The 41,562-nt window shown below is 50.8% G+C and carries 34 protein-coding genes and 1 riboswitch; of the genes, 16 read left to right on the top strand and 18 right to left on the bottom strand.

Annotated elements, in window-relative coordinates:
* Positions 1-457: 457 nt before the first annotated feature.
* From I6E40_RS04435 to I6E40_RS04415, 5 genes are all read right to left on the bottom strand, one after another.
* Positions 458-631 carry a hypothetical protein gene (locus I6E40_RS04435; protein WP_235385695.1) on the bottom strand — a complete coding sequence of 58 codons (174 nt, stop codon included), beginning with the start codon at positions 629-631 and terminating at the stop codon, positions 458-460.
* A 19-nt stretch (positions 632-650) separates the two neighbouring features.
* Positions 651-3,281: a hypothetical protein gene (locus tag I6E40_RS04430; protein WP_410897032.1), complete on the bottom strand. Its 2,631-nt coding sequence runs from the start codon at positions 3,279-3,281 to the stop codon at positions 651-653.
* 825 nt (positions 3,282-4,106) lie between these two features.
* On the bottom strand, positions 4,107-6,206 hold the full coding sequence (gene dnaG / locus I6E40_RS04425) for a DNA primase (protein WP_235385693.1): 2,100 nt from the start codon (positions 6,204-6,206) through the stop codon (positions 4,107-4,109).
* A gap of 429 nt (positions 6,207-6,635) precedes the next feature.
* Positions 6,636-7,754, bottom strand: coding sequence for a glycosyltransferase family 1 protein (locus tag I6E40_RS04420; protein ID WP_235385692.1), 1,119 nt, complete (start codon positions 7,752-7,754; stop codon positions 6,636-6,638).
* 22 nt (positions 7,755-7,776) lie between these two features.
* On the bottom strand, positions 7,777-8,247 hold the full coding sequence (locus I6E40_RS04415) for a C-GCAxxG-C-C family protein (protein WP_235385697.1): 471 nt from the start codon (positions 8,245-8,247) through the stop codon (positions 7,777-7,779).
* A gap of 84 nt (positions 8,248-8,331) precedes the next feature.
* On the opposite strand from I6E40_RS04415, the gene I6E40_RS04410 reads away from it, so the two are divergent.
* Positions 8,332-8,718: a hypothetical protein gene (locus tag I6E40_RS04410; RefSeq protein ID WP_235385691.1), complete on the top strand. Its 387-nt coding sequence runs from the start codon at positions 8,332-8,334 to the stop codon at positions 8,716-8,718.
* 53 nt (positions 8,719-8,771) lie between these two features.
* Here I6E40_RS04410 and I6E40_RS04405 read toward each other — a convergent pair whose 3' ends face one another.
* Complete coding sequence (locus tag I6E40_RS04405; RefSeq protein WP_235385690.1) at positions 8,772-10,748, bottom strand: NAD(+) synthase; 1,977 nt, start codon at positions 10,746-10,748, stop codon at positions 8,772-8,774.
* A gap of 450 nt (positions 10,749-11,198) precedes the next feature.
* Here I6E40_RS04405 and I6E40_RS04400 point away from each other — a divergent pair, with 450 nt between their 5' ends.
* The 7 genes from I6E40_RS04400 (at position 11,199) to lysA (ending at position 23,063) form a co-directional block, all read left to right on the top strand.
* Positions 11,199-13,889, top strand: coding sequence for a 4-alpha-glucanotransferase (locus I6E40_RS04400; protein ID WP_235385689.1), 2,691 nt, complete (start codon positions 11,199-11,201; stop codon positions 13,887-13,889).
* Positions 13,890-14,668: 779 nt separating this feature from the next.
* A complete protein-coding gene (locus I6E40_RS04395) occupies positions 14,669-16,771 on the top strand; it encodes an ATP-dependent Clp protease ATP-binding subunit (protein ID WP_235385688.1) in 2,103 nt (700 codons plus the stop codon).
* A gap of 63 nt (positions 16,772-16,834) precedes the next feature.
* Positions 16,835-17,389, top strand: coding sequence for a dTDP-4-dehydrorhamnose 3,5-epimerase (rfbC, locus tag I6E40_RS04390; protein WP_235385687.1), 555 nt, complete (start codon positions 16,835-16,837; stop codon positions 17,387-17,389).
* 204 nt (positions 17,390-17,593) lie between these two features.
* The gene (gene lepA / locus I6E40_RS04385) at positions 17,594-19,375 is read left to right on the top strand and encodes a translation elongation factor 4 (protein WP_235385686.1); all 1,782 of its coding nucleotides are present in this window, start codon (positions 17,594-17,596) and stop codon (positions 19,373-19,375) included.
* 53 nt (positions 19,376-19,428) lie between these two features.
* The gene (locus I6E40_RS04380; RefSeq protein WP_235385685.1) at positions 19,429-20,145 is read left to right on the top strand and encodes a cell division ATP-binding protein FtsE; all 717 of its coding nucleotides are present in this window, start codon (positions 19,429-19,431) and stop codon (positions 20,143-20,145) included.
* A 36-nt stretch (positions 20,146-20,181) separates the two neighbouring features.
* Positions 20,182-21,501, top strand: coding sequence for an aspartate kinase (locus tag I6E40_RS04375; RefSeq protein WP_235385684.1), 1,320 nt, complete (start codon positions 20,182-20,184; stop codon positions 21,499-21,501).
* 407 nt (positions 21,502-21,908) lie between these two features.
* The gene (lysA, locus tag I6E40_RS04370; RefSeq protein WP_235385683.1) at positions 21,909-23,063 is read left to right on the top strand and encodes a diaminopimelate decarboxylase; all 1,155 of its coding nucleotides are present in this window, start codon (positions 21,909-21,911) and stop codon (positions 23,061-23,063) included.
* A 183-nt stretch (positions 23,064-23,246) separates the two neighbouring features.
* Here the strand turns inward: lysA and I6E40_RS11065 are convergent, their stop codons facing one another.
* The 8 genes from I6E40_RS11065 to serC form a co-directional block, all read right to left on the bottom strand.
* Positions 23,247-23,729 carry a DUF2752 domain-containing protein gene (locus I6E40_RS11065; protein WP_410897033.1) on the bottom strand — a complete coding sequence of 161 codons (483 nt, stop codon included), beginning with the start codon at positions 23,727-23,729 and terminating at the stop codon, positions 23,247-23,249.
* A complete protein-coding gene (locus I6E40_RS04365; RefSeq protein WP_235385682.1) occupies positions 23,635-23,973 on the bottom strand; it encodes a TM2 domain-containing protein in 339 nt (112 codons plus the stop codon). Before I6E40_RS04365 ends, I6E40_RS11065 begins: the two co-directional genes overlap by 95 nt.
* 447 nt (positions 23,974-24,420) lie before the next feature.
* The gene (gene panD, locus I6E40_RS04360; protein WP_235385681.1) at positions 24,421-24,771 is read right to left on the bottom strand and encodes an aspartate 1-decarboxylase; all 351 of its coding nucleotides are present in this window, start codon (positions 24,769-24,771) and stop codon (positions 24,421-24,423) included.
* A 53-nt stretch (positions 24,772-24,824) separates the two neighbouring features.
* The gene (gene panC / locus I6E40_RS04355) at positions 24,825-25,673 is read right to left on the bottom strand and encodes a pantoate--beta-alanine ligase (RefSeq protein WP_235385680.1); all 849 of its coding nucleotides are present in this window, start codon (positions 25,671-25,673) and stop codon (positions 24,825-24,827) included.
* Between the two features lie 18 nt (positions 25,674-25,691).
* On the bottom strand, positions 25,692-25,880 hold the full coding sequence (locus I6E40_RS04350) for a hypothetical protein (RefSeq protein WP_235385679.1): 189 nt from the start codon (positions 25,878-25,880) through the stop codon (positions 25,692-25,694).
* Between the two features lie 47 nt (positions 25,881-25,927).
* Entirely contained in the window at positions 25,928-27,172 is a 1,245-nt protein-coding gene (locus tag I6E40_RS04345) for a DUF1015 domain-containing protein (protein WP_235385678.1), read from the bottom strand.
* A 13-nt stretch (positions 27,173-27,185) separates the two neighbouring features.
* A complete protein-coding gene (locus I6E40_RS04340) occupies positions 27,186-28,109 on the bottom strand; it encodes an NAD(P)-dependent oxidoreductase (protein ID WP_235385677.1) in 924 nt (307 codons plus the stop codon).
* Between the two features lie 280 nt (positions 28,110-28,389).
* A complete protein-coding gene (gene serC / locus I6E40_RS04335) occupies positions 28,390-29,463 on the bottom strand; it encodes a 3-phosphoserine/phosphohydroxythreonine transaminase (protein ID WP_235385676.1) in 1,074 nt (357 codons plus the stop codon).
* Positions 29,464-29,996: 533 nt separating this feature from the next.
* Here serC and I6E40_RS04330 point away from each other — a divergent pair.
* From I6E40_RS04330 to I6E40_RS04305, 6 genes are all read left to right on the top strand, one after another.
* Positions 29,997-30,704: an SDR family oxidoreductase gene (locus I6E40_RS04330; protein ID WP_235385675.1), complete on the top strand. Its 708-nt coding sequence runs from the start codon at positions 29,997-29,999 to the stop codon at positions 30,702-30,704.
* 15 nt (positions 30,705-30,719) lie between these two features.
* The gene (locus tag I6E40_RS04325; RefSeq protein ID WP_235385674.1) at positions 30,720-31,034 is read left to right on the top strand and encodes a nitrous oxide-stimulated promoter family protein; all 315 of its coding nucleotides are present in this window, start codon (positions 30,720-30,722) and stop codon (positions 31,032-31,034) included.
* Between the two features lie 67 nt (positions 31,035-31,101).
* Positions 31,102-31,488, top strand: coding sequence for a rhodanese-like domain-containing protein (locus I6E40_RS04320; RefSeq protein WP_235385673.1), 387 nt, complete (start codon positions 31,102-31,104; stop codon positions 31,486-31,488).
* 1 nt (position 31,489) lies between these two features.
* On the top strand, positions 31,490-31,699 hold the full coding sequence (locus I6E40_RS04315) for a hypothetical protein (protein ID WP_235385672.1): 210 nt from the start codon (positions 31,490-31,492) through the stop codon (positions 31,697-31,699).
* A gap of 333 nt (positions 31,700-32,032) precedes the next feature.
* Positions 32,033-32,263 (top strand): TIGR04076 family protein, encoded by a 231-nt coding sequence (locus I6E40_RS04310; protein ID WP_235385696.1) that lies wholly within the window; start codon positions 32,033-32,035, stop codon positions 32,261-32,263.
* Positions 32,264-32,277: 14 nt separating this feature from the next.
* A complete protein-coding gene (locus I6E40_RS04305) occupies positions 32,278-33,144 on the top strand; it encodes an SDR family oxidoreductase (RefSeq protein ID WP_235385671.1) in 867 nt (288 codons plus the stop codon).
* A 222-nt stretch (positions 33,145-33,366) separates the two neighbouring features.
* On the opposite strand, the gene I6E40_RS04300 is transcribed toward I6E40_RS04305, so the two are convergent.
* The 4 genes from I6E40_RS04300 to I6E40_RS04285 all read right to left on the bottom strand — a co-directional run bounded on the left by I6E40_RS04300 (position 33,367) and on the right by I6E40_RS04285 (position 36,314).
* Positions 33,367-34,257 (bottom strand): helix-turn-helix domain-containing protein, encoded by an 891-nt coding sequence (locus tag I6E40_RS04300; RefSeq protein WP_235385670.1) that lies wholly within the window; start codon positions 34,255-34,257, stop codon positions 33,367-33,369.
* Positions 34,258-34,342: 85 nt separating this feature from the next.
* A complete protein-coding gene (locus I6E40_RS04295) occupies positions 34,343-34,909 on the bottom strand; it encodes a flavodoxin (protein WP_235385669.1) in 567 nt (188 codons plus the stop codon).
* A gap of 16 nt (positions 34,910-34,925) precedes the next feature.
* A complete protein-coding gene (locus tag I6E40_RS04290) occupies positions 34,926-35,747 on the bottom strand; it encodes a carboxymuconolactone decarboxylase family protein (protein WP_235385668.1) in 822 nt (273 codons plus the stop codon).
* Between the two features lie 30 nt (positions 35,748-35,777).
* Positions 35,778-36,314 carry a flavodoxin family protein gene (locus tag I6E40_RS04285; RefSeq protein ID WP_235385667.1) on the bottom strand — a complete coding sequence of 179 codons (537 nt, stop codon included), beginning with the start codon at positions 36,312-36,314 and terminating at the stop codon, positions 35,778-35,780.
* Between the two features lie 2,363 nt (positions 36,315-38,677).
* Positions 38,678-38,872, top strand: a riboswitch (cobalamin riboswitch).
* Between the two features lie 186 nt (positions 38,873-39,058).
* Here I6E40_RS04285 and nrdD point away from each other — a divergent pair.
* Together nrdD and I6E40_RS04275 are read left to right on the top strand one after the other, a co-directional pair.
* Complete coding sequence (nrdD, locus tag I6E40_RS04280; RefSeq protein WP_235385666.1) at positions 39,059-41,161, top strand: anaerobic ribonucleoside-triphosphate reductase; 2,103 nt, start codon at positions 39,059-39,061, stop codon at positions 41,159-41,161.
* A 22-nt stretch (positions 41,162-41,183) separates the two neighbouring features.
* Positions 41,184-41,562: anaerobic ribonucleoside-triphosphate reductase activating protein (locus tag I6E40_RS04275; protein ID WP_235385665.1), on the top strand; the 379-nt coding region annotated here is incomplete at its 3' end.

The raw sequence follows: 41,562 nt of genomic DNA, 5'->3' as shown, positions 1-41,562 counted from the left end.
CATTAATGTTTCAAAAAGGCGGTCCTTTCGTCTTTCGCCCTTAGTCTCTTTGTCTCTTAGTCTCTTTGACTCTTTGACTCTCAATGCAAGGTTCAATGTATAGTTTGTGTATAGTTTGTGTATAGTTTGGAGCACAAACTATACATTCCGTAACGCACGGAAAATCAGAGGAATGTAGGGTTTGTGTAGGGTTTTGTGTATAGTTTGTATAGTTTTTTTGTTTTTCCTTTTTTATACGTATATAGATGTTGCGCGTGAGTTCAAAACCAAACGGCAGGGAGTCAGCCGTCACCGTTCTTGGCTCAGCCGTCACTGTTCTTGGCTCAGCCGTCACTGTTCTTGGCTCATCGGTCACCGATTGACCGGTCACGGACAGCAAGATGAGGGGAATGGTTCATCCCCAACGACAAAAGGCTGCGCCGAGCGCAGCCTTTTATCAAGTGGATGTGGGAGGAGATTATTCTTCCCAGGGGAATTCGTTCCAGTTTTCTTCTGAGCCGTCCACGAACTCATCTCTTCTGTTGGAGAGTTGGATGCCGTCACCCTGGACGTTGGATGCGGTGAGCATCATGGAGTGTTCGGAGAATATCTCAAGGGAAGTGAATTGAGGTGCAATATATTTCTTTTTCATAGTTCCGAATGTTTAATAATTATTTTACAAGCACTTTCTTGCCATTGAGAATGTAGATGCCCTTGGCAGCCTTGTTCACTCTGCGTCCACTGAGGTCGTAGATGGCGTTTTTAGCGTCAGCACCTGCTTCGATTTGTTCGATTCCGGTGGTGGTGCCGTTGAAGGGGAATCCGTTCACGGCTTGCGAGCCTGCGTGTGTGCTCTTGGCGAGTTTGAGGTAGGCTTTGTGTGCACCGTTGGTGAAGGCAGCGCCGGTGGGGTTCATCCAATAGAAGCCGACAGAAGCGAGTTCGCTGTTTGCGTTGAGGGAGAGACCGTAGAAGTAGTAGGCGTCATCGTCCGTGATGGGAGTTTCTACGTCAGTTCCTTCAAGTTCGTTCTTGTCAAGGTCCTTGTAAGAGTCCTCTGTGGAAGAGGTGAACAACAAGGCATTGTTTCCGGCAGGAGCCTTAATCACGAGCGGTTCGTTGGCGGGAACAACTTGTGCGGGAGCGTATACATCTGCAATGTTACCTGCATTCCAAACATATCCGGTAGCACCGGCAGGCATGGTGAAAGCCTTAGCGGAATTGAAGTAGGTGGCATAGCCGGCATCAGAAACAGCGAGGTTGTAGCCGGTTTCTTCGACGTCAATATCGTTGAATACATTCAACTGAAGTGTTGTATTAAATTTGCCGGGGAAGCCATAGAGGTTTACAATGGCATTGGTCGTGCTCAAGGCAGTTGCGCTCAAACCGTCTTTCTTGTCATAGACTGCATATTCCTCACTGTCTTGAGAGATAGTGGCATTTCTGGAGGAGAGGGCAGAAGAGACAATGGCATTTTGCACCAAGACGAACATACTTTCGTATTTGTCGTAATCCGCATTCAAATCAGCCAAGGTGACAATCTCTGCAGCGGGAACAGTAGCAGATTCGGGAATGATGGTGCCCCAGTCGATGGAGGTGATTTCACGCAGCCCGTTGTAGAGTTTTGCTTTTCCGGAAACCACACCGGTGTAGCTCTTGCCTTCCGTCAAGCGGTGTCCCTTAACATAAATCAGAATAGCGGCATCAGCATCCTGCAGATAGGCATTGTTCGCGTCGGCATAAGTGATGACGGCGTTGTTCAATCTAACCTTGAAATCAATTTCGGATTCGCTGGTGATGAGGGTTTTCAGTCCGGAGATGGAATTCGGCCAAACACTGATGGTGTAGGAAGCCTCATCGGCATAGTAGGAGCCGGACTGCTCAGCGGAGGCGGTGATGGTGGTCGTGCCATACTTGGTGCCGATGGTGATTTCACCGGTGGTTGCATTCACGGTTGCGACTTCCGTGTCGGAGCTTGCATATGTCACGCCTTCGGTGTGACCGGAAAGGGTGGGAGCGGTGAAAGGAGCTTCAAAGTAATCCACGGCAGTTTCGCTGAAGGCAAGATTGCGGTCGGAAAGGGTGGCGAAGTTGGTGGCGTAAGCGGAGTAGGTGCGTACAGTTACAAACTTATAAAGTTCAAGTTTACCGCCATTGGCATAGTTGGTATGAGTTGCACTTGTATAGCTGCGCCAGTTCGTACCAGACGCATAAGATGCACAATAACGATTATTATTCGCTTCTTTCATGGAGAAATAGTCTGTGGTGTTTACAGCAAAAGTCCATTTATCGGAAGTAGAAGCAACGCGAACTCCATTGTTATCGCTTATTGCGTATAAATAAGAACCCTCTTCATTCTGAACGTAGAATTGATTGGCTGTGCCGGTTGAAGTAAAGTTCCAAATCATGGATTCCTCCACAGTTCCCGTGATGACATCATCCGTAATCACAGGGGCGCCAACTTTGGCAGGGGCAGTCGAGGAACCTGTGGTCGTACTTGGAAGGACGTAAGCGCCATTCTTTATCACGTATGAACCATCGGTGATGTCTGCCAAATTCTTGATGCGATTCCAAGAGGATGAAACAAGAGTTTCATCGGCAAAGACCGCGAAGTAGGTGGTATTGGATGTCACCGTGGGAGCGCCTGCAGCAGAGGTGAAGAGCACGGCGGGTGCGACATCTTGCGTACCGTCAATGGTGGCATTGGTCCAACCCATGAACACTTTGTCGCCGATGGCGGCAGGGGTGGTGGGAAGCGTTTCGACGGATTCACCTTCTGCCACGTCGGTGGAGGGAGTTCCTTCAGAGTAGGAGTTGCCGTTGACCATCCAGTTCACGGTGTAGTGCGGAAGGGGAGCAATGGCAGTACCGCGGAGCGCAATGTCTTGTTTTGTAGCGTCTTTGGAAGAAACGGTGAGGGTTGCTTCGTGGCTACCTGCCTCCGTGGGAGTGTAAGTCACCGTCACTTCGGTGTCAGAAATAGAGCCGTCAGTCGGAGTAATGCTGGAAGGACTTACGCTAAACATGTCGGCATTTGTGCCGGAGAGTACAAAAGTCGCTGCTTCAGAAAGTCCTTTAGCACTAAATGTGAAGGCAGAATTCTCTGAGGTCAACTTCTCAACATCGCTAAATGATATTTCTGTTTTGGAAACACTAAGAGTAGGTGCGACAGATGTACTGTAAGTGAGCGTCACGTCATCAATGTTACGAACAGCAGTAGAACCTGTATAATATATACGTACATATACATGGTCGTAAGAACTCAAATCTTGCGTAACCTCCACCCATGAACCTTGACTCATGGAAGTGGCAGATTGAGTTTTGACATCTGTCCAAGTCGAATTATTAGAAGACACCTGAATTTTCCAACTGGAGGACTTTGTATTGCCTGACTGTTTTGATACGTAAAAACTGATAGAGGTCGGATAGGGAATCGCGGTTTTTGTAGTGATGCTGGCAGTAGTTTTACCTCCGGTTGTTCCATAATATGTTCCACCTTTAGCAGTGATTGCACCAGTCTGTTGGGATGTCATGTTTGTAAAAGTCCAATCAGTATAGGACGTGGAGGCACTCTCAAAATCAATAGTGAGTTCCTCAGCCCAAGCATGGCTTCCTCCCAGAATGCCGAACAGGGTCAGCAGGCAGAGAGGCAGAAAGAAACGTTGTGATAAAGTTTTTTTCATAATTGTTGTTATTTAATTGTGTATTAGAATAGTTTCTTCGTGAGACTGCTGCGGCACATACTCGGATGCGGTCTGCAGTTACATTGCAGAACCGAGGGGCATTTCACAGGATTGGGGGACTTTCGACGCCTCTATGTCTGTGAGCTGGCGCAGACTTAGGTGATATGACGTGGGCGCAGGGTGATGACATCACAAAAGAACGCCGTTCGTCAATAAGACTCAATGATTCGTGCGTTAATTCTTAAAATTCGTGACAAAATTAGGCAATTCTATCCATGTAGCCTAAAAAAGCACTCACTAAGTCGGTAAAAGTTTCGTGAAGAATTGATGAACACACTTCCCACCGTGCGCGGAGCGTAAGCGCCGCGACCGTCAAAACACAGTCAAAACACCGTAAAATCACCGTCAAAACACCACCCAATGACTGCCTTTCCTCTTCTTTTTCTACAATTTGGCTTTGATGACCACCCGCTCGCCGAGCAGTTCGGCAAATTGACGCTCCATGCTCATGAGCTGCATGTACTGCTGCATGAAGTGGCGACTTTGCTCAGCGTTCTTCTGAACTTCGGGATTGCGCAGCTGCATCATGACATCATTGATTTGCTCACGCAGGATGGCGTATTTGTAGTCCAGCAACAAGCGGGGAATGACCTCATAGAGACGATACTTCTCCTCCACGTACTGTTCCTTGTGGTGGGTGCTCAGGGGGCTTTCTTTTTCGCTAACAAAAGTGGCGAACTTACTGATTTCTAAGTCTTCGTGCAGAGTGAAGTAGGGGAGTGCCTTCCAGTTTGGGTCACCGACGTGTGAGATAGCTTCTTCCAATATTCTTCTGGAAACGGGCGAGCGGAGTGTGAGTTCATCCTGGGCAAGGTCGCTCTGAATGAACTCTGTCACCGTGGCATGCAGATATTCTTCCTCCTCAGCCACTTCCGTGAGCGCAGTTTGTTCCGTGGCTTCCGCACTGTTGCCAAGCGTGAGTTCGCCGAAGCGCACAATCATGGACATCAGCATGTTTTCCGCATTTTCCACCAGATTCTTTCGTTGAATCAGCACCCGACCGCTCAAACCGGGCGTGGGCATCAACGGAGTGGGGGAGATGGGGGAGTCGGTGACAACAGTCGCTGAAGCGGAGACTGTGGCAGCACTTTGAGCGTCCACAGAGGGAGTGGAGGTGTTTCCGCCTTGCTCCGCGACGGGCTGCACTGCGGCTTGTTCGTTTTCTCTTTTTTGATATTTTTCACGGCGCATCTTGCTGATTTCTCGTTGAATCAACGATTCGGAAACTCCCAAGAGGCGTGAGCATTCCGTGACATAGATCTGACGCTCGATTTCTTCCGGAATGACGGAGATGCTGTGAACCACATCGGTGACAAGGGCAGCCCGACTTTGCGGGTCATTGTCGGGAGTGGAAGAAAGCAAAAGTTCTGTTTTGAAACGGATGAAGTCTTTTTGATTGCTCTCAATGAAGGCGCGGAACTGTTCCGCCGTGTGACTTCTGGCAAAACTGTCGGGGTCTTCTCCGTCGGGGAGCAGCAAGACCTTGATGTGAAGTCCTTCGGAAAGAAGCATGTCAATGCCTCGCAGACTCGCCTTGATGCCGGCAGCATCGCCATCGTAGAGTACGGTGATGTGGTCCGTGAAGCGGTGAATCAAACGAATCTGTCCTTCGGTGAGAGAGGTGCCCGAAGAAGCCACCACATTCTCCACGCCGCACTGGTGCATGGAAATGACGTCGGTGTAACCTTCCACCAGATAGGCGCAGCCGGCACGCACAATGGCGGACTTGGCTTGAAAAAGCCCATAGAGTTCCCGACTTTTGGTGTAGATTGGGCTTTCGGGCGAATTGACATACTTTGCCAACTTTTTGTCCGTGCCAAGGATTCTGCCACCGAAGGCAACGACCTTGCCGCTGACGGTGTGAACGGGGAAAATCACACGACCGTGGAAGCGGTCAATCAGTTCGTTTCGGTCTGTCTCGTAGCACAACCCCGTCAATTTCAGATTCTTATCACTGAATCCTGCCGCCTTTGCCGCTTGTGCCATGGCGGTGCGCTGCGTGGGACAGAAACCGAGCGCAAACTTGTCAATGATGTCGTCTCGGAAACCTCTCGAGCGAAAATAGCCCATGCCCAGTGTCACACCGTCCACGTCCGTTTTGAGAATTCGCTGAAAATATTTTGCAGCCCAGGCGTTCAAGGAAAACATGTCCTCTCGCACACTCTCCAGCTTTCGTTCCTCATCTGTTTTCTGTTTCTCGCGAATCTCAATGCCGTATTTTGCGCCCAGCCATTTGATGGCTTCGGGATAGGTCATCTGTTCAACCTCCATGAGGAAGTGCACGACGTTTCCGCCTTTTCCACAGGAGAAACACTTGCAGAGTTGCTTGGAAGGCGAAACGACAAAACTCGGCGTCTTTTCCTGGTGGAACGGACACAGACCTTTGTAGTTCACACCGGCTTTGCGAAGTGTGACAAACTCTTTGACGACATCGACAATGTCTGCGGCATCAAGAACGCGTCGAATGGTTTCTTGTTCTATCATGAAGCGAGCGAGGATTTGAGAGAGATTGAGAGTTTATGAGTTGAGAGGAAGAACTGAGAGGAAGAACTGAGAGGAAGAACTGAGAGGAAGAGTTGAAAGGAAACGTTAAGAGGAAGAACTCAAAACGTAAGCACTTTCTTTTGAACGTTCCTTATCCTGTAATTTATAGACCCCCCTTAAGTTGAAGCGCCTAAGTTTTGATTAGTTGAAAGCGCTTGACGCGCCTTTGCTTCAAATGGGGCAGCGTTCCCACGCTCCTAATTAAACATAACAGCGATTCATGTCTTAGTAGAGCAAAACCTGCTTTTTTGTTGATTTAAAGCGTTATAAGCGTTATTGGTCTAAATGCTTCGCGATTTCGGGAGAGAGAATTAAATGCTTCGCGATTTCGGAAGAGAGATTTTATGGTTTCGGAGAGAAGAGTGTCGATTATTCGGAGAGCAGAGAAAGATAGAGTTGTTCATAGGCGGAAGCAATTTTCTCATAGTCGTGATGTTTGCGAATGTAGTCTCTGCATTGCTGTTTCAGTTTGGGAAGTTCCTCATCGGCATGCGTGACTAAGTGGCAAAGCGTTTGGAACAGTTCGTTTTCCTTTCCGGGAATGGCATTGATGATTGGACGAAGTTGGTTTTCATTCAAAAGTTCATAACTTTCAGGTTCGCCGCCGCTGATGGGCACAATGCCTTGGCTCATGGCTTCCAGCGCGTTCATCGCCGGCGTGTAGGAATAAAGTTGGTCCACAATGACGTCCGCTCCGCTCAAGCGGCGTTTGTATTCCTCAAAAGGAAGATTTTCCACGCAGTCAATTTCGCACAAGTCGGGATGAGTTTTTTGGACTTCCTTCAACACAGGCAGCAAGACATCCACGCCTTTATAGACGGCTCTGGAACGCTGGATGCCCACGAAGAAGCGAAGTTTTTTGCCACGCTGTGTTTCCTTTCTCGTTTCTTCTGAAATCTGAATGGGAAAAGGAATGAAATGCAGGCGTTCTTTTTGTCGGAAATGAGCCTGATAGGCGGCGTAATATTCCATCAGCCCTGCCACCACGGCATCGGAGTTTTGCACCACAAACTCGTGAAGTTTGAATTTCTCTCCCAGAATCCAATCTTGGATGAACCGTTGGTTTTCAACACTGTAGCGTTGATTCTTTCCTATGGCGAAGTCACTATAGCGGAAGGTTTTTCCGTCCAGACATCCCTTAATATAATAGGAGTCCATGCCGAAGGCACCGAGCACGATTTTGCGATTGTGCTTCCTCAAGAATTGAAAGAAGGACTGATTTCTCTCGGCTTTCAGAGGAACAAAGATGGGATTTATCAGTTGAACGATGTCAAAGCCTTTGAAATCCTTGAATTGTCGGTTCAAGCGTAGAAAATAGCGCAGCGAATCCCATTTCTTGAGCGAGGGGCGATGCAGATCGATGTCGCGAGGATAGTTTTTCCACTCGTCGCCATCAGATGCCACCACCACCTCATGCCCGAGCTTGCGAAGCCCGAGTGCGAGAGTGGCGTGCACGTTGCTGAATTCGCCGAGCAGAAGGATTCTCATGGATGAAACGTTCTGAGGAGATTTACTGTTTTTTGTTTTCAACGTATTCCGCAAAGAGTTTAGCGGCGGTTTCGACCATGAAGGAGCAAGGGCGCTTTTGATAGTATTCCGGAGTACGTGCTTCTGCTTGCGGTGAGCCTTCCGGTTGGATGAGTCCGAGGAGTTCGCCGCAGATGAGACTGCCGGTGGTTTCTTTGAACTGTCGGGCGAGTTCCTGTACGACGGCGTAGTTGTGGGATTTTGCTTCTCGGTCTTTGGGGTCGGTGGTTCCGCAGTCCAGCCCTGCCAGCATGAACATTCCGCAGGCTGCGCCACAGGTTTGACGCATTCTTCCGATGCCGCCGCCAAAGGAGGCGGACATTCTCAAGGCTTGCTGTTCTTCCACGCCATAGAGGTCAGCAAAGGCTGCGACCACACTTTGTGAGCAGTTGTATCCGGATTTGAAGAGGGAAACGGCTCTTTCCACTCTTTCTTGCATTTCGTTGGAGAGCATGACAATAATTATTGGTATGTTTTCTAACTTTGCAGCATCATCTTGAACCATAAGTTCAAACTTCTGAACCATAAGTCCACATCCATGATTCGCATTTTTTCAATCGCTGCTTTTCTTTTTCTGTTCGTTTCCTGCCAAGAGAGTTTTGACAAACGGCTTGCTCGTGAGGCGGGAGAATTCACCCGTGAAAAATGTCCTTTTGAACCACAGCCGGGATGTCGTTTGGACAGTACGACCTACGAGATAAGTTCAAGAACCTACACGTTGTGGTATTCCATTTCCGCTGAATCGGAAGCCATTTTGAACCGGAGGGAAACCGACATGCGACTCTTGCTGGTCAAGGAGTTGCGCGAAGATGTGAACTACAAGGCGTTGAAGGATGAGGGCGTTGTCTTTCACTATGTCTATCGTTCTCAACTATCCGGCAACGTGCTTTTTGAAACGCGCATCACGAAAGAGGAATATCGTTGAGGAACAACTGAAACTTCTTTTTTGCACAGTCTCACATCTGCGGGGACTCCCCCCTACCCTTCTTCAATGCCCTCGGCATCAAGTTGTTCGAGGTCAGCGAGCCAGGCGGCGGAGCACGCGTCGGACGGCATTCGCCAATCACCGCGCGGACTCAGAGAGCAGGAGCCGACCTTCGGACCGTCGGGCAGACAGGAGCGTTTGAACTGCTGGCTGAAGAAGCGGCGGCAGAAAACGCGTAACCATTTGAGAATCACGTCCTGCGTGTAGTTTGTTCCTGATGTTTCGGAGAAAGCACGCACGGCGAGTTCATAAATCTTGCGCGGTCGGAAGCCGTAGCGCAGCGTATAATAGAGGAAGAAATCGTGGAGTTCGTAGGGTCCAACGAGGTCTTCGGTGATTTGTCCGATGTTTCCGTCTTCCGCTGCTGGCAGGAGCTCGGGGCTGATGGGTGTGGAGACGATGTCGAGGAGCGTGTCACGCACGTTTTTGTCCTCAATGATGTGGTGGGCAGCCCAGGTGACGAGGTGTTTGACCAGAGTTTTGGGCACGGAGGCATTGACGCCATACATGCTCATGTGGTCGCCGTTGAACGTTGCCCAGCCGAGTGCAAGTTCGCTGAGGTCTCCTGTTCCGACCACGAAGCCTCCCATTTGTCCCGCGGCGTCCATGAGAATCTGGGTGCGCTCTCGAGCCTGTGAGTTTTCGTAGGTGAGGTCATGGTTTTTCGGGTCATGTCCCAAGTCTCGGAAGTGAAGGTTCACGGCATCGGCGATGCTGATTTCGCGTTGCGTCACTCCGAGTCCTTTCATGAGGTTCACGGCGTTGGTGTAGGTTCTGTCGGTGGTTCCGAAGCCGGGCATGGTGATGCCGACAATTCCTCTTCGGTCACGCTCGAGGCGGTCGAAAGCGTGGACGGCAACCAAGAGCGCGAGTGTGGAGTCAAGTCCTCCGCTGATGCCGAGGGTGATGGTTTTGGCTTTGGTGTGTTCAATTCTTCGGGCGAGTCCTTCGCTCTGAATGAAAAGAATCTCCTCACAGCGGTGGTCAAGTTCCGGTCCTTCCGGAATGAAGGGGCGCGGGTCAATGGTGCGTGTCAGGCTGAAGGGGATGTGGCTGTTGTAGGGTTCCAGTTCCACTTCTTTGAACGGCACGTCGAGTTGTCGGGTGGCACAGGCTGCTGCGAAAGTGGTGTTCACGCGTCGTTCTGCACGGAGCAATTCCACGTCGATTTCTCCCGTCAGGAGTTGTTCCTCCATGGTGAAACGTTGTCCGGAGCCCAGCATTTTCCCATTTTCGGCGATGAAGGCTCTTCCGCTGAAGACGAGGTCTTGGGTGCTCTCGCCATAGCCCGCACCGGCATAGACATATCCCGCCATGAGGCGTGCGCTTTGGTTGCAGATGAGTGATTCCAGGTAGCGCGATTTACCAACGAGTTCGTTGCTGGCGCTGAGGTTGAAGACGATGTCAGCGCCGGCGAGCACGGCTTCGTTGCTGGGCGGTGTCGGTGCCCAAAGGTCTTCGCAGAGTTCAATGGCAAAGCGGCAGTGTGTCGTGCTGAAGACGAGCCTTGTGGAGAGGCTGACCTGCTGTCCGAGGAAGCGAAGCGGCTTTCCCTCGGGCGGGAGCACGGAGGCAGAAGTGAACCAGCGCCCTTCGTAGAATTCTTTATAGTTCGGGAGATAGGTTTTCGGCACAAAGCCGAAGAGTTTTCCTCTTTGGATGACGGCGGCGCAGTTGAACAACATGCCGTCACACGCCACGGGGACACCAACGAGGGTGACGAGGGAGAGGTTACGACTGAACTCGATGAGTCTCAGGAGTGCGGACTCAGCCTCTTCAAGGAGCAGTTGTTGAGCGAAAAGGTCCTGACAGGTGTAGCCTGTCAGACAGAGTTCCGGGAGACAGAGCACTTCCACGCCTTGTCCTTCGGCGCGCACCATCATGTTTTGGATGGCTTCAGTGTTGGCGGCGGGGTCTGCGAGATGCACGGCGGGGACACCTGCTGCCACTTTGATGTAACCGTATTGCATATATAATAATAGGTATAGATACAAAAAGCGGCTGTACCGGTGATGTGATGAAACTCCGAGGAAAAAGGATTTGAGGACTGGCTTGTCGCTGTAATCCGACTCTGCTCACACGCCTTGCGGAGAGTGGGCACGACGGCCCGCCATTGAGCAAACCAGCTGCCTCGGTATTTCTGTAATTATTGATGAGTATCCCAATCTAACCGGCACAGCCTTTTTTTCTTTTTGCGAAGCGGGAAAACTTCGTGCCGACAACGCATCGGAACGCCTCCGAAGGTTTTGTCTGACATTTTCCTGTCTTCACGAAGCAAAGGTAAGGATATCGGTACGTGAGCGCCAAACTTTTCTGCAGTTTTTTTTGAAAAGCGAGGCATGATGAAAGAAATAGTGAAAAAATTGAAGTAGTTATTGTGCATTTTTCCTACATTTACCGCTGAAACTTTTCACTCACCCATGAAAAACCTTCTTTTCACCCTACCCTATCACACTCAATGGGGCGAGCAAGTCGAGGTCGTTTGCTCTCTCGATGGAGAGGCTGCGCAACGAATTGTGATGCAGACTCCGAATGGAGAAATCTGGCAAGCAAGCCTTCAAGTCCCCGACGATGCGCGCCACATTCGCCACGCCTATCTCATCTCCGACGCCGCCACCGGCACCATCCTGCGTGCCGAGCCGGACAACTGGCGTTTCTTCACTTTCAACCACCGCAGCGCGGTCACCTTTGCTGACGGCTGGACCGAAGAGGGGCTCCCCGCGCTCTATCATCACTCTGCCTTCCGCGACTGCATCATGCTGCCCCGAGGCGGCGAGAAACTCCACATGAAGATTCTCTCCGAACCTTGTCTGCTCCTGCTCCACGCCCTGCCGCCGCAAGAGGGACGACGCTGGGCTGTCGTCGGAAACACACCGGAATGGGGAGCGTGGGACGTGACGAAGGCTCGACCCATGCAGCGAACCGGCACTTTTGAGTGGGCGCTGCCGCTCTCCAGACGCGATTTCTCCGAGGGTATATATTATAAATATGTACTCCTCTCCGAAGACCCGCAACTTCCGCCGCTTTGGGAGAGCGGCAACGACCGCCGGCTCGTACCGCTGTCCGAGATGTGTGACACCGGTTCTTTGGTCCACACCGACAACCAGCCGCGTCTTGAAATTCCACCGCTTCGGCTCACGGGTTGCGTCATTCCCGTTTTCTCGCTGCGCAGCGAGGGCAGTTGGGGCTGTGGCGACTTCGGTGACCTTGAAACACTCATCCGCTGGACGGCGGAAAACGGCATGCACGCCGTGCAGATTCTCCCCATCAACGACACGACGCGCACCGGCTCCTGGCAGGACTCCTACCCCTACAGCGCCATCTCCGTCTTTGCCCTTCATCCAAACTATCTTGACCCACGCCCCTGGAGTCGCAGCCAGGCTTTCCAACGCCATGCCGAAGAGGGACACCGTCTCAACCTCGAGGATGCTTTGGACTATGAGGGCACGTTCCAACTCAAAATCGCCTTCCTCCGCGACCTCTTTGCCGAAATCGGCACCCGCACGCTCCGAAGCAATGCTTTCAAGGAATATGTCTCGGCACAAGCGGACTGGCTGGAGCCCTACGTGGAATTCTGTGCCATGCGCGACACGTTCCACACGGCTGATTTTCGCCAGTGGCCACACGCCGAGAAACTCACAGAAAAACAAAAGGAGGGCATCGACAAAGAAAAAGTCTTCTGGCGTTTCGTGCAGTTCCTGCTGCACACCCAACTGACCCAAGCCCACGACGAAGCACGCCAACTCGGCGTCATTCTCAAAGGCGACATCCCCATTGGCATCAGTCCGGACAGTGTGCCCGCTCGCACAGAACCCCACCTCTTCCGCTTCACCGGTTCCGCCGGCGCACCGCCCGATTTCTTCTCTCGCAACGGTCAGAACTGGGGCTTCCCGACCTATCGCTGGGATGTCATGGCGGCTGACAACTATGCCTGGTGGAAACGGCGCATGGACCACATGTCGCTCCATTTTGATGCCTATCGCATTGACCACGTGCTCGGTTTCTTCCGCATTTGGGAAATACCTTCCGACCAGATTGACGGCACGCTCGGTCGCTTCCGCCCCGCCCTTCCTTTCTCTCGCAACGAACTGAAAGAGTGCGGTTTCCACGCTGACCCGCTCGCCCTCTCCGCTCCCTCTGTCAGCGCAGAAGAATGGGAGGACATGTGCAACGCCATCGGTCGCAATGCTGCAGAACTGCGCCAAAACTTCCTTGAAGAGACAGCCGGCGGGCGACTCACCCTTCAACCCTCTTTCCGCACTCAGCAAGACATCCTGCGACGCGTCGCTGACGGCGTGCTTGCCCGTCTCCTCTGTGACCTCGCCACCCACGTGCTTTTCATTGCTGATCCCGAGACGCCCGACACCTTCCACCCGCGCATCCTCGGCTTTGAGACTTCTCTCTTCCAAACGCTCAGTGAATCGGACAAGGAGGCGTTCTATCGTCTCCACGACGATTTCTTCCACCGCCGCCACAACGAACTTTGGGAGCAGGAGGCAATGCGTAAACTTCCCGTCATCACCCGCAGCGGTTCGCATTCCGCCGATGGACTTCCCGCTCTCTATCCGTTGGAATCCACCGGTCCGCTGCCTTGCGCCGAAGACCTCGGCATGGTGCCCTCCTGTGTTCGCGGTGTGCTCCGCCAACTGCAAATTCTGACGTTGGAAATTGAGCGTTGTCCGAAAGAAAGCGGTGTTCGCTTTGCATCGCCCGCCGATTTCCCGTGGCTCAGCGTCGCCACCCTCGGTACCCACGACATGTCTCCGTTGCGCCTTTGGTGGGAGACTTGTCCGGAAGATGCAAAAGCCTATTGGACAGATGTTTTGCATCGTCCTGTTGAAGCATTCCCCGAACACCTCGGTGCTGCCGACTGTGAAGCCATTTTGGCACACACGCTCCGTGCTCCCTCGTTGCTGCGACTCATCGCGCTCCAAGATTTGTTCGCCATCAGCGACGACACGCGCCGCACTGACACCTCCGCCGAACTCATCAACGACCCGTCGAACTCGACGCACTACTGGCGCTATCGAATGCACCTCACGCTTGAGCGTCTCTTCTCCTCCGTTTCGTTCAACGAGAAACTCCATTCGCTCATCCGCCGCGAAGTTTGACAATCCTTCCCTCCCGGTCTCCCCTCAAAAGGTTACCGGGAGTTTTTTGAGAGACTAAGAGACTAAAAGACAAAGAGACAAAGAGAGGAAGAGACTAAAAGACAAAGAGACGAAGAGACGAAGAGACGAAGAGACGAAGAGACAAAAAGACTAAGAGACTAAGAGACGAAAAGACGAAGAGACTAAAAGACGAAGAGACAAAGAGACGAAAAGACTAAAAGACTAAGAGACTAAAAGACAAAGTGACTAAAAGACTAAAAGACAAAGAGACTAAAAGACAAAGAGACTAAAAGACAAAGAGACTAAAAGACAAAGAGACTAAAAGACAAAGAGATTAAAAGACAAAGAGACAAAGAGACTAAGAGACTAAAAGACCAAAAGACAAAGAGATTAAAAGACAAAGAGATTAAAAGACAAAGAGATTAAAAGACAAAGAGACAAAGAGACTGTTCTATAAATAGCGCAAGGGGAATCATGCTTTTTGTCTCTTCCTCTCTTCCTCTCTTAGTCTCTTAGACTCTTAGTCTCTTAGACTCTTAGACTCTTAGTCCTTAATGAAAGAGCCGTGGCAATCTGAATAGTTTCACATCCAAATGTTTCTCCAACTCAAAGAGTTGTGCTAAATTTGCAAGCGATTAACTTATTAACTTACTTACTAACGGTTCAACCGCATTCCCAAACAACCTCTCAACCGTAATCCTTCCTTTCAAAACCTTTGCGGTCTTTTTGCCGTTATACATCTAAGATTCACAGACATATATTCAACACAGAAGACTCACATGACTCAGCCAAAACATCATAGTTTCCTCTCCTCCACACCGTTGGGCAACTTTGACTTTGACGAAGAAGAGCCCGGTGCACCAAGAGGTGAAAACGAACAATCCTCCTCCTCAGCAGAAAAAACCACCACACGCATCGCTGAAAAATCACAAACTCCCATCATCGACAAATTTTGCACCGACCTCACCTCACTCGCGGAGCAAGGCGCATTGGACCCCGTCGTGGGAAGACAAACAGAAATGCTGCGCGTGATGCAAATCCTCTGCCGCAGAAAAAAGAATAACCCCGTGCTCATCGGCGACCCCGGCGTCGGAAAAACCGCCGTGGTGGAAGGAATCGCACAACTCATCGCCACCAAAAACGTGCCGGTGCCTTTGGAAAACAAACGCATCGTCACACTGAACATGGCTACCCTCGTGGCAGGCACACAGTTCAGAGGACAGTTCGAGGAACGTGTGCGCAAACTCATGGAGGAAGTGAAGAAACACAAGGAAATCATTGTTTTCATCGACGAAATCCACACCATCATCGGAGCAGGCTCTGCGCCCGGCTCACTGGATGCCGCCAACATGCTGAAACCGGCGTTGGCACGCGGAGAAATGCAGTGCATCGGAGCCACTTCCACCGCAGAATACAAAAAATCCATTGAAAAGGACGCCGCGCTGGAAAGACGCTTCCAAAAAATCCTCCTCAGCCCCGCTTCTCAAGAGGAAACACTCGCCATCCTGAAACAACTCCGCTCACGCTACGAACAACACCACAACACGACATACACCGACGAAGCCCTGCAGGCTTGTGTGTCTCTGACGGCACGCTACATCAACGGTCGCGTCCTCCCCGACAAAGCCATTGATGCCATGGACGAAGCAGGCGCAAAAGCACGTATCCGATTCCGTGAGATGCCGAGCGAATTTACTGACATCCAGAACGAAATATCCAAACTGACGGAAGAAAAACTTCAAGCCGCCAAGTCTCAGGACTATGAGCGCGCCGCACAACTTCGCGACGTCATTCAGCAACGTGCTGCACAACTTCAAGAAATGCGAATGCAATGGGAAGAGCAGCAGAAGAAATCCCCGGTACGCGTGGATGAAAACGACGTGGCAGAGACGGTCTCCATGATGAGCGGCGTCCCCGTGACCAAGGTGCGTGAAAGCGACACGGAACGACTGAAAAACATGGGTGCCGTGCTCCGAGAACGCATTGTCGGACAGGACGACGCCGTGGAACAGGTGTCTCGTGCCTTGGTGCGCAACCGCCTCGGACTCAGTGGCGGAGACCGCCCCATCGGCACCTTCCTCTTTGTCGGACCGACCGGCGTGGGAAAAACCTATCTCGTGAAGTGTCTCGCCGAACAACTCTTCGGCAGCAAAGACGCGCTCATCCGAGTGGACATGAGCGAATATGGCGAAAAGTTCAGCGTCAGCCGCCTCGTCGGCGCCCCTCCGGGATATGTCGGCTATGAAGAAGGAGGACAACTGACGGACCGGGTGAGACGTAAACCCTACTCCGTCGTGCTCCTCGACGAAATCGAGAAAGCACACCCCGACGTGTTCAACACGCTCCTGCAAGTCATGGACGAGGGAAGACTCACCGACGGAAACGGCGTGACGGCGGACTTCCGCAACACACTCGTGGTCATGACCTCCAACAGCGGCACACGCCAACTTCGCGAAGTCGGCGCCGGCATGGGATTTGACCGCAACCGCGACGAAATCGCCCCTGAAAAAGCACGCTCCGTCATCATGAACGCCCTGAAAAAGCAATTCGCCCCCGAGTTCCTGAACCGCCTTGACGACATCATCGTGTTCAACCCGCTGAACAAAGAAAACGCTTCGCAAATCACCGACCTCGAACTCAAAGAACTTCTCGACAGAGTGAAGAAAATGGGCTATGCGCTGAAAATCACGGACAACGCCAAGCAGTTTATCCTCAGCAAAGGCTTTGATGCGCAATATGGCGCACGCTCGCTGAAACGCGCCGTGAGACAATATGTCGAAGACCCACTCTGCGACTTCCTGCTGGAGGGCGACACACAAAACAACGACAAACTCGTGCTCGACCTCAACGACGAGAAGATGACGGTGAAAGCCGGAGCGTGAAAATGTCTGTGCAGCAATTCAAAGAATCTTGAAACGCGCCTTGGCGCACAACATACAACCTGAATGAATTACATTGAAACAGAAATACCCGGCGTGTGGGTCATTGAACCGAAGGTGTTCAGTGATGCACGCGGCTATTTCATGGAAACCTGGAGAGAAAGCGAACTGAACGAGGCACTCGGTCACGACGTGCATTTTGTGCAGGACAATCAGTCGAAGTCATCTCGCGGCGTACTGCGTGGACTTCACTTTCAAAAAGGTGATGCCTCGCAGGCGAAACTCGTCAGAGTGCTCCAAGGCACCGTGGTGGATGTGGCTGTGGATCTTCGCCGCTCCTCCCCCACCTTTGGTCGTCACGTTGCCGTTGAACTCTCCGCCGAAAACAATCGCCAACTCTTCATCCCTCGTGGCTTCGCCCACGGTTTCCAAGTGTTGAGTGACACAGCAGTTTTTACCTACAAGGTAGATAATCGCTACGCCCCCGAAGCCGAATGCTCCATCCGTTTTGATGACCCGGAACTCGGCATCGAATGGCCCATCGACGGTGACGAAGTCGTGTTGAGCGAAAAAGACCTCTCCCACGCCGTCTCCTTCCGCGACGCCGAAAAGTTTGACTGAGTGTGTCAATTCTGAAGGCTGCCCCAACCCTCTTTTCACGCTCTTTTTCCAACCATACGCATTGATTCTCTCGAGATTGACTCATTGAATTATAGGATTTAATGGACAATTAATGAATCAATTGACGAACATGAGTGGAGTGAAACGAGAGTTCGCGCCGCCCCTATTCTCCTTTGCTCTTTAGACCCCAAAAATCTCTTCCCCTTGAATCACATCCGAAACTTTTGCATCATTGCCCACATCGACCACGGAAAGAGCACCCTTGCCGACCGTCTGTTGGAATACACCCAAACCATCAAGGTGACGGAAGGTCAGATGCTCGACGACATGGACCTTGAAAAAGAAAGAGGCATCACCATCAAGAGTCACGCCATTCAGATGAACTATCGTTTGGATGGCGAGGACTACCGTCTGAATCTCATTGACACCCCGGGACACGTGGACTTCTCCTACGAGGTCTCCCGCAGCATCGCCGCCTGCGAAGGCTGCCTGCTGTTGGTCGATGCCACCCAGGGCGTGCAGGCACAGACCATCTCCAACCTCTACATGGCAATTGACCACAGCCTCGAAATCATTCCCGTGTTGAGCAAGTGTGACATGGTGAACGCCATGCCCGAAGAAGTGGAGGACGAAATCATTGATTTGCTCGGCTGCGACCGCTCAGAAATCATTCATGCTTCCGGAAAAACCGGAGAAGGTGTGGAGGAAGTCTTGAACGCCGTCGTCACTCGCATCCCCGCTCCCAAAGGAGACCCCGAAGCACCGCTTCAGGCACTCGTCTTTGACTCCGTCTTCAACCCCTTCCGTGGCATCATCGCCTATTTCAAAATTGTCAACGGTAGCCTCAAAACCGGAGAGGAAGTGCTTTTCGTCAACACGAAAAAGAAATATAATGCCGACGAGATTGGCGTTCTGAAGATGGAACTCCAGCCCCGCCCCATCCTCAGTTGCGGCGATGTGGGCTACATCGTCAGTGGCATCAAGACTGCCACCGAAGTGAAGGTCGGCGACACCCTCACCACTGTCGAGAATCCCTGCTCCGAAGCCATTGCGGGATTTGAGGAAGTGAAGCCGATGGTCTTTGCCGGTGTCTATCCCATTGAGACAGAGGACTTCGAACAGTTGCGCGCCAGCCTTGAGAAACTCCGTCTGAACGACGCTTCCCTCTCCTTCCAACCGGAATCGTCCGTGGCACTGGGCTTTGGTTTCCGCTGCGGCTTCCTCGGACTCCTCCACATGGAAATCATCCAAGAGCGTCTTGACCGCGAGTTCGCCATGAACGTCATCACGACCGTGCCGAACGTGAGTTATCAAGTCTATGACAAACACGGCAACATGAAGGAGGTGCACAACCCCGCCGGCATGCCCGACCAAACCGAAATCGACCACATCGAGGAACCCTATATCAAAGCCTCCATCATCACCCGCACGGACTATATTGGCAACATCATGACGCTCTGTCTCGGAAAGCGCGGGGAACTCATCAAGCAGGAATATGTCTCCGGCAACCGAGTGGAATTGCACTACTATATGCCGCTGGCGGAAATCGTCATCGACTTCTACGACAAGTTGAAGAGTATTTCAAAGGGATATGCCTCTTTTGACTATCATCCCGTTGGCTTCCGCCCCTCGCGCCTCGTCAAATTGGACATTCTCCTCAACGGCGAGCCCGTCGATGCCCTCTCCACGCTGACCCACGTCGATAACTCCGTCACCTTCGGACGTCGGATGTGCGAAAAACTGAAAGAACTGCTGCCGCGCCAGCAATTTGACATTGCCATCCAAGCCGCCATCGGTGCCAAAATCATTGCCCGCGAAACCGTCAAGCAGGTGCGCAAGGACGTGACGGCAAAGTGCTACGGTGGCGACGTCAGCCGTAAACGCAAACTCCTTGAAAAGCAGAAACGAGGAAAGAAACGCATGAAGGAAATCGGCAACGTGCAAGTGCCGCAGAAAGCCTTCCTCGCCGTTCTGAAACTGGATTGACGTCGGCTGCGACTCGGTTTTTTTGAACCTTTTGACCCTTTTGATTCAAAAATATGCTCATACAACTTTCTGACCTCTCCCTCTCTCGCAACGGCAGTGACCCCATTTTGAGTCACGTGGACTTCCATGCTGAAGGCGGAGACTTCATCTACATCACCGGAAAGGTGGGAACGGGAAAAACATCCCTTCTGAAAGTGCTCTATGGCGAACTTCGTCCCAGCGAAGGAAAAGCGGAGGTGCTCGGCAACGACCTCTTCCGTCTCAAACGCCGCCACCTCCCCGCATTGCGCAAGAAGATTGGCATCGTCTTCCAGGACTTCCAACTCCTGCGTGACCAGACCGTGCACCAAAACCTCGACTTCGTCTTGCGTGCCACGGGATGGAAAAAGAAACAACGCCCCGAACGCATCCGGGAGGTGCTCGAAGCGGTGGGCATGGCTGAACGAGCCGACTGCTTCCCCCACGAACTCTCCGGCGGAGAGCAGCAACGCATCTGCATCGCACGTGCCCTGCTCAACCACCCGCAAATCATTCTCGCCGACGAGCCCACCGCCAACCTGGACCCCGAGACGGGAAAGCAAATCATGCAAATCTTCCAAAACGCTCGAGAGGAAGGAGCCGCCGTCATCATGGTCACACACAATCTCAACCTCCTCGGACTCTTCCCTGGTGTGGTCTATCGCTGTGCCGACGGGCAAATCGCTGAGACCAGTTCCTCACAGCCCGAAAACGACAAAGAAGATGCGCTCAACGAGCATGAAGAAGAATAGTTTTTGAAACAACCATACATTATATATATATAACACATGAAAGTCCTGAAATTTGGCGGAACCTCCGTGGGTTCCCCGGAACGCATGAAAAGCGTGTGCCAACTCATCCACGATGGAGAACAGAAAATTGTCGTACTCTCCGCCATGTCCGGCACCACCAATCAACTCGTCGAAATCGCTGACTACATTCAGAAAAATAATCCCGAGGCTGCCAACAACATCATCAACAAACTGCGCAACACCTATCTCCACCACGTTGAGGAACTCTATGCCACCGAAGACGCAGCCGAGAAAACACGCACTTTGCTGAATGACATCTTCCGCCATCTCCACAATCTCACCACCGAGGAATTCACACCCGCGCTTGAGAAAGAAATCCTCGCACAGGGGGAACTCATGAGCACCAACATGGTGACAAACTACTTGGTTGAACAAGGCGTGAAAGTCAAACTCATCGGTGCGCTGCACTACATGAAAACCGATGCCAACGGCGAGCCCGACCAACCCCACATCAAGAAGAACCTCACCGCCATCCTCGAGCGTCATCCCGACTATGAACTCTACATCACCCAGGGCTTCATCTGTCTGAACCACCTCGGACAGACCGACAACCTGCAGCGCGGCGGCTCGGACTACACCGCCTGTCTCATCGGCGCTGCCGTCTATGCGGACGAAATTCAAATCTGGACTGACATCGACGGCATGCACAACAACGACCCTCGTTTCGTGGAAAACACCTCCCCCGTGCGTCAACTGAACTTTGAGGAAGCAGCCGAGTTGGCTTATTTCGGAGCCAAGATTCTCCACCCCACCTGCATCCAGCCCGCACGCTATGCCGGAGTGCCCGTGCGTCTGCTCAACACCATGGACCCTTCCGCCCCGGGCACCATCATTGACAACAGAATGCAGCAAGGCACCATCAAAGCCGTGGCTGCCAAGGACGGCATCACCGCCATCAAGATTGTCAGTTCCCGAATGCTCCTCGCCACCGGCTTCCTCCGCAAAGTCTTTGAAATCTTTGAGCGCAACCAGACTCCCATTGACATGGTCACCACCAGCGAAGTCGGCATCACCGTCACCATCGACAATTCCTCGCGCCTCGTCAGCATCATGGAGGAATTGAGAAAATACGGTACGGTGGAAACCGACCCCGACATGTGCATCATCTGCGTTGTCGGCGACCTCCGCTGGGGAAATGTGGGCTATGAATCGCTTGTCAGTCAGGCTCTTTCAAACGTACCCGTACGCATGATTTCCTACGGCGGCAGCAACCACAACATCTCTTTCCTCGTGCGACAGGCTGACAAGAAGAAAGCCCTGCAAGCCCTCTCCGAACATCTCTTCAACAAGAAATGAGCCCTACATAAGGGGTGTTCTAAAGAATTTGGTCGAGTAGGTTTTCTTAGAAATGAACTCTTGTCCGTGAAGGAGCATAGCGAGTTATGTGACTGACGGAACCCAACAAAAGGGTGCACTGAGAAACTCATGCCTCCATAAAGACTCTGCAACCAAGACGTTAGCACTTTCTTTAGAACACTCCTTATTCCATAATTTATAGAACACCCCACCCAACTAAGTAATATAAAAATAATAAGTTGCGTCAGATTTGAATGACATTTTCGAGGTCAGATTGTCACCCGAAGAAGGAGCATAGCCGTAGTTATGTGACTGATGAGAGAGGAAATATGGACCGAAAAGATTTTCAAAGATGATGCAGGTTATTTTTTGAGGACTACTAAACAAGACTAACAAACCACTCTCCCATGAATTTCCCCATTTCTCGATTTGAGAGCATCGAAACGCCGTTCTATTTCTACGACCTCTCTCTTCTTCAACAAACTCTCAATGAACTGAAAAAAGCAGAAGAAGCCCACCCCCGCTTTCACGTTCACTATGCCATCAAAGCGAACGCAAATCCTCGCATCCTGCAACTCATCGCAGCCAAAGGATTCGGTGCCGACTGCGTGTCCGGTGGCGAAGTGCAGGCTGCCCTGAACGCCGGTTTTCCCGCCGACAAAATCGTGTTCGCCGGAGTGGGAAAGTCTGACAAAGAGATAAGTCTCTCCCTGAAAGCGGGCATCAGTTGTTTCAACGTGGAAAGCACACCCGAACTGGAAGTCATCAACACGATTGCCGCCTCGCTCGGCGTCACAGCACGCGTTGCCCTCCGCGTCAATCCCAACATCGATGCCCACACCCACGCCAAAATCACCACGGGACTCAACGAGAACAAATTCGGCATTCCTGCCGAAGATCTCGTGAAGGTCATCGCCTTCGTCAAAACGCTGAAAAACTTGGAACTGGTGGGTGTGCACTATCACATCGGCTCGCAAATCACCGAACCGGAACCCTTCCGCCACCTCTGCGAACACATCAACGAATGGCAGGAGAAACTCCGCGCCGAGGGCATCTCTCTTCCCGGCATCAACGTCGGCGGCGGACTCGGCATTGACTATGTTGCCCCCGATGCCAACCCCATTCCTCCCTTCGCTGACCACCTCGACCTCTTCGCCCGTCATCTGAACCTGCGTGAAGACCAAGAGTTGCACTTTGAACTCGGACGCAGCGTCGTGGCACAGTGTGGCAGCCTCATTTCCCGTGTGCTCTATGTGAAAGAGGGGCACACCAAGAAGTTCCTCATCGTGGATGCAGGCTTCACGGACCTCATCCGCCCCGCGCTCTACGATGCTCACCACTTCACGCAGAACATCTCCGCGACTGACCAGACTGCCACAGCGACCTATGATGTCGTTGGTCCTATCTGCGAAAGCAGCGATGTCTTCAGCGAGAACGAACACCTTCCCCTCTCCCACCGTGGAGACCTCATCGCTTTCCGCTCCGCCGGAGCCTACGGCGAAGTCATGGCATCCACCTACAACTGCCGCACCCTCCCCGCTGCCGTGTTCAGTGAGGAGTGACGACACGAGACACGAATCATACACACTTTCTGTAAAATCACTTACCGCGCCGAAGCCGCCCAATGCGACTCCGGCGCGGCTTCTTTTGGACTGGGAAATGATGAAAACGTAAGGCATCGCAGCCGCATGGATCAAAGCAGAAAATAACGGGATGAACTGTTTGAAGAGGATATATAATATATGCTATATATCGTTGAGTATGTTGTGAATCCAGATTATAACTTCGAGTAAGCCCCAAAAAAGAATTGTCTTCTTTAAGCAAGAGTCAAGATAGTCATAAATTACCAACATTAAATCCTTCCTCAACACAAGTTCTGCAATTAGTACCAATGGGTATAAAGTAATAAAGAGGAAGGAGAAGATAACATTAGGATTCAATGCTAATGCACTAATGACTTCGCCCCTAAAAAGAAGTATAGTGGCACGTGTCACACCGCACCCCGGGCATGAAATATGATATACGATTTTAGAGGGACAAACGATGATACTCGTTTGCCCCTCACTATAGATTGCGAATATTACCCAAACTATTACCGTAAGGTAAACTATAGCGGATAATAAATGTAACTTCTTAGTAGAGATAGGACTGCAGTTTATTGTAGTTCTGCTCTTTGGTAGAACCAGAGATTGAAAACCAGTCAATGATTGTCCAAATTCCGAGACCACCACAGGTGAGCAACTTACCAATTCCCATTCCTGTGTTGCCAATGTAGATGCGGTCAACTCCCCAGCCACCGAGGAAAATGGAAAGAAGTAAAGCGGTTGTGGGATTTTTAAACTGAATTGTGGAAAGTGTACCCCACTTAGATTCGTCAAGTGTGAGCAACTTTTCACGTACGAAAGGAATCTTATGTTCTGGAAGAAATTCTCCGTTAGTCATAAGAAACATGTCAACTTTCTGCTGTTCCATAATGAATCGTTTTAAAATTGTTGATAAAATATCGTAATTAGACTCTTTTGCTATTTGAAACGATGAATATATCTGTAAAACACCAATACACCAAGGAGATAATCTCCGATGTAAATTCAGTGACACATTTACATGCCACTCCACAATTACGGGGCAAAATTAAGAAGGGCATCCTATTTATGGCTGTCCGATAAATTCCTTTTGAGTTCCAAATTAGGACTGAGTACCTCGCTTGGTATTCAGCCCTCGTAGTTTCCTACCGCTGCCAAGATGAAGAAAATCGCAATCAGATTGGAGTCCGTCTTGGTTCGCAGAAAAAAATTGTACGCCTTCGCAAATCACTGCGTTGGCGTACAATTCTTAGGGGGGAGTGTGGAGGGAATGAAAACCGGTTTTGTGGAGAGGTAAAAGGTCATGTTGCCTTATCCCTCAACTCGGTTTGTCCCTTCAATCCAAGTTGTTTTTTTCTCCTCGGGGAAAGATGACTTGTGGTTTGAAATTGAGTGCTTCTTCCCGCTGCATCCAGGCGAAAGCCATGATGATGATTTCGTCACCGGGTTGGAAGAGACGCGCTGCGGCGCCGTTGAGACAGATGCAGCCGGAACCGCGCTCACCCTCAATGACGTAGGTTTCAATGCGAGCCCCGTTCATGTTGTTCACCACGTGAACGTGCTCTCCGGCAATCAAACCGGCTGCTTCCATGAGGTCGGCAGCGATGGTGATGCTTCCCATGTAGTGAAGATTCGCCTCCGTCACATGGGCACAATGTATTTTGGATTTAAGAATGCTGAGTTGCATAAGAGGTGTCTATAAATAAGGTATAAGGAGAGTTCAAATGTGCTTTCTGAATCTTACCGATAACGTATGTTGTCGATGAGTCGAACGGGGCGTGCGCCACAATAGACCGTGATGCAACCCACCACTCCTTCCGCTTCGTCCCAGTCGGAGACAGGCTGCAACGTGTCGGCGTTCACAATTTGGAAATATTCGACTTCGAGAATGTCGCAGGCATTGAGGCGAGTCACGACTTCATCGTGAACTTCCTTGACGGTGTGAGTGAGGGAGTGTTCTTTGCTTTCGCTCAGCGTGCGATAGATGAGTGCGGCTGTTTTCTTCTCTTCGGGTGTGAGGAGTTGGTTGCGCGAACTGAGGGCGAGTCCGCTTTCTTCTCTGACGATGGGGCACGGGCGTATTTCCAACGGTAGGTTCAGGTCTGCAGTCATCGCTTTGACCACGGCAATTTGCTGAAAGTCTTTTTCGCCGAAATAGGCTCGATTCGGTTGGACGATGAAGAAAAGTTTGCTGACGATTTGGCAAACTCCGTTGAAGTGTCCCGGTCGTTTTGCGCCTTCCATCACCGTGTCTATGGGAGGATAAGAGAAAGAGCGGGTGTCGGGTTCGGGATATATGTCCTCCACGGAAGGCGTGAAAACGATGTCCGCCCCAAGTTTCTCCAGGAAGTCAATGTCGGCGGAGACTGTGCGAGGATAGGTGTTGAAGTCTTTGGGGTCGTTGAATTGAGTGGGGTTTACGAAGACGCTGACCACGGTGACGTCATTTTCTTTGAGGGAAACTTTGACGAGAGATGCGTGGCCTTCATGAAGTGCTCCCATGGTGGGCACGAGTCCCACGCTTTTGCCCTTCTCTCTCAGGTCTTCGAGCACGGCGGCAAGGCGTGTTTGAGTGTCAATTACTTGCATGAACTTTTGTTTTTAGGGTCAGAAGAACCGACTTTCATTTTCGCTTTTGTCAAGCTGAAAAGTGAAGCCTAAAAAAGCAGGATGTCTTTTTTCAGGTGCAAAGTAACTACTTTCGGCTGTGATAGGGAAATGTTTGGCTTGTTTATTGCGCAAAGAAAGACGTGCAGCACGCCTTTTGGGTGGCAACTGCACGTCTTTGAGCATCATTCATGAATAAAAATCATGAACTATTCGCTTTTGATTCTTATGTTGTTTCAGAACTTGTGTACAATCAGACCGCTGCGAAGTTTCGGCTCGAACCAGGTTGCCTTCGGCGGCATGATGTGACCACTGTCGGCAATGGCAATGATTTGGTCCATGCTGACGGGATGGAGGGCGAGAGCAAGTTTCATCTCTCCGCTGTCCACACGTGCCTGCAGTTCTTCCAAACCGCGCAGTCCGCCAACGAAGTCGATGCGTGAGTCACGGCGCAAATCTTTGATGCCGAGTTGCTTGTCAAGGATGAGACGGGAGGAAATGTCCACGTCGAGATTTCCAATCGGGTCGGCAGGGTCAAAGGTGCCGGGACGAGCCTCGAGGCTGTACCAAGTTCCCTCCAGATAGAGTGCGAACTGATGCAGTGCTTCGGGGCGCCAAGGCATTGCTCCGCGCGGAGCCACGACGAAATCTTCTTCCAATGCTTTGAGCAGACTTTCGGGCGTGTGGGAGCCGAGGTCTTTGACGAGGCGGTTGTAATCCAAAATGGTCAACTCATCGGCGGGGAAGCAGACAGCCATGTAGAAATTATATTCCTCCGTGCCGTCAGAGTTGGGATTTGCTTTGTGCAGTTCGTCTGCCACGCGGGCAGCTGCTGCGCTGCGGTGGTGACCGTCGGCGATGTAGAGGCAGGGCATCTGCTCAAACTCCGAAGTGATGAGTTGGATGTCTGCTTCATCGCGCACGACCCAAAGTTGATGGCGGAAGCCGTCAATGGGTGCAATGAAATCATAGACAGGAGGTTGAGCGGCATATTTCTGTCTCAGCGCGAGGAGTTCTTTTCTCGGTTGGAAGGCGAGAAAGACAGGTTCCATGTGTGCACCGATGGTGCGGACGTGGCGCATGCGGTCCTCTTCTTTGTCAGCGCGTGTGAGTTCATGTTTTTTGATGACGCCGTTGAGATAGTCGGCTGCGGAGGCACAAACGACCCAGCCGAACTGCGTGCGTCCGTTCATGGTTTGTGCGTAGAGATAGTAGCACGCCTTGTCCTCTTCGACGAGCCACCCATTCTCACAGAACTCGTGGAACTTTTGTGCGGCGCAGTCATAGACTCTTTCATCATGTTCATCCGTTCCGGGCTCAAAGTTGATTTCGGGTTTGATGATGTGATAGAGCGATTTGGGATTTCCTTCAGCCTCCTGCCGTGCTTCTTCTGAATTGAGGACGTCGTAGGGGCGGCTTTCGACTTCTTCCACAAGTTCCACCGGGGGACGGTATCCCTTGAAAGGCTTGATGATAGGCATATATTATATGTGCTTATTTGTTCACTTGGAATGTTTTCACACCGTCTTTGAGGAAGGCAACGATTTGTTTGGCTGCTGCGAGTCCTGCATTGACGTTTGCTTCTTTTGTCTGCGCGCCCATTTTCTTGGGAGTGAAGATGTAGCGGTCGCCGAGGAGTTCCACGGCTTTGTCGTGGGCTTCGAGTTTGAGGTCGGAGACGTAGCGCAGGTCAGTGCGTTCAGTCATGGCGCGAAGCAGTCCCTCTTCGTCAATGATGTCCTGACGGGCGGTGTTGACGAGGATGGCTCCTTTACGCATGGAGTGAATCAAGTCATATCCGATGCTGCGGCGAGTGGTCGGTGTGGAGGGCACGTGAAGGCTGACGATGTGGTTGTCTTCAAAGAGTGCGCGAGTGGATTCCACGACATGATAGCCGGCATCGATGATGCTCTGCGGATTGTCGAGCGGCGAATGGCTTGAGATGTCCATGCCGAAGCCGTGAGCGATGCGAGCGAGATTTTGAGCCACTGCACCGAAGGCGAGGAGACCGAGTTTCTTGCCCTTGAGTTCCGTGCCGGAAGTACCGTTGAAACGGTTGCGGATGGTGAAGATGAGCAAGCCAATGACGAGTTCTGCCACGGCGTTGGCGTTTTGTCCCGGTGTGTTCATGACCACGATGTGGCGCTGTGTGGCGGCGGTGAGGTCTATGTTGTCATAGCCGGCACCGGCGCGCACGATGATTTTCAGTTCGGGGGCAGCCGCCATCACTTCGTCGTCGATTTTGTCGGAGCGCACGATCAGTGCTGCTGCGTCGGCAACGGCTTCGAGGAGTTGGGCTTTTTCAGTGTAGGATTCTAGGAGTTTCACCTCATAGCCTGCAAACTGAAGGATGTCTTTGATGCCACCCACGGCATCGGGTGAGAAGGGTTTCTCGGTGGCGATTAGTATCTTTGACATGGTGTATGTACTTTTTGGGAAGGATGGTGTGTCCTTATTCCACAATTTCGGGGACACTCCTTTAAGGATTAAACAAATGTGGATGATGGGAATGAAAAAAACAGAACGAGGGTGTGTCATAATAGCCAATCTGCTTCGTTGCTATCGGATTCGGGCTTGGTCATGTACTTCAGTACACTCCCTGCGCCCTCATCCTCAGCGTCTTGCATCTTAGCCATTCTGACGCACCTTCGAGGGTGAAGCCAAAATGTGCATTTTGACACACCCTCCGCATCATTTTTTATTTCAAGATTTCTTTTTCAAAGTCCTGCATGCAGGCAATCAGCGCTTTCACGCCTTCCACGGACATGGCATTGTAGCAGGAAGCACGGAAGCCGCCCACGGAGCGGTGTCCCTTGATGCCCTGCATGCCGCGACCCTGAGCAAAAGCAAGGAAGGCAGCCTCATGTTCTTTGTATTCGTCGTTCATGACGAAGCAGATGTTCATCAGAGAGCGGTCCTCAGCCTTTGCGGTGCCACGGAAGAGCGGGTTGCGGTCGATTTCCGCATAGAGCAGCGCGGCGCGTTCTTTTGCTCTTCTTTCCATTTCCTCCACTCCGCCTTGTGCTTTGATCCAGCGAAGGTTCTGGAGTGCGCAATAGATGGGCACGACGGGCGGTGTGTTGAACATGGAGCCTTTGTCCACGTGTGTGCGATAGTCCAGCATGGTTGGAATGGCGCGTGAAACGTGTCCGAGGATTTCGTCTTTCACGATGACGAAGGTGACGCCTGCCATGGAGAGGTTTTTCTGCGCACCACCATAGATGAGTCCGTATTTGCTCACATCCACTTTGCGTGAGAAGATGTCAGAAGACATATCTGCCACCAGGGTGACGGGGCTGTCGAGGTCTTCGCGAATCTCTGTGCCGTAGATGGTGTTGTTCGTGGTGATGTGGAAATAGTCAGCGTCGGCAGGGATTTCATAGTCCTTCGGGATGAAGGTGTAGTTGGCATCAGCGGAGGAAGCGACTTCGACCACTTCCCCGAAGAGTTTTGCCTCTTTCATTGCCTTCTTTGCCCAAACGCCGGTGTTGAGATAGGCAGCCTTCTTTTCGAGAAGATTGAAGGGCACCATGCAGAATTCAAGACTTGCGCCGCCTCCGACGAAGAGCACGGAATAGCCTTCGGGGATGTCGAGCAGTTCTTTGAACAGAGCCTGTGCTTCGTCCATGACTGCTTGGAAATCCTTTGTGCGGTGAGAGATTTCCATCAAAGAAAGACCGGTGTCTCCAAATTCAACACATGCGTCTGCGGTGGCTTTCATCACCTCCTGAGGAAGGATGGAAGGACCTGCTCCAAAATTATACTTTTTCATTAGATGTTAGAATTATAAGGTTGGTAATTTCAATTTGATAGAGGCGAAAGTAGCGGTTTTTTTCTAAACACTCAAAATTATCTGCTTTTTTTTGGTTTTTGATATAAAAATAAGGTTCTTGCCCTCACTTTCTTGCGTTTTTTCGCTTTCGTTCGGTGAAAAGGGCCTTGTATGTTTCGTCAGTCACATAGCCCGCTATGCTCCTTCTTCGGGTGAAAATCTTACCTCGAAAATGTCATTCAAATCTGACGCAACTTATTTTTTTCATATTACTTAATCTCCTGCTTATTTCTCCATTCGCCGAATTTTCTGCTACTTTGCATGAGTTTTGAAAAGAACGCTTTTAGTAATCCTCAAAAAATAACCTGCAACATCTTTGAAAATCTTTTCGGTCCATATTTCCTCCCTCATCAGTCACATAACTACGGCTATGCTCCTTCTTCGGGTGAAAATCTGACCTCGAAAATGTCATTCAAATCTGACGCAACTGATTATTTTCATATTACTTATCACAAGAAGAATCGCAAGAAGACATGGACTTTAAGAACAAGGTGGCAGTGGTCACGGGAGGAGCGCACGGCATTGGAAAGTGCATCGCCGAAGAGTTCCGGAAACATGGTGCCCGAGTCGCCATCATTGACATACAGCCCGGAGAACACTTCGTCGGTGACATCGCCCGAAAAGAGGTGCTGGAAAGTTTTGCCCAAAAAGTCGTTGAACAATATGGCAAGGTGGACTACATTATTAATAATGCGCCCCCTCTGATGAAAGGACTGAACGAATGCAGTTGGGAGGAGTTTCAGTGTGCGCTCGCCGTTGGCGTCACCGCTCCCTTCTATCTTGTCAAACTGCTGTCGCCACATCTTGCCGAAGGGGCAGCGATTGTGAACATCTCATCCTCTCGAGACCGCATGAGTCAGCCACAAACGGAAAGCTACACTGCTGCCAAGGGAGGCATTGCCGCCCTCACCCACGCCCTTTCCGTCAGCCTTCGAGGCAAGGCAAGAGTGAACTCCATCTCACCCGGATGGATTGACACGGACTTGAAGTCACACGAAGGACCCGATGCGACACAACAGCCGGCGGGACGCGTGGGACTGCCGATGGACATCGCCCATGCGGCGCTCTTCCTTTGCTCCGACAAGGCAGGCTTCATCACGGGAGAAAACATTTGCATCGACGGAGGAATGACACGCCAGATGATTTATCACGGCGACCACGGCTGGACTTTGGAAAAGTAGGAAACCTTGCACATCATGACAAAAAAACTGCGCACGGAAGAAGAAAAGGAGATGGTCGAGAAGATGATTCGAATCTACTGTCGCAAGAAGGAAGGGAATCATTCGCTCTGCCCTCAATGTCAGGCTCTGCTGAATTATGCCCACCGTCGCTTGGACGCTTGCCGATTTGGACAGAACAAACCGACTTGCAAACAATGCCCCGTGCATTGCTATCGTCCTGACATGAAGGCACAAATCAAAAACGTCATGAGATGGGTCGGACCAAGGATGGTTTTCTATCACCCCATGACAGCCCTCAAACACCTGCTGCGCGAGTTGACTCCGCACTGAGTGCTTTCAAGAGGGTGCTCTACACACGTATCATTAAATACACGTATCATCAAAAAGAATATAAATCATGAAAAAATTGCTCCTTATGTTTACGACCATCTTGTGTCATCTCCTTGGCTGTACCGCACAGAATCCCCAATTTGAGAGTCTCCAAACAGACGATTTTGAACAACTGATTGCCGACACGACGGTGGTGCGTCTTGACGTTCGCACCGCGGAAGAATTTGCAGAAGGACACATTGCCAATGCCGTGAACATTGATGTCATGCAAGAGGATTTCTCACAAAAAGCCACTGAACTGCTGCCCAAAGACAAGGTCATTGCGGTCTATTGCCGCAGCGGCAGACGCAGCAAACAGGCTGCTGAACTCCTTGCCGAAAAAGGGTTCAAAGTGAAAGAACTCCACGGAGGCTTCATCGCATGGACTGAAAGCGGAAAGAAAACCACCAAGTGAAATGATGAAACTGGAAGAAGCCATTGTCTATGTTCTGGTGAAAAGAAACGGAGGCATGACCACCGACCAGATTGCTGCTGCCATCAACCGCCAACGACTTCATCTGCGCAAAGACGGCATGCCGGTGACAAGCAAACAGGTCTATGCCACCATCTGTCGCTTCCCCGAAATGTTCACCAAAGAGGCAGGAAGAATCATGCTACTGATATGATGAAACAGGTGAGAATTACTGCACTGCGGAAGGTGCAACACGATGAGTTAAGTGCAAAATATGATGATGAAACAAGTGAGAATCACTGCACTGCGCAAGGTGCAACACGATGAGTTAAGTACAGGGGTGTTCTAAAAATTACGGGATAAGGAACGTTCAAAAGAATGTGCTTACGTTTTGGTCGCTTTTCGTTTCTTAGCGCGCCCTTTTGTAAGTTTCGTCAGTCGCATAGCCCGCTATGCTCCTTCCTCAACTGACAAAAGTTCATCTCTAAGAAATCAAAAATCAACTCAACCTAATTTTTAGAACACCCCTGCAAAATATGAGAATCCGATTGAACACGCTTGCGACATTTGCGAAGGTCAGTCTTGGATTAGCGAGAACGGGAAATGCCCCGAAGGACTCTGCCCGGAGGCGTGGAAGTCAATGAGAGAGTTCGTTGAAGCACTGGCTCGTGGCGAAGGCAACTTCTTTGACGGATGGATGAAGAATCCAAACAGCGCGATGATTAGTTGCAACGACGGCTTCCGCCCCGTCAGTTTTTACGTTGAGACCATCGAATGAATTGAAACCATCGAATGAAAAAGAGAATCCTCATCACCGGAAGCAGCGGTTTCCTCGGGAGTCGCTTGGCATTCTTCCTCAAAGACAACTATGACCTCCTGCTTCCCACGCACAGCGAATTGAACATCAGTCACGAAGAGGCGGTGAAGGCTTATCTCATGGAGCATCGCCCCGACCTCGTTCTGCACTGCGCCGCATTGAGCAACACTTGGTTCTGCGAACAACATCCTGAAGAGTCTCATCGGGTGAATGTGCAAGGAACGGTGAGAGTGGCAAAGGCTTGTAAACTCATCGGTGCAAAACTCGTTTTCATGTCCAGCGACCAGGTCTATAACGGCACGCCCACACCGGGCGCACTGAAAGAAGAGGAGTTGGTTCAGCCTGTCAATGTCTATGGGCGTCACAAACTGGAGGCAGAGCAGAGAGCGCGGTGGAATCTGCCGGAAGCGGTGGGGCTGCGACTGACGTGGATGTATGACCTGCCCGACTGCGGAATGAAACTGAACAGCAACATTCTCGTGAATCTGCAAAATGCTTTCCGAGAAGGGAAAACCATGCAGGTCGCCACACATGAGTTCCGCGGAGTCACCTACGTCTGGGACGTGGTGAAAAACATGGAAAAGACCTTCAGTCTGCCAGGCGGCATCTACAATTTCGGGGCTACCAACGCTTTGAACTCTCATGCGCTCTTTCTGAAGGCTGCGGAGTTGATGTCGCTCCCCCACCCCGCTGCGCTGATTCTTCCCGACGAAGAAAGATTCAGAGAACAAGACAGAAATCTGACCATGGATTGTGCGCTCATCCGAAACCATGGCATTCTTTTTCCCGACAGTGTGGAAGGAATCCGAGAAGCGTTGCTCAGACCGTTCCGCACGAAGTGACCTTCTTCAAAGTGCATTCTGAACAACCAATTTCACCCCATACTTTATTTCCATAAAAAAGCACTGAAACTGATTTTTGGTCTCTTCATACGTCTCCTTGATAACGCCTCAAAATTTGCCAATCCCGAAGAAGTGAAAACCGCCTTGGACATGTGTCAAAAGGCGGAAGAAATAGTTGAGAGAAAGATATCAAACTGAGAGATTAAACTGGTGTTAAGAGCCTCATACTTCATTTCTGAATGCGGAAGGGGTCTTGCCGGTATGTGACTTGAAGAAACGAACGAAATGCTGGGGATATTCGAAGCCGAGACGGCGGCTGATGATGGTGATGGTCAGAGCCTCATCATTCAGCAGTTGTTTGGCATGGGCGAGAAGATGGTCGGAAATGATGTCCTTGGCAGTACGACCGGTTTCCACGCGCACCAAATTTCCGAAATAGCCACTCGACAAACAGCATTTATCCGCAAAATATGCCACCGTGGGCAAGCCGTCACGAAGAGATTTTGAAGAAATATACTCATCAAGCAACACTACGAATTTCTTCACCACAGAATGATTGATTTCCTCGCGGGTGATGAACTGGCGGTCGTAGAAGCGGAGGCAATAGTTCAGCAGCAACTCAATGTTGGAAACAATCAGTTCGCGGGTGTGTTGGTCAATGGCGCGGTGCAGTTCCTGCTCTATCATGGCGAGCACACCCCGAAAGACTTCCACTTCCGTGGCAGAGAGATGCAACGCCTCGCTGCTGGAATAGCCGAAAAACTCATAGCGGCTCATCTGCCTGCCCAACGCGGTGCGATTAAGAAGGTCGGGATGGAACACCAAGGCTGTGAACTTGGCAAACGGCACCTCGGGGTTGGGCTCCACCCTTACCACCTGTCCGGGGGCAAAACTGGTCACGGTCATCTCGTCAAAGTCGTAAGGTGTTCTGCCATAAGAGAGTTTGCACCCCTTGTTCTCCTTGAGATAGATGGCATAAAGTCCATAGTGCATCACGCACTCCGTGATGTGCTCCGTGTTCTCCACATGCACCACGCTGACCAGGGGATGAAGCGTCTCCACCCCCTGATAGTCGTTGAAGTCCTGTATGGTATTGAGAAAAATCTCTTGCATATTATATTTGTATGATTCTTTTGCATTGGCTCGACTGCTTGGCGTCAAGGATGCCTTGCCCATGAGATTGCCGAAAAAAGTCGGATTATTTTATATATGCTGAAAACCAGTCTGCAATTTCCTTCTCACTGACACGATTCAGCAACTTACCCGTCTGCCACTCGATTTTCGGGTAAGACTTCTTCAGGTCGGCAACACTGTTGGCTATGCCGCTGCTTCCGGACGTGGCGAAAGGAATCACGGCCTTGCCCGCCAAATCTGCCGCCTCAATGAAAGTGTTGACAGCCCTTGGCGCGAGGTCCCACCAGATAGGATAACCCAGGAAGATGTAATCATACTTACTCACATCGACTGAAACGGCTTTGATTTCGGGTCGAGCCTCGGGATTGCCCATCTCCACCGAACTGCGCGACAGCTGGTTGTTCCAGTCAAGGTCGGCACCGGAATAGGACTTTGCCGGAACTATCTCGCAGATGTCGGCATCAGCGAGCCGTGCGATTTGCTTTGCCACTTGCCTTGTGGTTCCCGTTGCCGAGAAATACACCACCAATACTTTTTTCTTTTCCATTGTCTTTTCTTCTTTGTTTTGTGAACATGCCGATGCCGCAAACACTGCCAGCACAGCCAAGAGCAAGAGTTTCAGATGTTTCATGACGGAAAATGGATGATTATTTCTTGTTTACCTTCTCATACTCCGCGTCCGACACGGGTTCCAGCCACTCATTGGAAGCGTTCTCTCCCTCTATCTCAAAAGCGAGATGAGCGAACCAACTGTCGGCAGCAGCTCCATGCCAATGCTTCACGCCGGCGGGGATGTGAACCACGGTGCCCGGAAGAATCTCCTGCGCGGTTTTTCCCCATTCCTGATACCAGCCACGACCCGCCACGCCGATAAGCATCTGCCCGCCGCCCTTGGTGGCATGATGGATGTGCCAGTGGTTGCGGCAACCCGGTTCGAAGGTTACATTGGCAATGGGAACCTGTTCGCCGGAAATACGCGCCAAGTAACTGTTACCAGTGAAATACTTGGCATAGGCTGTATTGGGTTCTCCGATGGGGAAAATCATCTCCTGCTGGAAACGGGTCTTCGCATCTTCCAACGATGTGTCTTCTTTCCAAACCTCCTTAGCCTGACGGAAAGCCGCCCACGCCTTGGGCCATCCTGCATAGAAAGCGATATGAGTGATGATTTCCGATATTTCTGTTCTTGTGATGCCGTTCTTCTTCGCCTCCTGCAAGTGGTAGGTGAGCGACGAGTCGGTGATGCCTTGACTGATGAGTGAGGTGAGGGTGACCAGACTACGGTCGCGAAGGCTAAGCAGGTCGTTGCGGCTCCACACCTCGCCAAAGAGGATGTCGTCGTTGAGTTGGGCGAACTCGGGAGCAAACTCTCCCAACTGGTCGCGTCCTGCCGTCTGTGTTATCTTTTTCTGTGCCATGACGGGTAGTATCGCTATTGCGAATAATGAAAATAACAAAAACTTTTTCATACTTAATGATAAATGTGTTTGCGCTTAGCGTCAGACACCTTTACCCATTTCGTAAGCCTCCTGCAACTTGCCGTTGCCCTCAATGTCTCTTGCAGCGGTTACGCCTCCGCAAAACAGGTGACCCTTGAGAGACGACTTGCCAAAGCAGTCAATCCAACCCGTCAGCCCCATCTCGGCACGTCGGGGAGTCTCCTCTTCGGCTTCGGCAGCCGTGGTGAGCAGATAGATGTCGCGAAAACGATAGTCTTTGGGATACATGGCATTCATGCGATCAATGAGTGTCTTCATCTGTCCGCTCATCTCATAATAATAGATAGGTGTAGCCCAGCAGACCACATCGGCGTTCAGCACTTTCTCCATGATGGCAGGCACATCGTCCTTGAACACACAAGCGCCGGTGTGCTGACAACTCAGACAACCCACACAAAATTTGATTTCCTTGCCACGAAGGGAAATTGTCTCTACTTCATTTCCCGAAGCTTTGACTCCCTCGGCAAACTTCTCGGCGAGCATTTCGCTGTTTGACCCGGCACGGAGGCTGGTGGAAATTACTATGACTCTTTTCATTGTTCTATTGTTTTAGAGGTTTTCTATAAATATAGGTTGAGGTTGCTTTTGATTTCTTAGAGATAAGTTTTTGTCAGTTGAGGAAGGAGCATAGCGGGCTATGAAACTGACGAAACTTACAAAAGGGCGCGCTAAGAAACCGACCAAAACGTAAGCACTTTCTTTTGAACGTTCCTTATCCCGTAATTTATAGAGCACCCCTTTATTCAAGATTTAATTTCGATTGCAAAATTGCAAACAAGGAGGCAAACGGACGATACCAAAGTCGTGGAAATAATTACCATTTATTGCTGTCCGCTAAAAGTTTGGTAAAAAAAAGGTGTTCCAAGAATCAGGTTGAGTTGATTTTTGATTTCTTAGAGATGAACTTTTGTCAGTTGACTATGTGACTGACGAAACTCACAAAAGGGCGCGCTAAGAAACCAACCAAAACGTAAGCACGTTCTTTTGAACGTTCCTTATCCCGCAATTTATAGCCCCCCTATATCTATATACATAAATAAAAGGGGAAACAAAAAACTATACAAACCATACACAAACCCTACATTTAACCCTGCATCGCGCTGATTCTCCGTTAGTTGCGAAATGTATAGTTTGTGCTTCAAACTATACACAAACTATACATTGAACCCTACATTGAGGCGTTCAAACCCTACACTGCGAGCGTTCGCAAAACTATACACGAAGCGGAACACAAACCATACATTTTGTTTTTGAACACGAATCTCGCGAATGGAATTTAGAACGCGAATGGAGCGAATCGTACGTAACGTTTGTAACGAACGTAACGAACGTATCAAACGTAAGAAACGTAAAACAGGAAATGGCAATAGGAGGTGACGCGACTCTTCACTCCTGCAAACCACAAAAAAATCCAACAATTTTGAGCGAATTTTCAGCGATTTGACATTAACATTTTTAACCTTCGGGAACATTTTCCACCTCCCAATTTTGCCCACTCGGCGCATAATTTTTCTTTGCCTTCCCCTAATTAAAATTTGAGGAAGGCAAAGAAAAATTAGAGGAAGGCAAATTTTACCTGGATGCGCTCCTAAATCCCCCGATTTTAAAGGGAAAGTGACGAAAAAAGGGAGGAGCTGAGGCTCCTCCCATATCTCTATACAAATATAATACTTTTCGTCGCCAAAAGCAAGAAGTGTTAAAACCGAAAAAGGGCGTTGGGTGTGGAAAATGTTTTGGAGGCGGCGTGTCGTAATGGCCAATCTGCTTCGTTGCTATCGGATTCGGGCTTGGTCATGTACTTCAGTACACTCCCTGCGCCCTCATCCTCAGCGCCTTGCATCTTAGCCATTCTGACGCACCTTCGAGGGTGAAGCCAAAATGTGCATTTTGACACACCCTCATAGTAGGAGGCAAAGAAAGATTAGCCTGGAGGGCTATACGCCCTCTGTCTCTTCCTCTCCTTGACTCTTTGTCTCTTTGTCACTTTGTCACTTCTCCCGCTACCACCTGTGCAGCAAAAGTATCTAAGCCAAGAAGGCTATACTGTGAGTAAGTCGGCGTGTCGTAATGGCCAATCTGCTTCGTTGCTATCGGATTCGGGCTTGGTCATGTACTTCAGTACACTTCCTGCGCCCTCATCCTCAGCGCCTTGCATCTTGACCATTCTAACACGCCTTAAACCCCGGGCAACGCCCGGGGATAGCAGATGGCAAGGAAAGATTAGCCTGGAGGGCTATACGCCCGCGAAGATGGCGGCGCGAGCCGCGACTCCTCCCTTATCTCTTCATTTTCCTTTTAAAATTGGGGCCTGGGAGCACACCTAAGAAAAACTGGGAGCGCACCCGGGAAAAACTGGGAGCGCACCTAAGAAAAACTAGGAGCGCACCTAGGAAAAACTAGGAGCGCACCTAGGAAAAACTAGGAGCGCACCTAGGAAAAACTAGGAGCGCACCTAGGAAAAATTAGCCTTCTCCTAATTTCTCTTAGGTGCGCTCCTAAATAAACTGCGCGCCGTTGCAATGCAGGGGTTTCGCTCTGTTTCGTGCAGGGTTTTGAACGCTTCCATGTAGCGTTCTGTGTAGGGCTTACCCCCACCTTTCGTGTAGGGTTTTGAACGCTTCAATGTATAGTTTGTGTATAGTTTGTGTATAGTTGGGAGCGCAAACTATACATTACGCAACGCGCGGAGAATCAGCGAGATGTATGGTTTGTGTAGGGTTTTGTGTATAGTTTGTATAGTTTTTTCGTTTCCCCTTTTATTTACGTATAGGGGTATCCTAAAAATTAATCAAGAAGGAAGAAGGAGAAGACACATTTCTTCTCCGAGTTGGGCAACCCATGGAAAAAGGAAATTTTCAGAAAAAAGTTTTAGCCCATTTGCCAATTCACAAGAAACCCCTACTTTTGCGCTCGGAAACGGTTCCTCCTGTTTCACGACAAGAGGCTAAGAGGGAAGAACGTGAAAATCGTTCGCAGTACCCGCTGCTGTAACTCCATCGTTTCCTAACCCATTGAAAGCCACTGCATTCTTGATTTGCGGGAAGGCGGGTTAGGGAGGAGAAGCCAGAAGACCTGCCATTTTCCAAAGCCGGCTGGAAAAGGTTGTTCCCGGGATTTGGAGCAGGTCTTTGACATCTGTGCCGCATGGCACAAACAGAAAACTTTTTGTTTCAAACGCATCGAAAAGTTTTCCGTTTTGTTCCACTTTTACGTTTTTCTCATACATTCACCCGAGAGAAGCCCTAAGCCCGTAGGTCTTCCCTTTCAACGACACTTCTCTCATGTGTACCGACAACTTCTTCATCACGAAACGCGATGGAACGAAAGAACGTTTCTCGCTTGACAAAATCCGCACCGCTCTCTTGAAAGCCTTTGCTTCGCAATCACAAAGCATTGACGCCGAAGCACTGCAACGACTCATCGGACGACTCAAATTCTGCAACGGAATGAGCGTGGAGGACGTGCAAAACCAAGTGGAGGTGGCACTCATGGCGGAACAGCATTTCCAAGTCGCCAAAGCCTTCATGCTCTACAGGAAACGACACGAAACTGACCGAGAAACTGCTGACCGACTCCGTTTTCTCATCAACTACTGCAACTCCTCCAACCCGGCAACCGGCTCAAAATATGACGCAAACGCCAACGTGGAGCACAAGAACATCGCAACGCTCATCGCAGAACTGCCGAAACAAGGATTCATACGACTGAACAGAAGAATGCTCTGTGAAAAAATCAAGGAAATGTATGGGAAAGAAACGGCAGACCGCTACATCTATCTCCTCAAAAACCACTTCATCTATAAAAACGACGAAACGTCGCTGGCAAACTACTGCGCCTCCATCACCATGTACCCCTGGCTGCTGGACGGCACAAAGAGCATTGGCGGCAACAGCACGGCGCCTAGCAACCTCAAATCCTTCTGCGGCGGCTTTGTGAACATGGTCTTCATCGTCTCCTCCATGCTCTCGGGAGCCTGTGCCACACCGGAGTTCTTGATGTATATGAGTTATTTCATTGCTAAAGAATATGGCGAGGACTACTATCTCCGCGCCGACGAAACCGCCGACCTCTCCCTGCGCCGCCGCACCATCGACAAAGTCATCACCGACTGCTTCCAGCAAATCGTCTATTCCATCAACCAACCCACCGGCGCACGAAACTTCCAGTCCGTCTTTTGGAACATATCCTACTACGACCCCTACTATTTTGAAAGCATCTTCGGCGACTTCCGCTTCCCGGATGGCACAAAACCTTCCTGGCCCGCACTGGACTGGCTGCAGCGTCGCTTCATGAAATGGTTCAACGAAGAACGCACAAAAACCGTGCTGACTTTCCCCGTGGAAACCATGGCGCTCCTGACGCAGGACGGAGACGTCAAAGACAAAGCCTACGCCGAACTGACCGCGGAAATGTATGCCGAAGGACACAGTTTCTTCACCTACATGAGCGACAACGCCGACTCGCTCGCCTCATGCTGCCGACTGCGCAATGAAATTCAAGACAACGGCTTCAGTTACACACTCGGCGCCGGCGGAGTCAGCACAGGCTCAAAGTCCGTGCTCACCATCAATCTCAACCGCTGCGTACAGCAAGCCACGAGAGAAGGACGCTCCTACGTGGAATATCTCGACGGAATCGTGAACCTCACCCATCAGGTGCAGATGGCTTACAACGAGAACCTGAGAGATTTCATGGAGAAAGGAATGCTGCCACTCTTTGACGCAGGCTACATCAACCTCAAACGCCAATATCTCACCATCGGAGTGAACGGACTCGTCGAAGCCGCCGAAAGCCTCGGCATCACCATCAGCGACAACCCGGAGTATGAAAAATTTGTCGGAGACATCCTCGGACTCATCGAACACTACAACACAAAATATCGCTCCAAAGACCTGCTCTTCAACTGCGAAATGATTCCCGCTGAAAACGTCGGAGTGAAACATGCACGATGGGACCGAGAGGACGGCTACTATGTCCCGAGAGACTGCTATAACTCCTATTTTTATATAGTGGAAGACCCGCAAACCGACATCATCGAAAAGTTCCGCCTGCACGGCAGACGCTACATCCAACACCTCACCGGAGGAAGCGCGCTGCACTGCAACCTCGACGAACACCTCAGCAAAGCGCAATACCGGCAACTCATGAAAGTCGCCGCAAAAGAGGGCTGCAACTATTTCACCTTCAACATTCCCAACACGCTTTGCAATGAGTGCGGACACATCACAAAGGAACACCTGAAAGCCTGCCCAAAATGCGGAAGCCAAAACGTGGACTACCTCACAAGAATCATTGGCTATCTCAAACGAATCTCCAACTTCTCCGCCGACAGACAAAAAGAAGCCGCACGAAGACACTATCACACTGAAAAAGTCACAGCATAAATCCTCACACTCTATCCGGCTTATGCTCACCTACGTGAACCACGACATTGTCTTCCAAGAGTTTCCTGACGAAGTCACACTTGCCATCAATCTCTCCCGCTGCCCCAACCGCTGTCCCGGCTGCCACAGCCCCTATCTGCAACAAGAGGAGGGAGAGGAACTGACAAAAGAACGACTCTTCGCACTGATGGACGCCTACGAAGGAGAAATCACCTGCATCGGACTCATGGGAGGCGACAACGACCCCGCCACCGTTTGCGAACTCTTCGATGCGGTGAGAAAACGAAACGGCCACGAAATCCGAACGGGGTGGTACTCCGGGGCACGCGAACTTTCGCCACAGGTCGCCGCTTCGCTTTCCGTTTTTGACTACGTGAAAGTCGGTCCCTACTGCGCAGACC

This window comes from Prevotellamassilia timonensis (genome assembly GCF_021531665.1).
Lineage (GTDB): Bacteria > Bacteroidota > Bacteroidia > Bacteroidales > Bacteroidaceae > Alloprevotella.
Note: the sequence above shows the minus strand (reverse complement) of the source record. Positions and strands in the feature narration are given on the sequence as shown.

What these genes read in the sequence shown, in the direction of transcription:
- I6E40_RS04435 (WP_235385695.1), bottom strand. Translation starts at nt 631, where the DNA reads ATGAAAAAGAAATATATTGCACCTCAATTCACTTCCCTTGAGATATTC.
- I6E40_RS04430 (WP_410897032.1), bottom strand. Translation starts at nt 3,281, where the DNA reads ATGAGTCAAGGTTCATGGGTGGAGGTTACGCAAGATTTGAGTTCTTAC.
- dnaG (WP_235385693.1), bottom strand. Translation starts at nt 6,206, where the DNA reads ATGATAGAACAAGAAACCATTCGACGCGTTCTTGATGCCGCAGACATT.
- I6E40_RS04420 (WP_235385692.1), bottom strand. Translation starts at nt 7,754, where the DNA reads ATGAGAATCCTTCTGCTCGGCGAATTCAGCAACGTGCACGCCACTCTC.
- I6E40_RS04415 (WP_235385697.1), bottom strand. Translation starts at nt 8,247, where the DNA reads ATGCTCTCCAACGAAATGCAAGAAAGAGTGGAAAGAGCCGTTTCCCTC.
- I6E40_RS04410 (WP_235385691.1), top strand. Translation starts at nt 8,332, where the DNA reads ATGATTCGCATTTTTTCAATCGCTGCTTTTCTTTTTCTGTTCGTTTCC.
- I6E40_RS04405 (WP_235385690.1), bottom strand. Translation starts at nt 10,748, where the DNA reads ATGCAATACGGTTACATCAAAGTGGCAGCAGGTGTCCCCGCCGTGCAT.
- I6E40_RS04400 (WP_235385689.1), top strand. Translation starts at nt 11,199, where the DNA reads ATGAAAAACCTTCTTTTCACCCTACCCTATCACACTCAATGGGGCGAG.
- I6E40_RS04395 (WP_235385688.1), top strand. Translation starts at nt 14,669, where the DNA reads ATGACTCAGCCAAAACATCATAGTTTCCTCTCCTCCACACCGTTGGGC.
- rfbC (WP_235385687.1), top strand. Translation starts at nt 16,835, where the DNA reads ATGAATTACATTGAAACAGAAATACCCGGCGTGTGGGTCATTGAACCG.
- I6E40_RS04380 (WP_235385685.1), top strand. Translation starts at nt 19,429, where the DNA reads ATGCTCATACAACTTTCTGACCTCTCCCTCTCTCGCAACGGCAGTGAC.
- I6E40_RS04375 (WP_235385684.1), top strand. Translation starts at nt 20,182, where the DNA reads ATGAAAGTCCTGAAATTTGGCGGAACCTCCGTGGGTTCCCCGGAACGC.
- lysA (WP_235385683.1), top strand. Translation starts at nt 21,909, where the DNA reads ATGAATTTCCCCATTTCTCGATTTGAGAGCATCGAAACGCCGTTCTAT.
- I6E40_RS04365 (WP_235385682.1), bottom strand. Translation starts at nt 23,973, where the DNA reads ATGGAACAGCAGAAAGTTGACATGTTTCTTATGACTAACGGAGAATTT.
- panD (WP_235385681.1), bottom strand. Translation starts at nt 24,771, where the DNA reads ATGCAACTCAGCATTCTTAAATCCAAAATACATTGTGCCCATGTGACG.
- panC (WP_235385680.1), bottom strand. Translation starts at nt 25,673, where the DNA reads ATGCAAGTAATTGACACTCAAACACGCCTTGCCGCCGTGCTCGAAGAC.
- I6E40_RS04350 (WP_235385679.1), bottom strand. Translation starts at nt 25,880, where the DNA reads ATGATGCTCAAAGACGTGCAGTTGCCACCCAAAAGGCGTGCTGCACGT.
- I6E40_RS04345 (WP_235385678.1), bottom strand. Translation starts at nt 27,172, where the DNA reads ATGCCTATCATCAAGCCTTTCAAGGGATACCGTCCCCCGGTGGAACTT.
- I6E40_RS04340 (WP_235385677.1), bottom strand. Translation starts at nt 28,109, where the DNA reads ATGTCAAAGATACTAATCGCCACCGAGAAACCCTTCTCACCCGATGCC.
- serC (WP_235385676.1), bottom strand. Translation starts at nt 29,463, where the DNA reads ATGAAAAAGTATAATTTTGGAGCAGGTCCTTCCATCCTTCCTCAGGAG.
- I6E40_RS04330 (WP_235385675.1), top strand. Translation starts at nt 29,997, where the DNA reads ATGGACTTTAAGAACAAGGTGGCAGTGGTCACGGGAGGAGCGCACGGC.
- I6E40_RS04325 (WP_235385674.1), top strand. Translation starts at nt 30,720, where the DNA reads ATGACAAAAAAACTGCGCACGGAAGAAGAAAAGGAGATGGTCGAGAAG.
- I6E40_RS04320 (WP_235385673.1), top strand. Translation starts at nt 31,102, where the DNA reads ATGAAAAAATTGCTCCTTATGTTTACGACCATCTTGTGTCATCTCCTT.
- I6E40_RS04315 (WP_235385672.1), top strand. Translation starts at nt 31,490, where the DNA reads ATGATGAAACTGGAAGAAGCCATTGTCTATGTTCTGGTGAAAAGAAAC.
- I6E40_RS04305 (WP_235385671.1), top strand. Translation starts at nt 32,278, where the DNA reads ATGAAAAAGAGAATCCTCATCACCGGAAGCAGCGGTTTCCTCGGGAGT.
- I6E40_RS04300 (WP_235385670.1), bottom strand. Translation starts at nt 34,257, where the DNA reads ATGCAAGAGATTTTTCTCAATACCATACAGGACTTCAACGACTATCAG.
- I6E40_RS04295 (WP_235385669.1), bottom strand. Translation starts at nt 34,909, where the DNA reads ATGAAACATCTGAAACTCTTGCTCTTGGCTGTGCTGGCAGTGTTTGCG.
- I6E40_RS04290 (WP_235385668.1), bottom strand. Translation starts at nt 35,747, where the DNA reads ATGAAAAAGTTTTTGTTATTTTCATTATTCGCAATAGCGATACTACCC.
- I6E40_RS04285 (WP_235385667.1), bottom strand. Translation starts at nt 36,314, where the DNA reads ATGAAAAGAGTCATAGTAATTTCCACCAGCCTCCGTGCCGGGTCAAAC.
- nrdD (WP_235385666.1), top strand. Translation starts at nt 39,059, where the DNA reads ATGTGTACCGACAACTTCTTCATCACGAAACGCGATGGAACGAAAGAA.